The organism is Odoribacter sp. (genome assembly GCF_985060555.1).
Genome location: NZ_CFKYFN010000088.1, coordinates 1 through 57,671 on the forward strand (window position 1 = coordinate 1; position 57,671 = coordinate 57,671).

The 57,671-nt window shown below is 43.4% G+C and carries 42 protein-coding genes, 1 tRNA gene and 1 pseudogene (1 of these 44 running past the window's edge); 13 read left to right on the forward strand and 31 right to left on the reverse strand.

The features are described 5' to 3' along the window. Positions 1 to 222: 222 nt before the first annotated feature. The 9 genes and pseudogenes from AC5RDS_RS11250 to AC5RDS_RS11290 all read right to left on the reverse strand — a co-directional run bounded on the left by AC5RDS_RS11250 (position 223) and on the right by AC5RDS_RS11290 (position 9,547). A complete protein-coding gene (locus AC5RDS_RS11250; protein ID WP_175315352.1) occupies positions 223 to 1,293 on the reverse strand; it encodes an efflux RND transporter periplasmic adaptor subunit in 1,071 nt (356 codons plus the stop codon). A gap of 310 nt (positions 1,294 to 1,603) precedes the next feature. After that, a complete protein-coding gene (locus AC5RDS_RS11255) occupies positions 1,604 to 2,530 on the reverse strand; it encodes a magnesium transporter CorA family protein (RefSeq protein WP_087383514.1) in 927 nt (308 codons plus the stop codon). Between the two features lie 122 nt (positions 2,531 to 2,652). Further along, positions 2,653 to 3,657: an endonuclease/exonuclease/phosphatase family protein gene (locus AC5RDS_RS11260; RefSeq protein ID WP_229041844.1), complete on the reverse strand. Its 1,005-nt coding sequence runs from the start codon at positions 3,655 to 3,657 to the stop codon at positions 2,653 to 2,655. Between the two features lie 217 nt (positions 3,658 to 3,874). Beyond that, positions 3,875 to 4,246 (reverse strand): carboxymuconolactone decarboxylase family protein, encoded by a 372-nt coding sequence (locus AC5RDS_RS11265; protein WP_013611872.1) that lies wholly within the window; start codon positions 4,244 to 4,246, stop codon positions 3,875 to 3,877. After that, positions 4,246 to 5,592, reverse strand: a complete 1,347-nt coding sequence (rseP, locus tag AC5RDS_RS11270; RefSeq protein ID WP_087383479.1) for an RIP metalloprotease RseP — start codon at positions 5,590 to 5,592, stop codon at positions 4,246 to 4,248. The genes AC5RDS_RS11265 and rseP overlap by 1 nt, the downstream gene beginning before the upstream one ends. A gap of 52 nt (positions 5,593 to 5,644) precedes the next feature. Beyond that, positions 5,645 to 6,811 carry a 1-deoxy-D-xylulose-5-phosphate reductoisomerase gene (locus AC5RDS_RS11275; protein ID WP_013611874.1) on the reverse strand — a complete coding sequence of 389 codons (1,167 nt, stop codon included), beginning with the start codon at positions 6,809 to 6,811 and terminating at the stop codon, positions 5,645 to 5,647. 53 nt (positions 6,812 to 6,864) lie between these two features. After that, positions 6,865 to 7,725: a peptidoglycan DD-metalloendopeptidase family protein gene (locus AC5RDS_RS11280; protein WP_013611875.1), complete on the reverse strand. Its 861-nt coding sequence runs from the start codon at positions 7,723 to 7,725 to the stop codon at positions 6,865 to 6,867. A gap of 167 nt (positions 7,726 to 7,892) precedes the next feature. Next, positions 7,893 to 8,015: pseudogene (locus AC5RDS_RS11285) on the reverse strand (hypothetical protein); the annotation flags it as partial. 302 nt (positions 8,016 to 8,317) lie between these two features. Continuing rightward, positions 8,318 to 9,547, reverse strand: a complete 1,230-nt coding sequence (locus AC5RDS_RS11290; protein WP_013611876.1) for a mechanosensitive ion channel family protein — start codon at positions 9,545 to 9,547, stop codon at positions 8,318 to 8,320. A 149-nt stretch (positions 9,548 to 9,696) separates the two neighbouring features. Between AC5RDS_RS11290 and AC5RDS_RS11295 the strand changes: the two genes are divergently transcribed. The 4 genes from AC5RDS_RS11295 to AC5RDS_RS11310 all read left to right on the forward strand — a co-directional run bounded on the left by AC5RDS_RS11295 (position 9,697) and on the right by AC5RDS_RS11310 (position 14,903). Beyond that, entirely contained in the window at positions 9,697 to 12,507 is a 2,811-nt protein-coding gene (locus tag AC5RDS_RS11295; RefSeq protein ID WP_195328824.1) for a M16 family metallopeptidase, read from the forward strand. Between the two features lie 114 nt (positions 12,508 to 12,621). Continuing rightward, complete coding sequence (gene gluP, locus AC5RDS_RS11300) at positions 12,622 to 13,824, forward strand: glucose/galactose MFS transporter (protein ID WP_013611878.1); 1,203 nt, start codon at positions 12,622 to 12,624, stop codon at positions 13,822 to 13,824. 128 nt (positions 13,825 to 13,952) lie between these two features. Beyond that, entirely contained in the window at positions 13,953 to 14,612 is a 660-nt protein-coding gene (locus tag AC5RDS_RS11305) for a carbohydrate-binding family 9-like protein (RefSeq protein WP_228026166.1), read from the forward strand. A 9-nt stretch (positions 14,613 to 14,621) separates the two neighbouring features. Continuing rightward, entirely contained in the window at positions 14,622 to 14,903 is a 282-nt protein-coding gene (locus tag AC5RDS_RS11310) for a hypothetical protein (protein WP_013611880.1), read from the forward strand. A 22-nt stretch (positions 14,904 to 14,925) separates the two neighbouring features. Here the strand turns inward: AC5RDS_RS11310 and AC5RDS_RS11315 are convergent, their stop codons facing one another. Then, positions 14,926 to 15,549: an HdeD family acid-resistance protein gene (locus tag AC5RDS_RS11315; protein ID WP_013611881.1), complete on the reverse strand. Its 624-nt coding sequence runs from the start codon at positions 15,547 to 15,549 to the stop codon at positions 14,926 to 14,928. A gap of 116 nt (positions 15,550 to 15,665) precedes the next feature. Here AC5RDS_RS11315 and AC5RDS_RS11320 point away from each other — a divergent pair, with 116 nt between their 5' ends. Genes AC5RDS_RS11320 through uvrB form a run of 4 tightly spaced genes read left to right on the forward strand, consistent with a single transcriptional unit; the run spans position 15,666 to position 20,046 of the window. Beyond that, positions 15,666 to 17,243 (forward strand): peptide chain release factor 3, encoded by a 1,578-nt coding sequence (locus AC5RDS_RS11320; RefSeq protein ID WP_013611882.1) that lies wholly within the window; start codon positions 15,666 to 15,668, stop codon positions 17,241 to 17,243. Positions 17,244 to 17,266: 23 nt separating this feature from the next. Beyond that, complete coding sequence (locus AC5RDS_RS11325; RefSeq protein WP_022159483.1) at positions 17,267 to 17,638, forward strand: thioesterase family protein; 372 nt, start codon at positions 17,267 to 17,269, stop codon at positions 17,636 to 17,638. Between the two features lie 10 nt (positions 17,639 to 17,648). Next, positions 17,649 to 18,035, forward strand: a complete 387-nt coding sequence (locus AC5RDS_RS11330; protein WP_013611884.1) for a response regulator — start codon at positions 17,649 to 17,651, stop codon at positions 18,033 to 18,035. Position 18,036: 1 nt separating this feature from the next. Then, positions 18,037 to 20,046 (forward strand): excinuclease ABC subunit UvrB, encoded by a 2,010-nt coding sequence (gene uvrB / locus AC5RDS_RS11335; RefSeq protein ID WP_013611885.1) that lies wholly within the window; start codon positions 18,037 to 18,039, stop codon positions 20,044 to 20,046. Positions 20,047 to 20,096: 50 nt separating this feature from the next. On the opposite strand, the gene AC5RDS_RS11340 is transcribed toward uvrB, so the two are convergent. Then, positions 20,097 to 21,512 carry an alkaline phosphatase gene (locus AC5RDS_RS11340; protein ID WP_172720055.1) on the reverse strand — a complete coding sequence of 472 codons (1,416 nt, stop codon included), beginning with the start codon at positions 21,510 to 21,512 and terminating at the stop codon, positions 20,097 to 20,099. Between the two features lie 441 nt (positions 21,513 to 21,953). Continuing rightward, positions 21,954 to 22,026: transfer RNA gene (locus AC5RDS_RS11345), tRNA-Gly, on the reverse strand. A gap of 103 nt (positions 22,027 to 22,129) precedes the next feature. Here AC5RDS_RS11345 and AC5RDS_RS11350 point away from each other — a divergent pair. Continuing rightward, positions 22,130 to 23,272 (forward strand): M20 metallopeptidase family protein, encoded by a 1,143-nt coding sequence (locus AC5RDS_RS11350; protein ID WP_172721189.1) that lies wholly within the window; start codon positions 22,130 to 22,132, stop codon positions 23,270 to 23,272. 60 nt (positions 23,273 to 23,332) lie between these two features. Here AC5RDS_RS11350 and AC5RDS_RS11355 read toward each other — a convergent pair whose 3' ends face one another. The 11 genes from AC5RDS_RS11355 to AC5RDS_RS11405 form a co-directional block, all read right to left on the reverse strand. Continuing rightward, entirely contained in the window at positions 23,333 to 25,207 is a 1,875-nt protein-coding gene (locus tag AC5RDS_RS11355) for a hypothetical protein (RefSeq protein WP_494222347.1), read from the reverse strand. Position 25,208: 1 nt separating this feature from the next. After that, entirely contained in the window at positions 25,209 to 27,356 is a 2,148-nt protein-coding gene (locus AC5RDS_RS11360) for a zinc-dependent metalloprotease (protein WP_167535989.1), read from the reverse strand. 91 nt (positions 27,357 to 27,447) lie between these two features. Continuing rightward, complete coding sequence (locus tag AC5RDS_RS11365) at positions 27,448 to 29,109, reverse strand: PKD-like family lipoprotein (RefSeq protein ID WP_494222348.1); 1,662 nt, start codon at positions 29,107 to 29,109, stop codon at positions 27,448 to 27,450. Between the two features lie 29 nt (positions 29,110 to 29,138). Then, positions 29,139 to 29,804, reverse strand: coding sequence for a DUF4843 domain-containing protein (locus AC5RDS_RS11370; RefSeq protein WP_013611891.1), 666 nt, complete (start codon positions 29,802 to 29,804; stop codon positions 29,139 to 29,141). Positions 29,805 to 29,810: 6 nt separating this feature from the next. Then, positions 29,811 to 31,298: a RagB/SusD family nutrient uptake outer membrane protein gene (locus AC5RDS_RS11375; protein ID WP_013611892.1), complete on the reverse strand. Its 1,488-nt coding sequence runs from the start codon at positions 31,296 to 31,298 to the stop codon at positions 29,811 to 29,813. 7 nt (positions 31,299 to 31,305) lie between these two features. Further along, positions 31,306 to 34,719 carry a SusC/RagA family TonB-linked outer membrane protein gene (locus AC5RDS_RS11380; protein WP_118104639.1) on the reverse strand — a complete coding sequence of 1,138 codons (3,414 nt, stop codon included), beginning with the start codon at positions 34,717 to 34,719 and terminating at the stop codon, positions 31,306 to 31,308. A gap of 29 nt (positions 34,720 to 34,748) precedes the next feature. Next, on the reverse strand, positions 34,749 to 35,894 hold the full coding sequence (locus AC5RDS_RS11385) for a FecR family protein (RefSeq protein ID WP_494222349.1): 1,146 nt from the start codon (positions 35,892 to 35,894) through the stop codon (positions 34,749 to 34,751). A 15-nt stretch (positions 35,895 to 35,909) separates the two neighbouring features. After that, positions 35,910 to 37,745, reverse strand: coding sequence for a BACON domain-containing protein (locus AC5RDS_RS11390; RefSeq protein WP_494222350.1), 1,836 nt, complete (start codon positions 37,743 to 37,745; stop codon positions 35,910 to 35,912). 18 nt (positions 37,746 to 37,763) lie between these two features. Further along, on the reverse strand, positions 37,764 to 39,923 hold the full coding sequence (locus AC5RDS_RS11395) for a BACON domain-containing protein (RefSeq protein WP_118104645.1): 2,160 nt from the start codon (positions 39,921 to 39,923) through the stop codon (positions 37,764 to 37,766). Between the two features lie 27 nt (positions 39,924 to 39,950). Next, complete coding sequence (locus AC5RDS_RS11400) at positions 39,951 to 41,561, reverse strand: DUF6029 family protein (protein ID WP_368323632.1); 1,611 nt, start codon at positions 41,559 to 41,561, stop codon at positions 39,951 to 39,953. Between the two features lie 20 nt (positions 41,562 to 41,581). Next, on the reverse strand, positions 41,582 to 42,850 hold the full coding sequence (locus AC5RDS_RS11405; protein WP_494222351.1) for an Omp28-related outer membrane protein: 1,269 nt from the start codon (positions 42,848 to 42,850) through the stop codon (positions 41,582 to 41,584). A gap of 244 nt (positions 42,851 to 43,094) precedes the next feature. Between AC5RDS_RS11405 and AC5RDS_RS11410 the strand changes: the two genes are divergently transcribed. Both AC5RDS_RS11410 and AC5RDS_RS11415 read left to right on the forward strand, forming a co-directional pair. Next, entirely contained in the window at positions 43,095 to 43,580 is a 486-nt protein-coding gene (locus AC5RDS_RS11410; RefSeq protein WP_013611899.1) for a TlpA family protein disulfide reductase, read from the forward strand. Between the two features lie 122 nt (positions 43,581 to 43,702). After that, complete coding sequence (locus AC5RDS_RS11415; protein WP_140398570.1) at positions 43,703 to 44,317, forward strand: RNA polymerase sigma-70 factor; 615 nt, start codon at positions 43,703 to 43,705, stop codon at positions 44,315 to 44,317. An 87-nt stretch (positions 44,318 to 44,404) separates the two neighbouring features. Here AC5RDS_RS11415 and lptB read toward each other — a convergent pair whose 3' ends face one another. The 3 genes from lptB to AC5RDS_RS11430 all read right to left on the reverse strand — a co-directional run bounded on the left by lptB (position 44,405) and on the right by AC5RDS_RS11430 (position 48,676). Then, positions 44,405 to 45,136 (reverse strand): LPS export ABC transporter ATP-binding protein, encoded by a 732-nt coding sequence (lptB, locus tag AC5RDS_RS11420; RefSeq protein WP_013611901.1) that lies wholly within the window; start codon positions 45,134 to 45,136, stop codon positions 44,405 to 44,407. 79 nt (positions 45,137 to 45,215) lie between these two features. After that, positions 45,216 to 47,705, reverse strand: a complete 2,490-nt coding sequence (locus AC5RDS_RS11425) for a DUF5686 and carboxypeptidase-like regulatory domain-containing protein (RefSeq protein ID WP_195328817.1) — start codon at positions 47,703 to 47,705, stop codon at positions 45,216 to 45,218. A 5-nt stretch (positions 47,706 to 47,710) separates the two neighbouring features. Beyond that, a complete protein-coding gene (locus AC5RDS_RS11430; RefSeq protein ID WP_013611903.1) occupies positions 47,711 to 48,676 on the reverse strand; it encodes a KpsF/GutQ family sugar-phosphate isomerase in 966 nt (321 codons plus the stop codon). Positions 48,677 to 48,921: 245 nt separating this feature from the next. Between AC5RDS_RS11430 and recQ the strand changes: the two genes are divergently transcribed. Both recQ and AC5RDS_RS11440 read left to right on the forward strand, forming a co-directional pair. Then, complete coding sequence (gene recQ / locus AC5RDS_RS11435) at positions 48,922 to 51,105, forward strand: DNA helicase RecQ (RefSeq protein ID WP_013611904.1); 2,184 nt, start codon at positions 48,922 to 48,924, stop codon at positions 51,103 to 51,105. 162 nt (positions 51,106 to 51,267) lie between these two features. Then, a complete protein-coding gene (locus AC5RDS_RS11440; RefSeq protein WP_013611905.1) occupies positions 51,268 to 51,444 on the forward strand; it encodes a hypothetical protein in 177 nt (58 codons plus the stop codon). Between the two features lie 39 nt (positions 51,445 to 51,483). Here AC5RDS_RS11440 and AC5RDS_RS11445 read toward each other — a convergent pair whose 3' ends face one another. The 5 genes from AC5RDS_RS11445 to AC5RDS_RS11465 all read right to left on the reverse strand — a co-directional run. Next, positions 51,484 to 52,662 (reverse strand): hypothetical protein, encoded by a 1,179-nt coding sequence (locus tag AC5RDS_RS11445; RefSeq protein ID WP_013611906.1) that lies wholly within the window; start codon positions 52,660 to 52,662, stop codon positions 51,484 to 51,486. Positions 52,663 to 52,672: 10 nt separating this feature from the next. Next, positions 52,673 to 53,614 (reverse strand): nucleoside recognition domain-containing protein, encoded by a 942-nt coding sequence (locus tag AC5RDS_RS11450; protein WP_118107746.1) that lies wholly within the window; start codon positions 53,612 to 53,614, stop codon positions 52,673 to 52,675. A gap of 173 nt (positions 53,615 to 53,787) precedes the next feature. Continuing rightward, positions 53,788 to 54,789 (reverse strand): NAD(P)H-dependent glycerol-3-phosphate dehydrogenase, encoded by a 1,002-nt coding sequence (locus AC5RDS_RS11455; RefSeq protein WP_013611908.1) that lies wholly within the window; start codon positions 54,787 to 54,789, stop codon positions 53,788 to 53,790. 16 nt (positions 54,790 to 54,805) lie between these two features. Further along, the gene (lysS, locus tag AC5RDS_RS11460) at positions 54,806 to 56,527 is read right to left on the reverse strand and encodes a lysine--tRNA ligase (protein WP_013611909.1); all 1,722 of its coding nucleotides are present in this window, start codon (positions 56,525 to 56,527) and stop codon (positions 54,806 to 54,808) included. Positions 56,528 to 56,683: 156 nt separating this feature from the next. Continuing rightward, on the reverse strand, positions 56,684 to 57,671 hold the 3' portion of the coding sequence (locus AC5RDS_RS11465; protein WP_175315341.1) for a TlpA family protein disulfide reductase. Its footprint extends 338 nt past the window's final position; 988 of the gene's 1,326 nt are visible here — the last part of the coding sequence; its start codon lies beyond the right edge, outside the window; the stop codon is at positions 56,684 to 56,686.

The following is a 57,671-nucleotide window of genomic DNA, read 5'->3' on the forward strand; positions in this document are numbered from 1 at the left end:
AGAGTTACTGAGTTTATAGAGTTACTGAGTTTATAGAGTTACTGAGTTTATAGAGTTACTGAGTTTATAGAGTTACTGAGTTGCTGAGTTAATAGAGTTACTAAGTTGCAGAGTTTGTGAGTTTATTAAGTTATTCATTATTACATCATCGAATCACTAAATTGTCAAATCTCAGAATCCCTTCTCCTTTTTACCTTCTCCCCTGCCTCTAGCCTTTAGCTTTTACCTTTTCATCTTCACCTCCACTGCCATCCCATCTCTGAGTTGCATCAACCCACCGGTGAGTATGGTATCTCCGACACTGATACCGGAAGTCACCTCTACATTTTTCTCATCGCGGCTTTCTGTTTCGACAGGTACACTTAAGGCTTTTCCATTTTTCACGATCCACATTCTTTTTCCGTCCATTTCGGGCACGACGGCTTCTGTCGGTACGGCAATGAATTCAGTTTTTCCACCCACCACCAGATTTCCTTTAGCAAACATACCGGGCATTAACTCCCCGTTTGTATTCCGGAAACGAGCCCGTAGAAGAATCATACGGGTTTTCACGTCGATAAAAGGATCTACAGCATAAACCTTGGCCGAATAAAGTTTATCATTTCCGGTCACTTTAAAAAATACTTCCTGCCCTTTCAGGTTATTATCGGCATATTTCTCCGGAATATTGAACTCATATTTCAGGGTAGAGTTGTCTACGATCCGGGCAATTTGTGAGCTGGGCTGTACATAACTACCTTCACTGACATACCGGAACCCCATTACCCCGTCGAACGGAGCCCGGATTTCGGTACGGCTGATTTTCACTTTCAGCAGTTCGATATCCGCTTCGAGCATATTATAATCGGTCTGTAACTGATCGAAGGCTTCGCGGCTGATCGATTCGCGCTTCAAAAGAATCCGTTGCCGTTCGAGCTTCTCGGCCAGTAATTTTTTCTGAAACTCCGCCCGGGTCAACTGAGCCTGCAAATCGGCATCGTCTACTTTTAATAGCAGCTGTCCCTTTTTAACGGCCACCCCTTCCTGAAAGTAAATCTTTCTGACTTTTCCCACGATCTCTGCTACCAAATCGACCTCTTCGTTTGCCAACAAAGAACCATTCACCGGAAATCCGGCAGCCACAACGGAATTCTTAGCAATAATCCCCGTTACCGGAAGTCTACCTTTCCCCATGTTACCTGGTGTATTTTGTTTTGATTGCACCCCATCTCCACCTATCCGGGGGATTATAATCCAAGCCGCCAAAGCCAGCGGAACCCCGATCTGTAATGATCTCTTTACGTATTTATTCATATTTCATCCAATAAATCAACCCTTTTTAGTTTATAAAGTTCATAAAGTTGCCCTTTCATCGCTAAAAGTCCATAAAGTCTATGTGCACCTTTTTAACGGAACCGGAGATTCCGGTCGGTCCCACCGACAACCGTAAAAAATGCCCGCAGGATTCAGAACCTTTACAAACCTGACAGACTTTACGAACCTAATAAACGATCTAAAAATTATAAGCCACCTTTTTCAGTTCTTTTTTCAATAAAAATAACTGTTTTGAGGTTTAGACAAACAAAACTTCCGGGAGTTTATCCCTCAAAATGTTAACACTTTGTTAAAGCCAGTTTTTTCTCCTGAACATCCAATAACTCAATATAGAAAAAGCAACCGATATAATAGCGATGACAAACAGTCCATAATGGCTGTCTTCCAATCCATTGTGAACATTCATACCATATAAACTGGCAATCAATGTCGGAATCATCAAAAGCAGGGAAATAGCGGTCATACGCTTCATGATTACGTTCAGATTATTAGAGATAACCGAAGCAAAGGCATCCATCGTACCGCTCAGGATATCACTATAGATTCGGGCAGTGTCCTGAGCCTGCCGCAGTTCGATCTCTACATCTTCTACCAGATCGGGATCGAAAAATTCCCGTTGGCTTTTTAAATTCTTCAATTTCACCAGCAGGTTGTCATTTCCTCTCAAAGAGGTAATAAAAAACACCAATGATTTTTCGATTTTCAGCAACCGTTGCAATTCGGCATTCTGAATCGATCTTTCCAATTCTTTTTCAACAGACCGGCTTTGGTTATTGATCTGTTTCAAATATTTGAGATACCACACGGAAGAAGACAAAAACAATCTGAACAACAGATCCCAACTCCCATCGATCGGCAATTTCTTACGCTGCATATACCGGATAAAATCGGGCAGCATATCCGTTGCGTGGTGACAGATCGTCACGAAATAATCGGCTTTCATGATAATTCCCAAAGGAACGGTGATATAGGGTATATCGTTTCCCTCATCCCGGTAGGGAATGCGCAGAATCATCAAGGTCCAGCCATCTTCCGTTTCGATACGGGGACGTTCGTCGACATCCCGGATATCGGATAAAAATGCAGAAGGAATCTTCAAATCACGAGTAAGGTAGAGCGTATCTTCCTCGGTCGGCATTTCGATATTCACCCAACAGTATTTTTGCCAGGCCTGCTTTTCGGCAAAATTATCCCTGCAACATAAAAATTTTCTCATATAAAACCCTCCATTCGTTACGAACAAAGGCCTGAGAAAACCTTTGTTCAGATTAATACTTTTGATGATAATCGTCCATATCTATTGTTATGAATTTTGCGCGGCAAAAATAGAAAAAGAAATCATTTTTTCAAATCGATATATATCGGTAAATGATCGCTATATCCACCGACATAACGCGGTCCCCGGTAAGTAGGACAAGGTTTGTATCCGAAATAAGTTTTATCTTCTTCCAGTAGAAAAGGAGCTGAAAAAACAGTAAGCCGCCGATCGGCTTTCCAGACAGAGTGCCCATCCAGTAAAGCTCCCGAAAGAATCAGGTGGTCGATGGTCTGCCAGTTGCCTTTGTAACGGTAACTGCCGTAATTCTTTTTCAATAAATAATAGCCTGTATTATATAAATCTTTACACCTCGGTTTTTTATCGGAACTTTTGGTACCCAACACCTTTTGTGCCGGGGTATTTGCTTTCCCGTTCAGATCACCCATGATTACAATACCGGCGCGGGGCTGAACAGCCAATAATGAATCGACTTTATGCCGTACCGTCGAAGCTGCCCGTTCTCTGCGCCACTCGCTTTGCTTCTCTCCACCGATCATCGAAGGGAAATGGCAGACAAAAAAATGAAGGGTATCCGAATCCAGCACCCCGGAAGCATACAAAATATCCCGGGTACGGATGGTGGTATCTTCGGGAAATGACAAGCGCAAGAAATCGGCTTCTAAAAGTTCGAAACAATCTTTCCGGTAAAGCAAAGCAACATCGATACCCCGGCGGTCGGGAGAATCCTGATGAACAATTCCGTAATTCCCGTCGGCCAAAGCCGTTTTCTGCGTTAAATCTTCCAATACCCAGCGATTTTCCACTTCCGCCAAACCGACGATACAAGGCAGTTCTTTATCTCCCACGCTATCGATCACTTCTGCGATTTTCAATAATTTATCCGTGTATTTAGCCTTCGTCCAATGTTTCTTTCCCCGGGGAGTGAACTCATCGTCGGCAGTCGAGGGATCATCGGCGGTATCGAATAAATTCTCTACATTATAAAACATAATCCGGCAATGATCCTGTGCCACAACAGGCATCGTCAGCACACAAAGCAAAAATAATATACCCAATAATTTCATCTTTGTCTGAATTTTGAAATGAGCTTTATCAACCAACCCGATCACAGGCATTCTTTCGACCTCATCCTGCCATAATCACTCCACACCATATCTTTATACAAATCCGAACCGATATAATCCAGAATCATACTTCCCCGCCGGCAGTCCAGATAATAATACAGACGTTCTATCAGCTTTCCGTTCTCATCGAAAAGGAAAAACCGTCATACCTCATGCTTTATTTTTCGTTTTCGACCTCCGGGCCGGTTTGGGCCTGCAACAGCTCCCAATATTCGACAGCTCTTCTCAAATGAGGGATAACGATAGTCCCCCCCACCACGTCGGCCACAGCAAAAACTTCGAACAATTCGGGAGTAGTCACCCCTTGTTCATAACATTTTTCCAAATGATACTTGATGCAATCGTCACATCTCAAAACCATGGAAGTGGCCAGTCCCAACATCTCCTTTACCTTGGAGGAGAGTGCCCCTTCCATATAAGTATTGGTATCGATATTGTAGATTCTTTTGATCACTTTATTATCGGCTGCCAGAATCCTCTCGTTCATTTTAGCCCGGTAAGCTCTGAATTCTTCAATCTGATCTTTCATTACCCGAAAAATTTAATTATATCATTTACATTAGCCAGAATAAACAAGCCGAAGATAAAAATCATGCCTGTAATCTGAGCATACTCCATAAATTTCTCTCCCGGTTTACGACGGGTAACCACTTCATACAACAGGAACAAAACATGTCCTCCGTCCAAAGCCGGTATAGGCAGAATATTCACGACGGCCAGCATGATCGAGATCAAAGCGGTCAGTTCCCAGAAAGAATGCCAATTCCAATACCCCGGGAAAATGTTGGCGATCGAAGCCATCCCACCGACCGACTTATAAGCGGTATCTCCCTGAGAAAAGAGTAATTTCAGCTGTTTCACGTAAGAACCGAGTTGTCCGATCCCCATCTCGATTCCGGCAGGAATCGCTTCTGCCAGTGTATATTTCTGAGTCGCCAATTCATAGGCATTGGCAGTCAGCAAAGGATAAAAACCGAATTTTCCGTCTTCCCCCAAAGTAAAAGCATAAGATAATGTATCCGCTCCCCGCAATACGGTCGTTTCCACCCGCTTTCCTTTATTGGCGGCGAGCAAATCCGAAAATTCATCGTAAAAACGAAAAGTATGTCCGTTGACAGACAGAATCTTATCCCCTTTTCGCATACCTGCATCATAAGCCACAGAATAATCCCCGAAGTCCTGTATCTCGATTCCATCGACCGGGATACGGGGAGTAAGCAGCGGATTCAGCTTGAAACTCTTGGACGATAATTCCAGCAGCGTAGCAATAAAGTCATCCGGAATATCCAAAGAAACTTGCTCTCCATTGCGCAATACCTGAATGGTCTTGGAACGATTGAACAATATTTCGGGAAGCACATCGTCAAAACGGACCACTTCTTTATTGTCGAGAGCAACGATAATATCACCGTTTCGCATTCCGATATTTTTGAAGACGCTGTCGCATACCACTCCGTAAGTGACGTTTTTTGCAGGAAGATAGGTCTCCCCCCAGGTGAATAGGATGCCGATATAAATGACAAAAGCCAGTAAGACGTTCACCAATACCCCGCCCAACATAATCAGCAAGCGTTGCCAGGCCGGTTTAGCCCGGAATTCCCAAGGCTGAGCCGGTTGTTTCATCTGCTCGGTATCCATCGATTCATCGATCATTCCGGCGATCTTCACATATCCACCCAACGGCAACCAACCGACTCCATACTCGGTCTCTCCCTTTTTAAATTTAAATAAAGAGAACCAGGGATTAAAAAACATATAAAACTTTTCTACCCGGGTCTTAAACAACTTCGCAAACAAAAAGTGTCCGAATTCGTGAAACAAAACCAGGATAGAAAGACTCAAGACAAATTGTACTATTTTTATAAAAATATCCATGATATGAGGTAAAAAGTAAAAGGTTAAAGTTAAAAGACTATAAGCTAAAAAGCTATAGAGGAGGTATTTTGGGGGATACATTTTTCCTGGCGATTTCACGGGTCAGGCGATCGGTTTCCATATAATCCTCCAAAGTCGGTTTCTTCAGGAAATCTACTTGTTGCATTGTTTTTTCGATCAGATCGGACATACCGGTGAAAGACAGGCGCCCTTGCAGGAAGGCAGCCACAGCGACTTCATTGGCCGCATTCAGGATACAGGGCATGTTTCCGCCTTGCCGCATAGCCTCGTAAGCCAATCCAAGGTTACGAAAGGTTTTCTCGTCAGGCTGTTCGAAAGTCAGGGAATGACATACCTTGAAATCCAAACGTCCGAAATCAGCTGTAGTCCGTTCGGGGAAAGTCAGGGCATACTGAATCGGCAGCCGCATATCCGGCACTCCGAGCTGGGCTTTCACGCAGCCATCCGTAAACTGCACCATCGAATGAACGATAGATTGGGGATGCACCACCACTTCGATTTGTTCGGGTTTCATGCCGAACAACCATTTGGCTTCGATCACTTCAAACCCTTTGTTCATCATAGAAGCCGAATCGATCGTCACCTTAGCACCCATATGCCAGTTAGGATGTTTCAAAGCATCGGCAGGAGTCACCTTTTCCAAAAAAGCCCGGTCTTTTCCCCGGAAAGGACCTCCGGAAGCGGTCAAAATCAGTTTTTCGGCTTTACTCCGGCTCTCTCCGGCCAAACACTGGAAGATGGCAGAATGTTCCGAATCGACAGGCAGAATAGCTACCCGATGTTCTGCGACCGATTCGTTGACCAATTCTCCGGCTACAACCAGAGTCTCTTTGTTAGCCAAAGCAATATTTTTTCCGGCTTTAATGGCATTTACCGTCGGAATCAAACCGCTGTATCCCACTAAAGCTGTCACCACCAGATCGACGTCTGCAAAAGTCACGATCTGGGCAAGCGCATCGGCTCCGGCAAATACTTTTATATCTTCATGTTGTAAGGCATCGCGCAGAAGCGGATATTTCTCCTCATTGGCAATCACCACACTATCCGGGTGGAATTTCAATGCCTGTTCGATCAATAAATCGACATGATTATTGGCTGTCAGCACTTCGACACTGAACCGTTCGGGATTGGCTTCCACCACTTCCAGCGTCTGTGTTCCGATCGATCCTGTCGAACCTAATATCGCAATCTTTCTCATATATTCATTCTTCCAAACCGAAATTGCCGAAACAACTTCCGGTTATCGATTCTTTATTTAAACTTAATAAAATTCTCCGGGTTGAGCGGATTACCTGCCCGCCACAATTCAAAATGCAAATGGGGACCGCTGGACTCCTCTCCGGTATTTCCCACTACCCCCAGGACCTCTCCGGCCCTGACATAATCTCCCTGTTTTTTCAATAGGATAGAATTGTGTTTGTATACAGAAATCAGGTCGTTGGTATGTTGCACCTGGATCACATATCCGGTCTTCACCGTCCAATCGGTAAAAATCACGACCCCATCCAATACCGCAGCCACCTTAGCATTGGCTTTCGCCACAATATCAGTGCCGTAATGCCGTTTCTTCTCATCGAAGCTTTGGGTTACAATTCCTTCCACAGGCGGGAAAAAATGATAATAATCGTGGTTTTGTTCTTTCATTCCCAGCGATAGATTAAAGCGTTCACGCTCTTCGATAGCAGCCCGGAATTCATTTTCCTGTTCGCTGATCTGAAATCGGATGGTATCGTTCCGGTAGCGCGCCGTATCCTCCCGCGAACGTTCGAGGGAAGTGGTATCTCCCCCATTCAAAACCAACCGGATGGATTTGAAAAAGCGGTCTCTCTTCAGCAATTCATTCTCCAGCGAATCTACCCGGAGCGCATTTTGGGCGATCATCTGCCGCATATTTCCATCCGGATAGCCAGGAATAAATTCCCGCAAGTCGGTGAAAGCTATCAATAAAATGGTCAGAACGACCAAAATTACCGCCAGCACACTCAATGCAGTCAATACATGCAACTGGGACAATCTGAAATTGAACACCTCCTCATAAGAAGTCTCGTTAATGACAGAAAGTTTATATTTATATTTCAGACGATCCCAAAGTCTTACTTTTTCTTTAGCCATGCCCCGATTTTTTAGCTTCCAAAATTACAACAAAAAAATCAATGTCGCAATGACCGATCGTTTATAACTCATCAAAAGCAATGTATCGTTAAGCCACACTTCAGGATAACCTTCTACTCTGACAGGGAGAGGTTGTTCTATATTCACTCCATTATCGGGAGAGTAATTTAAATATTTGGCTCCATTGAGATCGATAATATCAAAAGAAGAATTTTTTTTATTTGAACAGAAGATTGCAAGTTGACATATTCCCCCGGCCCTTTTCCATTCTTTCCAATTTGATAAAGAAAATTACCCGAAGAATGGTATTATTATATTAAAGAAAGAAAAAAGTACCAATTAATACTGATGATTTTGGCTTCTTTCTTTTTTCTTTTATATTTTTACATTAATAATTGATTATAGTATCGAAGAATATGGCTATGCAACTATTCTTCGATACACTATTTCTAATTAGGTATATTGAATAAAACGGTGTATTTTATAATTATTCTCTTTATCGGACATGTTTTTTTCAGTTAAAAGAGCCGTGACCGAAACCGCCTTTTTAGTCGTCACAACAGATAACCCGAACTGCCGTATACGCAGTTAATCACGATTGGTTTTCCCCACCCACATACATGGATTTATATTCGAACACTTTCAGTCCGAATTCGGGTAATACCGCCATGATATGGTCGAAAATATCGGCCTGGACTTTTTCATAGGTCACCCACTCCTGAATAGCCGAGAAGCAATAAATCTGGATGGGCATACCGGTCGGGCCGGGTTGTAATTGGCGGACCATATGTGTCATATTCGTATTGATATCGGGATTAGCTTCGATCCATGCATCCATATAATAACGGAATATACCGATATTGGTCAGCTTACGCTCATCCAGAATCGTAATTTTATCTTTATTGATATCTCCCAGTTTAGCGACCATCTGATCGATATAATCTTTCAGGAAGGCCGAAGAAGCAAATTTTACGACTTCGTCATGACTCAAAAAATGAACCGAATCGATATCGATATTGATACTCCGCATAATTCTCCGTCCCGGCGATTCCTGCATTCCCCGCCAGTTGGTGAAAGATTCCGACACCAACTGATAAGTGGGTACCATCGAAATAGTCATATCCCAATTCTGCACTTTGACGGTGTACAGATTCACTTCCAACACAACTCCATTGGCATTATTCTTATCCATCTGAATCCAGTCGCCGATGCGGATCATATTATTGGAAGTCAGCTGGATTCCGGCAACGAATCCCAGGATCGAATCCTTGAAGATCAAAAGCAGCACCGCGGCAAAAGCACTCAAACCGACAATCAGGTGTTCCGGCGATTTATTCACCAGCACACTGACGACGGTAATCACCACAACCGTATACAAAAACACCTTGATCAACTGGATAAAAAAAGTAATCGGACGATTTTTCGAAACCGGATAGCTCTCATAAATCTTGTTGATCGCATTCAATAAAGAAGTAATGATAAACAGGGTAACGATAATCAACCAGATATCTACCAGGCGCCGAAGGACATATTTATATTCCCAGGTAATAAAAGTGAGAACGATATAAGCTGTAAAAGGAGGGATCAGGGAAGCCAATTTTCGGAAAAAACCCTGATCGTAGAGGATATCGTCCCAAGTACTTTTGGTCTTTCCTACAACTTTTTTCAAGAGTTTGGAGAGCCATTTCCTGGAAATAATATAAATCAGAATGGCAACGGTAATCGTTATCGCCATTTTTATTAGAGTGCTTTCGTCATCTGTCATTCCGACTTTTTCAGTCCAGGCGGATACCCGATGCAAAAAAGAAACAGAGTCTCTCATAAGTATGATATGTTAAAATATTGTTTATGCTCAATCTGAGCTTTTTACAGGAATAGCGGTCCCTTATTAAATTTAAGTTAAATCCCTTATTGTATTTATATTTGATCGTAAATAAAGCTACTTTTGTTTCGAATCATAAAAATTTAACTATGAAAAGACTATTTATTTTAATTACATTTTCCTGTTTATTATTCCTGCAAGGAAGTTTTGCACAGGTCGATCTTCAGGCCCCGCTTCCTCAAGATCCGAATATTGTAACGGGAAAGCTCCCCAACGGTATAGTGTATTACCTGCGTCACAATGAAGAACCCAAAGGCAGAGCGAGTTTCTACATCATACGTAATGCCGGAGCCCTGCTCGAAAACGATGAACAAGACGGTCTGGCCCACTTCCTGGAACACATGGCCTTTCAGGGAACCAAGAATTTCCCTGGGAAAGGTATCATCACCTCTCTGGAAAAGCACGGAGTTTCTTTCGGCCGTAACATCAATGCTTACACTGCACAAAATGAAACGGTCTACAATCTGAGCGATGTACCGACAAACAGCGAATCTCTGTTAGACACCTGCCTGTTGATTCTGCACGACTGGTCTTACTATCTTACCCTGGAAGACGACGAAATCGATGCTGAGCGCGGAGTGATCACCGAAGAATGGAGAACCCGCCGGACACCGCAATTCCGGATTCAAAAACAGATGTTCCCGGTACTTTTCAAAGATTCAAAATACGCCATTCGGGACGTTATCGGTAATTTAGATGTAATCAAAAATTTCAAATACCAGACTATCCGTGATTTTTATCATGAATGGTACCGGACAGACCTGGAAGCCATAGCAATCGTCGGCGATTTCGATGTAGCTAAAATGGAACAAAAAGTAAAAGAATTGTTCAGTAAAATCCCTGCTGTAGAAAATCCGACTCCCCGTCCTTTCTACGAAATTCCCGAACACGACGAGATGTATTATTGCCTGGCAACCGACAAAGAAGTACAGCAATCTTCTATTCAGATCGTGACCCTGTTACCCGGTACTCCGGCAACAGAAAAGAATAAATTGGCTTATTTTAAAGATAACATAATCAACTCTTTCTACAATCAGATGGCCGGAGCACGGATCAGCGAAATGATGCAGAAAGGTAATCCTCCCTTTATCAACGGAGGTTTCGGATTCGATGGTTTTGTGAGAGGTTATAATGCTTATAACATCAACACAACGGCCAAACCCAACGAAGAAGACGTTGCCCTGGAAGCCATCTTAACCGAAAATGAAAGAATCCGGCGGTTCGGTTTCACCCCGAGTGAACTGGAACGGGTAAAAACCAATATGCTGGTCGGCCTGGAATCGGCTTATAAAGAAAAAGACAAAACCGGTAACGAAAGTTATATCGGGGAAATGCAAGCGAATTTCCTGGAACAGGAACCGATCGTAGATTTCGATTTCTATTACAATGCTGTCAAACAAATTATTCCGACCATTACCGTAGAAGAGGTATCTGCACGGGCTAAAGAGTGGAATACCGATAAAAACCGTACAGTAGTCGTTTCCGGTCCGTCAGAGAATGCCAAGCACCTGACCCGGGAAGAAGTAACCGCTATTATGGATAAGGTTGCTAAAAAAGAGATAGAACCCTATCGCGACGAAGTAACCGATGCAACATTGATCAGCGAAGAATTACCGGGTTCAAAAATCGTTTCTACCAAGAAACTTCCCTTATTCGATGCAGAAGAATGGACACTGGCCAATGGAGCGAAAGTAGTCTTCCGTAAAGCAGATTACGAAAAAGATGCCGTATCACTGACTTCTTACAGCAAAGGAGGAACTTCACTTTACGATATAGACATGCTTCCTTCCGCCAATAACGCTGCTGCATTTGTAGGAGCTTACGGTTTAGGAGATTTCGATGCAACCACTTTAAGAAAAATCCTGATCGGGAAGATGGCTTCCTGCGGAGTTTCTATCAACGGTTTGTCGGAATCTGTCAGCGGTAGCTCTACACCTCAGGATTTCGAAACCATGCTTCAATTGTTGTATCTGCGTTTCGAAAAACCCCGTTTCGACAAGGAAGCCCATGAAGCTATGATGAGCCGCACCAGGGCCTCTATCGCCAATATGGAGAAGAATCCGCAGAAAATCATGAAAGATTCGATTAGTCTGATCATGAGTAACTACAATCCGCGTACTCTGCTCTTCAACGAAAAATACCTGGATCAGATCAGTATCGAAAAGATCGAACAGGTTTATCGCGACCGGATTAAAGATGCCAGCGATTTCACCTTCTTCATCGTAGGTAATATCGATACAGAAACGGTAAAACCATTGGTAGAAAAATACATCGGTTCATTAAAATCTGAAAACCGGAAAGAAACCTGGCGCGACAACCATGTAAGAGGTCCGAAAGGCAAAACGGTAAAAGAAATCGAATTGGAACTGACTACCCCGAAATCGAGCGTGATCACAAATTTCTCTAAAGATATGAAATACAGTGTTTACAACAATATCTGTAATAATATTCTGGAAGGAATCCTGGATTTAAGATATACCGAAAATATCCGGGAAAAAGAAGGAGGAACTTACGGTGTAGGTGTTCAGGCCGGTTCTGTACGCGAGCCTTACTCCAACTATAGCATGACGATGAGCTTCGATTGTGATCCGGACAAGGCACAACATCTGAAATCGTTGATTTATGCCGAATTGGATAAAATCATGAAAGAAGCTCCGACTCCGGAAGAAATGAATAAAGTGATCGCCAATATGAAGAAAAACCACGAACAATCCAAAAACCACAACAGCTATTGGATGAATTGTATTACTTCTTATTATATCAGTGGTGTGAATCCGAACGATCCGAAAAACTTCGATCACATTGTCGATAAACTGCAACCCAAAGACATTCAGAAATTTGCTCAGTCTCTTTTCAAGGGTGCCGATGTTGTCGATCTGATTTTCAAACCGAAACAATAATCTTCGGGCGAAGCATTTTAAATAGGGTGTCAAAAGTGGCACCCTATTTCATTTTTTTATTACATTTACCTTTTGAAACAGCGTGCTGAATTATTATCTACAAACCCAAATATTATGTCACAAAACAAAACAAATTTTGCTGTGCCTTTGGCATTCGTCGGTATGATGTTTTTTGCGATCGGATTCGCATTGGGCATCAACTCATTTTTGATTCCGGTATTAAAAGGTGCTTTGTCTCTGCCTTCAGGGGTAGCCTACCTGCTGCTAGCAGCTACTTTCGTTCCTTTCCTGATTTTCGGCTACCCGGCTTCTGCCACGATTGCCAAAATCGGTTACAAAAGAACAATGGCACTCTCGTTTTTGATTTTTGCCGTTGCTTTTATTTTATTTGTATTATCAGCTAAATTGGAAAATTTCATTCTTTTCCTCATCGCTTCTTTCGTCAGCGGTGCCGCCAACGCTTATTTACAAGCATCGGTAAACCCGTACATTACCATTCTGGGACCGATTGAAAGCGCGGCCAAACGAATGAGTATCATGGGTATCTGCAACAAACTGGCATGGCCGGTAGCTCCTTTGTTTTTCGCACTCGTGGTAGCCGACCAAACCAATGTGCAGACTTCCGATCTGTATCTGCCTTTCTACATCATCATCGGCGTATTTCTATTGTTAGGTATCATCTCTTTAATGGCTCCGCTTCCCGAAGTAAAAGCTGCCGGAGAAGACGAATCGGATACCGCCAATTGCCCGTATGCAGCAAATAAAACTTCTATTTGGCAATTTCCCCACTTGGTTCTGGGTGCACTGACCTTGTTCATTTATGTCGGTGTCGAAACTTTGTCTCTAAGTACAGCCGTCGACTACGCCAAAGCGTTGAATTTGGAAAATCCCGATTTATATGCCTGGATTCCGAGTATCGGTATGGTCATCGGTTATATTTGCGGTATCATTCTGATTCCGCAATACCTAACTCAAGACATGGCAATGAGAATCTGTGCCTGCATCGGTGTAGCCGGTTCTCTGGCCATTGTATTGCTGCCTGCCGAAATATCTATCTGGGCAATCTTCCTGATGGCTCTAGGGTGCTCGCTAATGTGGCCGGCATTATGGCCGCTTGCTATGGCAGACCTCGGCAAATTCACCAAATCAGGCAGTGCTCTTCTGACAATGGCTATCGCCGGAGGAGCCGTTATCCCGACTGTTTTCGGATTTTTGCAAGAAGGTTTGGGGGCACAAGGGGCTTATTGGTTAGCCTTGCCTTGTTTTCTGTTTATCCTGTATTATGGTGTAGCCGGTTATAAAATCAGAACGAAATAAAGGTGACACCGAACATTGATCGGTTTGTAAAGTTCCAGACCCCTGCGGGATATTTTCTTAAAGTGACCTCCGGTTCCATGAAGAAAACCCCGCAGGGATCCATAAACTTTAAGAACTTTTACTGACGAATGATTTTCTTTGACAATACCAACATGCAAATTCCCTATCTTCCCTTTTTAGACAGCAACGACCTCCGACAGGCAGGTGAGCAACTGAATAAAATCGATTTTCACCGAATCGGGCAGAATAACTGGCCGGAACAATTCCCTTACACGCCTTATGCAGCTTTTACCATGGCACACAACGGAGAAATGCTCTTTATCCGGTTTAAGGTCGACGAGACCAGTACCATGGCCCTCACCCGGGAAGACAACGAGCAAGTGTGTAACGATTCCTGTGTCGAATTTTTCCTGGCAGTCGACGATAGTGGGTATTACAATTTCGAATTTACCTGTATCGGTAAAACTTTGTTAGGTTTCCGGAAAGAACGCCCAGCGGCGGTTCATGCCCCGGAAGATATCATGGCCTCGATTCTCCGTTATTCTTCATTGGGCGGGGCAAATTTCGAAGAAACCCGGCTAGGCCATCCCTGGGAACTGACTGTGGGAATTCCGGCTTCAGCTCTTTTCCGTCACAACATCGATACCTGGCAGGGTTTGAAAGCCCGCATCAACCTTTATAAATGCGGAGATCGGCTATCCTGCCGGCATTATTTATCCTGGCGTCCGATCGATTCTCCCAAACCGGATTTTCATACGCCCCGTTGTTTTGTTGCGGTACAATTTTAAAACTCTCCGATGAAAGATCGTCTTCTATACGGATTATTCCCGGGCCTGTCAGCTCCTTTCATCATCATCCTGTTGTTCTGGCTTTTCCGCTTTCACGACCTCCCGCTTTCCCAATTTATCCACCAGGCGATCGCATTGAAAGTACAATTCAAACTCATTTCCGTCGGTGTATTCTTTGCCGACTTAGGCTTATTTTATTTATTTCTGCACTTAAACAAGAATAACGCCTCGAAAGGCGTTATCCTGGCAGTTTTAATCTATTTCTTTCTTTTTCTATTTTCCAGTCTTTAGATCGGAGAAGGCGATTTCCTTCTTATTTGCCTTCTTCCACTTCCTCGAATTCGGCATCCTCGATATCCGAATCTCCTCCCATTTTCACGATTTTTTCTTTTTCTTCACTGGCTTTGCGCATTTTACGGATGGAATATTGGTTGAGCAGATCGGTTACGCCATAAAAAACGGCGGTAATCCCGAACAGGATGAACACGCTTTCGGCCGAACTGAAAGGATCGAATAAAATCACGATACCGACAATCAGGATCAGTACCGGGAATAAAAAACTAACCGGCGCAATACGCCCGAACTGACGGGCTGCGGCAAGGGTCACAAATTGTCCGACAGCAGCGACCACTAAAATAAATCCCAGGAGAAACATAAAAACGGTCGCAAAAGTAGACGGCAGACATACCAGCAGTAATCCCAAAATAACACTTCCGATTCCGCTCAAGGGAGCAAAACTCCGCTGATGTTCCTCGCGGTTTCTGGAAGAGATAATAAACGCAATAATACCGATGGCCAGGAAAACGATACCTATCAGCATAACAACATACTTCAATGCATCGGCTGGCCAGATCAAAAGAGCCAAACCGAGCAAAATCGCTAAAACCGCCCTGTATATGCCTCCTTTAAAATTCGAAGTCGTGTAAACAATTTGCATATAAATTACAATTAAAGATCTTTCTTTTTTTATTTAACGAAGGTAAGCATTTTTTTGTTAGGTTAAAAAGGAAAGCAAAAAATACTAACTATCTTTGCACACTCAAAAAAATAATTATGGGATTTAAAGAAGAAATTGAAAGACGCCGTACTTTCGGAATCATCAGTCACCCTGATGCCGGAAAAACCACATTAACGGAAAAGTTATTGCTTTTCGGAGGAGCCATTCACGTTGCCGGAGCTGTTAAATCGAATAAGATCAAGAAGACAGCCACGTCCGACTTTATGGAGATCGAACGTCAGCGTGGTATTTCTGTGGCGACTTCTGTCATGGGTTTTGAGTACAACGGAATCAAGATCAATATTCTGGATACCCCGGGTCACCAGGACTTTGCCGAAGACACTTTCCGAACCTTAACGGCTTGCGACAGTGTAATCATCGTGATCGATGCAGCCAAAGGAGTAGAAACGCAAACCCGTAAGCTGATGCAAGTCTGCCGGATGCGCAAAACCCCGGTGATCGTGTTTATCAATAAACTGGACCGTCCGGCCAACGATCCTTTCGATATTCTCGACGATGTAGAGAAAGAACTACAGATCAGGGTAAACCCACTCAGCTGGCCGATCGGAAGCGGAGATACCTTCAAAGGTATCTATAACCTCCACCGGCAAAACCTTTGCCTGTATAGTCCGAGCATTCAGAACATCCCCGAAGGCATTGAGATCACCGATACCCGATCGGACGAACTCGACCATCATATCGGCGAAAGGGCTGCCGGTAAACTACGGGAAGACCTGGAGCTGATTCAGGGGGTTTATCCCAGTCTCGACCGGCAGGAATACCTGGACGCACATGTGGCTCCCGTATTTTTCGGTTCGGCGTTGAATAATTTCGGTATCCGGGAACTTCTGGATTGCTTCATCGAAATAGCTCCGGCACCTCTTGCCCGGGAAACCGAAGAACGCCCGGTCCGGCCGGAAGAAGAGAAATTCACCGGTTTTGTATTTAAGATTCATGCCAACATGGACCCTAACCACCGGGACAGAATTGCTTTTGTGAAAATTTGTTCGGGAATTTTCAAACGGAATACCAATTATTTACATGTCAGAAACGGTAAAATGTTGAAATTTTCCACTCCCACCGCTTTTATGGCCTCCAAGAAATCGGTGATCGATGAGGCTTACCCTGGTGATATCATCGGTTTGCACGATACCGGTACCTTTAAAATCGGAGATACCCTGACAGAAGGAGAAAAACTGCATTTCAAAGGTATCCCCAGTTTCTCTCCGGAATTATTCAAGTATATTGAAAATGCCGATCCGATGAAATCCAAACAGTTGGCCAAAGGGATCGATCAATTGATGGACGAAGGGGTAGCCCAATTATTCGTCAGCCAATTCAATAACCGGAAAATCATCGGCACGGTAGGAGCACTGCAGTTCGAGGTGATCGAATACCGGCTTTTACACGAATATGCCGCCGCCTGCCGCTGGGAACCGATCAATCTTTACAAAGCTTGTTGGATCGAAGCCCAGGATCAGGCAGAATTGGAAGATTTCAAAAAACATAAAGCTCAATATATGGCGAAAGACAAAGAAGGCAGAGATGTATTTCTGGCCGACTCACAATATATGTTGCATATGGCTCAGGAAAATTACAAAAAACTGATTTTTCACTTTACCTCAGAATTTTAACCATAAACTTTAAATCGAATCCTATGTTGGAAACCGGAAAATCATATACACAAGAAATCATCGTCGGTCCTAAAGACACCGCCTTAGCTCACGGCTCGGGCCATTTGGAAGTCTTTGCGACACCAGCAATGGTGGGACTGATGGAAAATACGGCGATACACTGCCTGGAAGGCATGTTGGAACCGGATACAGATACCGTAGGTATTGAAATTCATGTACAGCATACCAAGGCAACAGCCGTCGGTAAAAAGGTGATGTGCAAAGCGACGATCGTCGAAATCGATGGCCGCCGGATACGTTTTGAGATCGAAGCCACGGATGAAAAAGGAACAATAGGACATGCTATTCACGACCGCTTTATCATCTACCCGGAGAAATTCATGAGTAAATTATAAGTCGTTTGTAGTGGAAACTTACCCAGAGTATCCGGATTGGTCGGACAAAACGTTTCTGATAGCAGAAGATATCGACAGTAATTATACGATCCTTGCGGCTCTGTTAAAAAAAACACATGTCCGTATCTTACGGGCACGTAACGGAAAAGAAGCGATACAAATCGCTTCAGGAACGGCCTCCATCGATCTGATTCTAATGGATATCAGCATGCCGGATTCTGACGGAATAGAGGCTTTACGGTTTATCCGGCAACAATTGCCCGGAAAAATCGTAATAGCACAAACAGCACATGATCTCTCTTCTTTGGAGATTATAAATGAGAAGTTCGATGGTTTTTTATTAAAACCGATCCGTCGGAAAGAATTACTTGAAACATTAAGTAAATATTTATCCTGATATGCAATTTAAACTAACCTCTGAATTCCAACCTACCGGCGATCAACCGGAAGCCATCCGCCAATTGATCCAGGGACTTCAAAGCGGACGGTCATCACAGGTCTTACTGGGAGTCACCGGTTCAGGAAAAACTTTTACTGTAGCTAATGTCATCAACGAAATCCATCGTCCGACTCTGATTTTAAGTCACAATAAAACATTAGCAGCTCAATTATACGGGGAATTCAAATCTTTTTTCCCCGAAAATGCAGTCGAATATTTTGTATCTTATTACGATTATTACCAACCGGAAGCTTATCTGCCGACAACAGATACCTATATCGAAAAAGACCTCGCCATCAATGACGAGATAGACAAACTTCGTTTACGGACCACCGCTTCCCTGCTTTCGGGACGTCGGGATGTCATCGTTGTCTCTTCGGTGTCTTGTCTGTACGGTATGGCCGATCCCCGGGCTTTCGGCTCGAACGTCACCCATTTGAAAAGAGGCATGACTATCAGCCGGAATGTCTTATTACGCCGGCTGGTAGACGCTTTATATGCAAACAACGAAATCGAATTCAAACGGGGTTGTTTCCGGGCCAAAGGGGAAACCGTGGATATTTTTCCTGCCATAGAAACTTACGACGGCGTAGCTTACCGGATCGAATTCTGGGACGACGTAATCGACCGGATCTCTTCTTTTAACCCGGTTACCGGACAGAGCATCGGTAGTCAGGATGAACTCGATATTTATCCGGCCAATCTTTTTGTCACCGACAAAGCCACGATAGCCCACGCCCTGGTTGAAATCGGCCAGGATTTGCAAGATCAACTGGCTTATCTGAAAGAGATCGGGAAATTTATGGAAGCCAAACGCCTGGAAGAACGGGTGAAATACGATATGGAAATGATCCGGGAATTAGGTTATTGCCCGGGCATTGAAAACTATTCGCGCTATTTCGACGGCCGGAAAGCAGGAGTTCGTCCTTTCTGCTTATTGGATTATTTCCCGGAAGATTTTCTGATGGTCATCGACGAATCGCATGTTACCCTGCCCCAGATACGGGCGATGTACGGAGGCGATCACGCACGGAAACTGACGCTGGTGGATTATGGTTTCCGTTTACCGGCAGCTTTCGACAACCGTCCCCTCACGTTCGATGAATTTGAAAGTAAAACCGGCCAGACGATTTACATCAGTGCCACACCTGCCGACTATGAACTGGAAAAAAGTGAAGGCATCATCGTGGAACAAATTATCCGTCCGACAGGTATTCCGGATCCGGTAATCGAAATCGTCCCCAGCAAAAATCAGATCGATCATCTGGTGAACGAGATTCAGCAGCGCATAGACCTTCGGGAACGTACATTAGTGACAACCCTGACGAAGAGAATGGCGGAAGAGCTCAGTAAATACCTGGACCGGATCGGTATTAAATGCCAATATATTCACTCGGATGTCGATACTATCGAACGGGTAAAAATCCTGGAGAATCTTCGTAAAGGAATCATCGACGTATTGATCGGTGTCAATCTATTGAGGGAAGGGCTGGACTTGCCGGAAGTATCTCTGGTAGCAATTCTGGATGCAGACAAAGAAGGCTTTCTGCGTTCTACACGTTCACTGACTCAAACTGCCGGACGAGCTGCCCGTAATGTAGACGGGAAAGTCATTATGTATGCCGACCAAGTAACCCGTTCTATGCAGGAAACGATAGACGAGACGAATTACCGCCGTGAAAAGCAGCTGAGATACAACGAAGAACATCACATCGTTCCCCGGCAGATCTACAAATCGACAGATGCAGCGCTGACTCAGGATACCTCCAAAGCGTATGTGGAGGAAGAACACCTCCATCTGGTTGCCGACCCCGTCGTAGCTTACATGAGTAAACCCGAGATTGAAAAAATGATCCAAAAAACCAAGGCTGCCATGCAAAAAGCAGCCAAAGAACTCGACTTCATCGAAGCAGCCCGCCTGCGGGATGAAATGTTTCAACTGGAAAAGAAACGGGACGAGATGAAATAAAATCTTTCGGGGTTACGACAGCCAAACAAAATACCTGCCGATTCTACCGGTCACCGTTTCATCAATGCCTCGATCTGCCTCGGAATATCCGTATTATCCAACTTACCGTTAAAGTTTTCTGCTCCGACACCCAGGACAAACAAGGGCACATACCCGGCAGAATGTCCGCCACTTCCCCAGCTGATGCGGGCTATCCGGTTCAGTATCTGAACCGCCGTATTGGCCAAGGGTTCATCTTCGGCATAAAGACTTTTCACCATCTCCTGTTCCCCATTCGAAAAGGCTTTATCATAACGGTGTCTCAAATCTTTCTCATACGACTCCTTGAGTTCTTCCTTCGTCCACAGCCCCAGATTATCACTCAACAATTTCTTTACATCTTCCCAGGTCACTGCATAATGGTGGGTTGTCCGCAAAGCAGAAATCTTTTTCGAAAGCTGCCCCTTGGAGACCATTTGATGTTGCAACGCTTTCAGATTCAGTTCATATTTACCTGTTCCCAAAGCAAAGTTCCCTGTCTCATGATCTGCCGTAACGACAATCAGGGTCTCATCCGGATGCTGCTTATAAAAATCGATCGCCTTCTGTATCGATTTCTGAAAATCGATTACCTCGTTAAACATAGCCGCCGCATCGTTACTATGACAGGCCCAATCGATCAATCCGCATTCGATCATCACGAAAAAACCGTTCTTTTTATCCTTACTCAAAAAATCGATCGCTCCCTGTGTAATCTCTTCAAGTGACAAATCCCCCGGTTTCCGGTCGATGGCATAAGGCAAACTCCCCATGTCACATCCTTGCTCCTGCATAAAAATAATTTTATCTGCTTTCGCTGCTTTTTTCCGGAAATCGTCATTTCCCCGGGCTATCGTATACCCCGCCCGATCGAAAAGAGTATAAATATTTACGGAATCTTTTTTCTCCGGCTTTACAAAACCGGCTCCGGCATAAAAATCGAAACCCGCTTTCGGCAAATCGGTTGCGATCTCATAGGTCATATTCCGGTCCGGCTGATGAGCATAGAAACAAGCGGGAGTAGCATGATCGATACTATTGTTGGTAGCGATCCCTACTTTCATTCCCAGTTCTTTGGCTTTGGTAGCGATACTGTATACCGGTGCTTTATGTTCTTTATCCATCGCTATCGTCCCGTTCTTTGTCTTTTCGCCGGTAGCTAAAGCCGTACCGGCAGCAGCCGAACAAGTCACCGAATTATAGGCCGAATAAGTAGTCACAAAATTTCTGACCGGGAAGGTGGTGAAATTTAAAGGCTCGACACCGATTTTTCCTGCTCTCTCAGCCAGATACATCTCTGTGCCGTTCACCTGATTTATTCCCATTCCATCTCCGATAAAATAAAAAACATACTTCGCTCTTTTTTCTTTCTTTGCCGCATCAACAGGCTGTGTAAAACAGATAACGGCAACCAATACCACTGATAATAAGCCAAATAACTTTTTCATCGTTCTTTTCATTATTATTCGTTTTGCTCCTATTGTATATTCTATCCCCTCCTAATTCAAGAACAAACTTATTCCTGAACTATTAACAGAATTATTAATAATTTCTTAACCAACACCAATTCCCATCAAAAATACAAAAAAAATTAGAGAAAGAAACCTATTTTCCCCTGAATCCAAATATAATTCCACACTAAAATTCAGGTCTCCATTTTATATTAGATAGTTATATACATGTTACACTTATAAACCTACAGCTAGGGTAAACATGTATATAAACACGTTGGATTACAATACATAATCTGTGAAAAAGCGGACAGCTAAAGAAAATAAATAGATTCAGTCAGTTTCGGTTTAACTCTCGGTTTAAACAAGCACTCAAAACACCACTAAAAACCACCTAAAACAAAAATCAGCCACCTTTATAAGTGGCTGATTATGAAGAGCGATAAACGGGACTCGAACCCGCGACCTTCGGCTTGGGAAGCCAACGCTCTACCAACTGAGCTATTATCGCCTGTTTTGTGCTAAACAACGGTGCAAATATAGCAAACAAATCTGAATGAAACAAGATTTAAAAATAAAAAAAGATTACTTTTAAAGGTTCAAACGATCAGCCTATGGACAGGAATAAATTTTACCGGATCAGGGAAGAACTTCACCGGCATCCCGAATTATCCGGACAGGAAAAACATACGATACAATATATCCGGCAAGTACTTCAGGAATTTCAGCCCTCCCGGATCCACCCCCTGGAAAAGGGCCATGGACTGGTGGCAGAATACAGTTTCCCGGGCGAAGGTCTGACCCTATTATTCAGAGCCGATATCGATGCTGTGGCCATTGCAGAAAAATCACCTCTTCCCTATTGTTCGGAAAATCCGGGGATAGCCCATAAATGCGGACACGACGGACACACGACCATGTTACTCATGCTGGCCGGACTCCTACATGAACATCCACTGGAACGAGGACGCATTTTATTACTCTTTCAACCTGCCGAAGAAAATGGACAGGGCGCACAACTAGTACTTCAGGACCCCTGGTTCCGGCAACAGAAAATCGACAGGGCTTTCGCCCTGCACAATCTTCCCGGCTATCCGTTTTCTACGATTGTCTGCCGGACAGGCAGTTTTACCTGCTCGGTCATCAGCTGTACCATTACCTTCACCGGAAAAACAGCACATGCCGCAGAACCTGAAAAAGCGGTTTCCCCGACCGCACCTTTACTGCATATCCTGCATCTAAGCGAAAGCTGGAATCGAGGGACCTTGAAAAATCCGGATTATTTCCGTACGACACTCATCGAACTTCATATCGGCGAAGAAGCTTATGGCGTTGCTGCCGGAAGCGGACTTATCCGGCTGACTCTCCGCGCCGCATCCGAAAAAATACTGCAAAAACACCGGCAACAGTTGGAACAATTCGTTCAGCAAACCATTGATTCCCATCCGCCCTTACGATGCTCCATCGAATGGACAGAACCTTTTGCGGCCAATGAAAATGATCCTGAATCCGTAACCTGGATTCAGGAAGCAGCCAAAAGCAACGGATTAGTTTACGAGGAAACCGATCATCCTTTTGCCTGGGGAGAAGATTTCGGATTATTCACTCAACATATTCCAGGTGCTATGTTCGGTCTGGGAGCAGGTATCTCTACTCCGGCCCTCCATACTCCGGATTATGATTTTCCTAACAACATTTTGCCAAATGGAGCCCGGATGTTTTACGAATTAGCCCTTATCACTCAACTGTCAGAATAAGTATTGATTATTCTGACAGTCGATTCCCAGTCATACAAATTCGTCTTGATCCAAACCAGATTAAATCCTGGCTAATCCCCCTGAACGTATTTTCCAATAATCATACAAATCCTCCCAATAAGTCCATAATAAAAGTTTCGCCATCCCCTCTCCACAATCTACCGTATCCTTGTATTTTTTCAATTCTTTACTAAAAGCCATAACACAAGTTTGCCGTACCAACCTCTCTTGTACTGATAAACGGCCTACCCGTTTCCCCGTAATCAGTCTCTTCAATTCTTTTACCAACTGACCGACCTGCTGTTCTCCATTCTCCTTTTCTGCTAACTGCAGCCAACGCTCGGTCCGAAAAAATTCTCCCCATACTCTTTGTAATCGCCCAAGCATATCATCACGTTCCATTCCCATTCTATTTTTTTGTAAAAAGGAAGGAGCATAAAATCCCATAATATCTTCTTTCAATAATTGCATCAACTGTTCCGCCATTCCCTCTTGAAAAAAAGTCTCATCTAACCAACGGATATAATCCTTTTCACTCAATTTCAATACTTCCCGGTAATAATGCTTTACCTGTTCATTTTCCACCTCCTTCAACACCTGTTGCCAAGCCACACGCCTTTCCTCATACCTCTTCCATCCCCACTGTCCGGCAACCTCTTTCTCTGTCTTTATATCTTCTCTTTCCGCATAACAATACCACAAAGCCTCCAATCGTTTTGCAGCTGTGATATTTCTATTCTCCAGTTGTTCCGGATCCAATCCCAACAATATTCCCAAAGCTCTATCGATTTCCTGTTCACGACATCCCTGTAAAGCCTCCGTTTCCGAACACATCTTCCATATTCCGTCCTCTTCCCGGACCGGATTTTCCAATCGGTAGCGGATCACCGATTCCATAGAAACATCACCACTGATACGTAAACGTGCAGCTAAAATCCTTCCATCTCCGGGATGTTCCTGGAAATCCACTTTTATCCCTCCACCTCCGACATCAAAAACAACTGCGCAGGGGACATCAGCTTTCACCCTTCCTTTTTTTTGTTCCAATTCAAGCAATACTCTTCCCGTCCGGGCAGTCCACACTGCATTCAGCTTTTCTACTGCTGTATACAATAGCTCCACATATTCTTCCGAAATATCCTCAGCAACACATATATTCAGAGGCATTCCCGCATATGTATCCCAGCACACACAACGGATACACTCTACACAACGGAAAGGATTCACTCCATAATCGACATAAACCTGCGTCCGGAATAACCCATCCGGGTCTTCCCCTCTGTTCCTCAAACCCCTATCCGGTAAGAGACACAAAGCCACAGATACTTCTACCGGTACCGAACCGCTTTCGGGCAACATTTCCACGACCTGCTGTTCAGGAGAACACTCCAAATAATGCCGGATAGTAAAACATGCTCCGTTCCTACAGGTATCGACAGTTATAATCTCCGAACGGCCATACTGTATCCGTCCCCATTTCCCGTCCCCCACATACCACTTTTCCTTTATACCATCGGTCACATCAATCAAATAACCTGTTTCTTTTTTCTCCGCTACCGGCCAGGTTTCCACCGGTGTCTGTAAACCGGACATCTTCAGCAATCCGTTACTCATCCATGTTGTATCTGAAACTCTCTCCGGACAGAAAACCGCAAAAACATCCAGGGTCATAGAATCCCTGCCTTGTTCCAATCTAAAAATTCCTTTACTCTCCAATAACTTCCCCCGAATTCCCAATCCTCTGTCTATCTGGGCCAATACCATCCATTCCCGCCCCAAATATGTCTGCTCAATTTCTACATACATTCTGCCATTCCGTTCATATACCGGTAACACCACAGCATTCTCATCCTTATCTTTACCACAGGCATTTCCACTTTTTATCCCAACCATCCCTACCCAACAAAACAACAATACCAATAACTTTGTCCTCATGTTATTTCCATATTGAATTCACATTTTTTCTCCACGCTTTCCAAAAAACATCCTTTTCCTTGTCTGTTTTCCGATACATCACTTTCAATTGTTCCTCCATCAAAGCCACCACTTCCGGATACCTATTCCTTTCTGTTTGTATATATTCCATCAAACAATCCGTATAACACCATATCAAGAATCTTCCCCAACACTCCTCACCAGATACATTCCGGAATATTTTTCCCAAATCTCTGATATATTCAGTGACCGAATATTCCCGATCGTAACCTACAAAACAATCCGCTTTTTCTACCAACCGTCTGACAGTCTCCCTTCCCCAGTCTTCCCACCACTCCCGAGGCAGGTCCTTTCCCGATTCCAACACATAGGTTTGTAAAAAACGCAGGGCATCCTGCTGTTCTTCCCTCCCCACAGCAACAACTATAACCGAATCATTCCCCCAACATTTCCTTATCCCTCCGAGATAGGTAAAAGCCTGATTTATGTACTCCGAATATTGTTTTCGGATAGCAAGATTCCAACTTTCAACACTCAGACGCCCGTTATTTCTCAGAGTATCTCGCAACAAACGCTTCAAGTGACACATGCCCAATTCTGCCGTTTCCAACGAATAACGCCCTAAATCTTCGGCTTGTGCTTCAGGTAAGTTTCCACCGCTATCCTGAAAACGATATTTACGCTCCAATTGTTTTTTTTCTATCCAAACAGACAATTTTTCCTGAATTTCTTCAGACGCCAATCCGGGAAAATAACGGTATCCCCACTCAATAGCCAATGAATCATAAGCGCCAATCCGGGGTATCCGGTCGGACATATCGACTCCATCTTCGGGTTGTACAGCATAGTTCATACGCATATAATCCATTATAGAACTACCATAACCATGACGGTGTAAAAAAACGGCATCTCTTAACTGCTCTGTTTCACACAAAGAACTCCCATAAAAATTATGGGTCAATCCCAGTACATGCCCGACTTCGTGTGACACCACCATCTCCAGCAATCTACCAGCCAGTTCGTCCGGGAACTCCTCCTCGCTTTCTCCTGTCTGTGCAATATACCACTGGCATAACATATCAAAAACCGAATGAAAAACCGCAATATGACAACTCAGGATCTCACCGGTACGGAAATCTACAAAAGGACGTCCATAAGCATTCTCCATCGGAGAAGCCTTATAGACGATCCATGACAAAGCAGAATTATCTAAAGTAAATCCGGCCGAATCCGGAGCCATAAGTCCTGCTATGGCATTTTTAAAACCGCTACGTTCAAAAAGAGCATTCCAATTGTTCACGGCACGTAAAACATAAGGACGCCACTTTTCAGGAAAACTACGGTCGATATATATCCTAATCTTTTGCCGGGGTTCAACCAGTTCTCCCCGCCTATACCGGGCCGTATCACGATCCGCCACTTCCAGCCGCCAACGTTTCACTACGCGATCCGAGATGACCTGACAACTTCCCGGTTCCATATGTGCATAAGGTACAGTAAAATATCCAACCCCTGAAGAGGCATAACGTACCTGCATCAGATGCCGGGGCAACAACCTTAAACAACAACCTAATTTCCATCGAGTCACTTCTCCATTTGCTGAAGTTGCAGGCGTCCTCTCTACAGCTTCATAAATCCGTTCAGACCTGACAATCACACTTTCCGGCGTTCCAAGAATTGCCGTTACCCTTCCTTCACGCTCACTCCCTATCCCGATCAAAAAAGAAAAGGGTTGTAATCCCCACAACTTTCCATCACGAAGCCATTCGGTCACATCAATGATCTTCCCGGTCTTTTCACACCCCAAGATTTCAAATTCCTGTAAGGTAAGGGGCATTTCCCGTTCAGACAATAAACTTCCGAGTGAATATGACCCGGAAGTATCCACATAACTTCTTATCTCCTTCAATATTATCTGTTCCTTCTCTTCCTCCCACCGTAAAATCCTCGGACCGAACCGATCGCCCTGATATCCGAATTTAGCATCAGCAGATTTTTTTTTTCGTCCGGCACCCTCCAATATTGTAGTCGTCAGGCTCATATCACGTCCTAGCAGACTATCCGGGATCACCCATAAAATACGTCCATTCTGTTGATAAGTTGTAAACAAACCAGGTATAACTTCCGACTGTGCATAAAGCTTTATCATACACAGCAAGAAAAAAAGAATCCAACAAATTTTTTTCAACCAGGATAATATTTTCCGGGACCTGAACAGGTCCCGGAAAAACAACTGCTTCTTATTTAAAAGCATAGACAAAATCCACTACATTTTTAAATCCTTTAAACTCATAAACCATCAAGTCTTTCGTTCCCTCTTCCTTATCTATCTCTCCGGCTGCAGTCAGCTTCATTTCAAGCATACTGCAATTTCCATCCGGATATTCGGCCACTCCCCCCAGGTAACTTACAAAATCATAAGGAATCGCTTCTACCTCATCTCCTCCCGAAATATCCCAACGGTCCTCCCGTTGGCTGCGGAATTTCAACCGGGTAATCCGTACAGAAGGATCCGGATGGGCATAAATTTCATATGAACGAGGAGTTGAACGAGTCAAGTCTGCCCGATAAATCTTATTACCGACAGCATAGTAAAACATACGGTCAAAATAAGCTGAAGTGGCCACCGGTAATTTTCCTTCGACAAGCCCTGTTTCCGGGGTCAATTCCCAATAACCGCTACAGATTGTCCCTTTCTTCCCTTGTATCATCTCCGGAGAAATTTCGTAAATATACAAGCTACTTCCCTGACTGGCTATCGCCATAATCTTCGGAACATCGCGGGAAGTCGTCGCTCCGATATAAATTACATCTTTATCTCCAATATTGTTCGGATCGAATTTATTCGGATAACCGGCCTGCTCGCCTATGGTCTCCAGTTTCTGTTCATTCAGACTTCCGTCAATATCGTAAAGATCTTCCATGCCGCTAGCGATGTAGCGGTTCGTATTATAATTATTACCGCCAATATCCGCATTATAGTAAGAAAGGAAGCGTTTGTTCCTGGAATCATAAATAATATTTATTCCTTCCGGTGACACATCATAAGCCAGGGAAGCCCCCTCTGCATAATAATCCCCATCTGCAGCTTTCACCGGATAATAAACAGAAAATCCATCCGGCTTGGCAAACCAGAATACCCCGTCGTCAATAATACATTCCCCCCGTTTATCTCCTTCCGCATACATCGGTGCATAATGGGTGTCATTAGTCAGCTTTTTGTATAACAACATTCGGTTATATGCATAACGTTCTTCCAAAGTAGCACCATCCAGCATATAGTTTTTCCCTCCTTCAGTGAAAATACCCAACAATGTCTCCTCAGATCCTTGCTGCATGGCATTTTTCAGATGCAAATTATTAATCGACAAGAACAAAGGTTTACCCTGCAACCTGCCTCCCGTTTCCTGTGCATAGATATCTTGTACGGCAACCCGGCTGCTACCGTCCCCATCGATACATCCCAATACGGCATTCTCACCGATATTCTGCAGCACAAACCAACAACGGTTAAATGCAGCCACCAAATTAACCACCGTCTCACCGAAGGTTACGATATTCTGTACCGTATCCGTTACAGCCAGCCGTAATGTAATCTGTCCGCTATTTTTCGGATAAACCCATACCCGGCAAACCGAATCCGTACCACATTCCGTCCACGTCACCCCACTTAGATTTTTTTTCCACAAATAAGTCAAATTGGCATTATCTTTCCGGTCCAACTGGGTAACAGCCGCTTTCACTTCAACCAAAACCGAATCTTTCTTCGGTATCGTAACACTGACGCTCCGCGGCATTTCTAACACCATATCGTTGATGTCATTATAATCATAATTTCCCAAATCATCGTAACAGGCTATTCCCAATACAGCCAATAATCCCCATACCAATATCTTTTTCATACTATCATTTTTTCTGTTCACATTCATCATCAATCCTTAGGAAACACAATCTCATTCTGAGGATTTTCGTCATCCATCAAAGGCGGATTACCAGCCTTCTTATAAGCCTCATACTTAGCACTGACCTCATCCCTAACTTCTTTCGTCTGCTCTGTCTCAGCATAAATTTTCCCCAAGTTGTCCATCATAAACATATATTTATTATTACTGTATATCCCCCACAACCTCTCATCCCAATCTGAAGGACGTATCGTATAAGCGATAGTAACTTCACAATCCGAATTCTCCACACGTCCCTCCCCAAACTCATGCTCAGCATTCTCTATATCGAAAGTCAGTTTTGTATTCAACTGGGCACCGACCCTAGGGGGACGGGGTACAACCAACTGGGCCGTAAAAGTTTCAGCCCCAACAGGAAATTCATAAGAAGGTATAAACACAACCCCTTCCATCTGATCGACCGTTTTCAGGCAAAAATTCAAAGGCTTTTCCAAAGCATATCCCAAACAACGCACTTTTACCCCTAAAGCACGTTCTGTAACTTCATTTATATAATCCCGGTCATCGAAAACACACTCGGCTTTTGTATTGAAAAATTCCAGACGGGGGGCTTCGTTATATCCCTTTATATCATTTTTCTCACAAGAAATGGCGGTAATCAATACAACCATCATTCCATATATCAATCTTTTCATCACTTACTATTTTCCGGTTATACCAAACATATCTTCATTTTCAGGCAAAGGAAACTGATACTTTGTCCGTACATCGACCAAACTGCAATTTGCAAAAGTGACGTAGTTGTGCCGTTTATAAAAATAAAACAGCTGTCCCTCTCCGTAATACTCTTTCAGGTATTCACGCATCACTTCGTTGATCCGGCGCGTATGCCCACTGTCAAATCCTTCACGGGTATCCGGTTCGTCATATCCTTTTCCCCCATCTGTCGCATCACTGGAGGCGATTCCCCGTTTAAAACGAACCATATCCAAAATTTCAGCGCTGCTCTGCGGATCCGGATCACATTCAGCCATAATATAATACATTTCCGGAATCCTGATCAAGGGCATGACATCTGCACCGGAATAAGCTCCTGTATAATTCGGTAAATGATCTGAGGCATATCCGGTCTGATCGTATTTCGACAAGATTTTCTTTGTATCATCAGTAATCAACATCTCATGAAAAGCGGCATTTCCTGAACGGAAATCAGTAGAACCACCGGCAGATAAATCATAAAACTGCCCGAACAGTTCTTTGCCGACTCCCAAACCGGAAACATTCTGATTGATGAAATCAGGGTCCACCACTTTCTCCATCTCATAAATATGTAAACTAAAAATATGTTCATCGAATAAGATCCTGTTTTCTGTCGTCAAAGCTTCAGTCAACGGGAACAATTTACTTTCCACCACCTCACTGGCAACAGCATAAGCCTTAGCTTTACTTTCTTCATCCCCCTTGTAACAATATACCCTTGCCAACATAGCCTTTACAGCCCAACGATTCATACGAAACTGACGCAGCTCCAGAAACGGGTCTGCATTGACGTCATGAACAAAGATATCATGATCAGCCTCCCACAATAGAGAATCTGCCTGGTGTAAATCCGCCAGACAAGCGTCTACCACCTCCGTAGCAGGTAATACAGGAGTCGGTTCATTACTGAATACTGTCCGATAAGGAATAGCTTTCCCCTGAGGTTCCATAGCAAATACCGGCCCGAACATCCGTAACAGATCAAAATGCAGAAAGGCACGCAAACCCAAAGCTTCCCCTTTCATAATCTCATAATAACCCGGCGTTGTAATTACCTCACGGTTCACCTCCAGATAATGCAGGAAATTATTAATGTTCGCAATAATATTATAAGCACCTGAAAAAACATTATCTTTAATACTTTTATAAGTTCCGTCATAATTATAAATCGATGTCCAGTTCGTTATGTCAGGAGCGTACTCATACCGTCCGGCAAGCATCTCCATATAATTATAGGTTAGCTCACGTCCGTAAAGGGAAGACTCTCCCATTTTAAGATAAAAGCCCGTTAAAGCATCCTGGAAACCAAACTCATCTGCAAACAAATCCTCTTCCGGCACGGAAGTTTTAGGCTGTACATCCAGCCAGTCCGAACATCCGCTACTCCCCAATACGATCACCAACAGGAAACCATATACAAATTTATACATATTCATATTATTTAAATACTACATTTAACGAAATTGCAAACTGACGGGCAAAAGGATAATCCAATCCCCTCTCCTGTTTTACAGATGAGAGATAAAAAATATCCTCCATAGTAAATCCCCACTTCAACGAACTGATAAAACTCTTTTTCAGGAAACGTGTATTTTGCTGATCCATCCGGTAAGTCAGAGACAACGAACCGAAAGTCAATGTATTCTCATCCATCACAAAACGGGATGTCGGACGTGTTTCCGATCCGTTGACAGAGTTTGTCAGGCGTTTGTATTTAGCCACATCCCCCGGTTTCTGCCAGCGTTCCTGCAAGACACGTTTATCTACATTATACCGTAAATCGGCATTCTCGATTTTATCCACCAACGTCTGGTTATATACCTGTCCTCCGAATTTATAGTTAAAAGAAAGATTGGCTCCAAATCCTTTATAATTAAATGCAGTATTGATATTTCCCTGCCATTTCGGCTCTGTGTCCCCGTAAGGGATTTTATCAATAGCATTATACTCACTGGTCACTTTACCATTGCGGGTCAGTAATAACTCATCTCCTGTCATCGGATCGATTCCCAGCGAACGGACAACCCAAATACGCGTCTGTGACTCTCCTTCTTCATACATCGGCAGAGGTTTGTCTTTTTCATTGCTGGTATTAAGCTCATTCATATGGCGCAAAGCATCCGATATTTTTTTCAGTTTTTCTTCATTATGTGAACCATTTACCGTGATCACCCAATAAGCATCTTTATCCAGATTACGATAAGGAATAAATGAAAAATTCAGCTCCACCCCTTTCGTCTCCAGATTTCCCATATTTTCCGGATAAGAAGCAAAACCGACAGAAGGAGCCAGCGTAATCTGTGCCAAAGAATTTTTCGTATTCTTGATATAATATTCGGCCCGGGTAGTAAAACGCCCTTTGAGTAAGGAAAGTTCCAAGCCAACATTCCAGGTTCCGGTCTGTTGCCATTTCAGATTCGAATTACCCAAAGCGACCAGTTCCGTCCCCGTTGCATTAGAAGAAAAATAAGGTTTCATTAAATTGGTATAAGTATAAACTGAGCGGGACTGATAAGGAGAAAAACCTTGTGTACCTGTCACCCCATATGAAGCCCGCAATACCACATCATCCACCCATTTAACATTTCTCAGCCAACTTTCTTTCTTCATATTCCAGCGTAAACCTGCAGACCAGAAAGGAGCAAAACGATTGTCTTTACCAAACTGTGAAGAACCGTCGATACGGATATTAAAATCGGCAGAATAACGATAATCATAAGAATATCCCAAAGTAGCCACAGCTCCCAAAGCCCGGGTAGTTCCTTCACTTCCGGTCATGTTTTCATTGTATTTCTTACCAAACAAAATATGATCCATATTGCCGTTCGGAAAACCCGTCACCGTTGCTCCATAGACTTCGCTATGAGTTTGCTCTACCGAATAACGCAGATTTCCCGTCAGATAATGCACATCATTGACCACATTGTTATAACTGGCTGTAAAAGCAAACATATAATTGAAATCCTCCGACTGGTTACGTTTAAAATCACCCTTCAGGGTAGGATCCACCACTTCAGCAAAAGCGGTGTGCTGTGCAGGACGGAAAACCTCGTCCTTACCTGTCGATTTCTGTATAGAAATATCGGCCTGCAAACGCCAGGCATCCGTCGGAGTATACTCTAATTTAAAAAGGTTACGGATACTAAAAGAGGTGGTCCGGTCTTTACTATGAAAGGTCGTATTATACATCGGATTAGCTACCTGATAAGGTTGTGAATTACCCAGATAGATCATATCCCAGGTCTGCATAATTTTATTGATTTCTCCATTTTCTCCGTAAGGCCGTAAATAAGGATTCAAACGGGTATATTCACTGAAAGATCCGTAAGGACTGTCATCTCCTGTTGAATTATCCACGGTCAGGCTGTTCTTCATCAGTAATTTACGGTAACGGTAAGAAAGATCCAACGCTGCCGTCTGGGTACTACGCCGTGACTCTTTCATTACTCCCGGCGTTTGATTGAGTCCCAGATACAATTTATACCGCAGGGCCTCACTTCCTCCTTCCAGCGTCAGGGCATGCCGGTGTTGTACAGCTGTCCGCAAAGGTTGGGACAACCAATACGTATCGACTCCTCTTTTCACCTCACGCAAACGGTTCTGATAGTCCCGTTGGGAATCCAGGTCATTGGGAGAATATAAACCAGCCAAAGCTTCAACCTGGATTTTTTCCTCTGCATCCATCAAATTATAAGCCGAAAGGTCCGGCATTTGCAAACGCAGGTTACCGCCGTAACTCACATTGATTTCTCCTGGTTTCGGAGTGTAAGTTTCTATTACAATCACACCGTTAGATGCTTTCGAACCGTAAATCGCCGTTGCAGAAGCATCTTTCAGCATTGTGATCGACTGTACACGATCCGGGTCCAAATCGACCATCGTCTGCACGTCAATCTCGAAACCATCCAGTATCAATAAGGGCTGATTCGGATAAGTATCGTATTCTCCCTGCAAAGACACCAAGCTATTGTCTCCGGCCCCTCCGGCAGGCAGCGTGGAAGAACCACGCATACGCATGTCCGGTAAACGGTTCGGATCCGAACCCGCACTGATATTTTCCATGATCCGGAAACTGGGTTCAATGGTAGACAAAGCCTTAGCAATACTTGTAGTACTGATCTTTTTTAATTCATCCCCTTTTACCGTCACCGCAGAACCGGTAAATCCTTCCTTTTTACGGGAAAACATACCGGTAACCACAACTTCATCCAATTCAGTCTCTGCTTCTTCCAGAACAACCCGCAAAGGTTGTACTTTTCCATTCTCTATTTTAACAGGAATCTCTTTGGAATTCATTCCCACAAAAGAAAATTCCAGAGAGATACCCGGAGTTTCTGTTATTTCAAGACTGAATTTACCGTCAATATCCGTTGCCACCCCTATCGTGGTACCTTTCACCACAACCGTAACTCCTGGTAGTACCCCTCCTTTAGAATCGACTACGACACCTTCCAGCTTAATTAATTTCTGGGGAGCAGCCATATCGGCCCCGGCTTGTTTCTTATAAATAACAATAATCTGATTTTCAATCTCATAACTAAAATCAGAACCACGCAGACATTGTTCCATCACTTCATTTATATTTCCCGATACAACGTCTACGGAAACGTTTCCAATAGTATTTATAACTTGCTCATTATAAGCCAATCGGTAACCCAACTGTCTCTTTATTTCTTTAAAAGCTTCTTTTAATGAAACATTTTCCAGACGTAATGTCACACTCTGTCCGGCAGCTTCAACCACTAAAGGTTCGGTTAATATAAACAAAGTAAATAAGGATAACCGGATCCATATTCCTGCCCAACGGCAGACCTTTCCCCACCCTATTCGATTCTCTCTATTATTTTTCATATTCTCATTAAATTACCTATTCCTCTCTTTCAACGGATAATGACCGTCCGGCCTTTCAATTCGATATCCAGCGTACGGGTCTTCTCCAGTATATTCATTACCTGTTTTAACGAACTACTCCGTTCAATTTCAAAAGAATAATATTCATTCTGTTTATCACTATCTACAAAAAACACTTCAATATCATACCAACGTGCCAATTCTCTCATGATATATTCCAGAGAACGGTTATCAAACAAAAAATACCCGTCGATCCAACTTGTTGCCGAAGCTCCGGCTTTTCCAACCACCCAGCGTTCTTCCATCAACTGCACCTGTTCTCCCGGTTTCAGTAAAATTTCATGATTTCCCCGGCTCAACCGGATACTTCCCGACAACAACACAGCCGAATAAGGTTCATCTTCGTAATGACGGATATCGAAACGGGTTCCTAAAACCCTCACGACATTTCCTGCCGTTTCCACCCGGAAAGGCCGCAAGGAATCACGTGCCACATCAAAAAATACCTCTCCGTCACAAGCTACCCGACGTTCCCCTGCCGGAAAAACTACCGGAAAACGTACAACGGATTCCGCATTCATCCATACTTTCGTCCCATCCGGTAAGATCATCTTATAATCCGTTCCTCTGGGTGTCCGGATCTCATTATATTGGGAAGAGTCTGCCCGCTTCACGTTTGCAGTCGGTTCATAACGGGCATACCCATCCTCAGCTAACAAGAAGCCTCCATCCAAATTGTAAGCAGAATCTCTGTTCAATGCAATCTCTTTACCGGAGGCCAGCCGAATGACCGGCAGAGAAGAGGCTGTCACTCTCTCTGCCAGGTCCTGATCCGTTTGCTTCACTTCATTTTGCCAATAAAACCAGACGCCTTCCCCCATACACAACAGCAGAACAATCCCTGCTACCCTCCCCAACCATTTCCGCCGTCTGTATCTCTCGATCCGACGCGCAATATTCATTTTCAAACGTTCACGGGCTTTTTCCTTATCGGACAACTCCAACCCTGCCATCTTACACCTGACATATTCCCGGTTACTGATTTTTTTATAAAAGTCCTGATGCTCCGGTGTTTTCAGCCAGTTTTCCAATGTCCGACTTTCCTGCTCGTCTAAATCTCCCAACAGAGAATGAATAATCGAACGCCTAATCGCCTCTTCACTGTCCGTTCTCATAGCTAATCAAAAGAGTCATTCAGTATCTTCTTTATCACGGGAAAGGAAATCGTCCAGCGACGCAGCTGGAAAATCCATCCCTTCACCCCGGAAATTTTTCATTCGTAAATAAATCAAATAACGGCCCAAAATATTGAATCCCTCATCCATCCCTTTCATCAGGCTGTTTTCAGAAGAACGCCATACCCCGCCACTACATGAGAAACCACCGACATAGACATCGGAAATTTTACCCCTGTCTTTCAATTCTTGCCAGGGTTGCGGAAATTCGGTGGACGACATCGATACGTTCAGATACATCCCCGCATCCTGCCATGACTTCAGGTAACTAGCCGTACTCGCATCGATAGGCCCACCGAAAGAATACTCATCGGCCAATTTTCCGAAAGCATGTCCTCCGGCTTCATGGCGCAAAATCTGGACAAAATTATTCGGGAAAGGCTCCTCAGATACCGGGCAAATAGCGACACCTTCTCCAGATTTGGTCAGGTTGGCTACCCCTCCGTAACGTTTACCGTTAGCCATCACAATCACAACATCCTGCGTCGGAATATAGTCCAAACCTGCACCCTCAATACTAGTCTTGACAAACTCCTGAATAGCTGTATAATCACAGTTCATACCGGTTCCGAACTCATCATAAGAACATTTAAAACGGGTATCTACCACCTTAGGTCCTCCATAAGTCGCATTATAGTCCGTACATCCAGATTCGGCAGATTCAGCATGCAGCAGGATAAATCCGAAACGTTCCGAATAAGTTTTGAAAGGCTCCAGCGATTCCATACCCTCCATCGCTTCCTGACAATACAAATCATAAACCCCCGATTCGATTTCTTCTTTCGTGAAACCGTCTCCGATCAGAATAAAATTAAAAGTAATACGCTGGAAATCAGGTACTGATGCAAAAGGATCATTATAAGTCGGTTTTTTCCAGATCACAGTATGTCCGTCGTAAGTTTTATACATCTGACTCAAGGATAGCGGGAAACTCAATCCCAGTACTTCATTTTCCAGACGTAATTTCGTACGGTTGAAAAACTCACCGGTATTGGGCTGTAACTCGAAAACCATCTTGAATTGTCCGTCTTCGCTTTTTGTCTCCTTTAATTTCACCCATTCTACCTCTTCGTCAAACACCACATCGAAAGGTATATTACATTCAAACGAATGTGTCAATTCTGTCATATCATATTTGGCAAACAGCTTATCGTTATTCAATTTCCATTTGGGTTCCGGATATTGGGTCACTTTCAGCGTATCGCTCAGATTACTCTGGGTGTCCTTCAGATAAACTATAGCCTCCCGGATAACATTGGAATTGTTCACAGTCAAAGTTAAAGCCAGATTCCGGTCGGTCACCGCCTTGGTGACAGGAGCTGTTATCCAATCCACGCCTTCGCTGAAAGTTACATTCAAGGTGCCGTTTGACCGGTAAGGAACTTTCAGGGAAGTATGGTTATACAAAGCGATGAACTCTTTTTCGTTGATCTCCAATACTCCTTTTTCCAGCTGATATACCGGCAAATTCCAGTTTTCTGTTCCTGCCTGAACCACCAGGCGTACTTTTCGTTCTACTTCAGTCGTATTTTCAATTACCGCAACCTTTACCTCATATTCTCCGGCTTGTCCACTTACCGGCTCCACCGATAACCAGTCGGGAATATTTGCAATTTTCCAGGCCTCACTAGAAGTTACCTGAATAACCTGCTCTGTTGCCAGAGAACCGAAACGCAGGGAACTCTCCGAGACTTCCAGCCGGGGCGTATCTACAGGATCGCCGTTGTCTGAGCAACCTCCTAAAAAGAAGGCTGCTCCCAAAAGAAACAATAAATTAATTAAATATTTCATATCTGATATTTTTACTTGTTAAAATGCAAGGAACGGACGAACTTCTCCATAACTTCTGGCCAGATCTCCATAGACATGCATAGTTTCCCACCAACCATTTCGCAAATAAAATTTAAATACCATCGGATGTACCTGATAATCGGTTTCTGTCGAGGTATAAATCCGGTTGAAATAATCTGCCTCCCATGCATTGGTCTGATCAATGATAAAACTGACATCATATCCATAGAAATAGAACTCATTGCCTCCATTATCAACGATCAACTGGTTAATAGCTTTACGTTTTTCTTTCATGGCTTCAGAAGGCTCCTGCCCAGCTTCACCATCAGGAGATAAAACCTCCCCGTCAATCCAGCCTACCATTGCCTGTACTTCTTTAATAGCCGGCAGATACCATCCGGGATTTCCATTCTCGTCATTCAAATCACTGACATAAGCAGCTACAGGATAATGAGTTTTCCAATCGGGGATCTGTTTGTAAGCTTTCATATTCTCCTGTCCGTCTGTCTCACTACGGGCAATTACTCCCACATTATTAGGATCCTCCGGATGGATTTCATCATAAGGTAATCCTGTACGATACCACAGATTCAGATCCCTGTGAGCTTTCAAAGCTACCACTTTACCATGGGCACCTCCGTCGCTGATTTCATATACCAGACCTAAGGGTTCACCATTGACTACATACAAATCACCTACTTTATAATATTTACTTTGTATAATAGTCAATTTCACTTTCACATCCGTCTGAGGAATCTCAACGATTAATTCGACAGAACGGGAACCGGCTTCTGCAGGTGTAGCACTGATCTTTATCTGATTATTAATATCATCCTGTATCACAGTACACCATTTATCTTCGCTTTCAGGCAGGGTCATTCCCCATAGTTTTGCATTCGTAGAGACTTTTACAATCACTTCATCTCCAGCCTCATTCAAGGTAACCCGGTCTGTCGAAAGTACCAGTGACGGTTTGGTTCCGAGCTGAGTTACAACCACCTCACATGAAGCCGTATTAGAAGCCGCACCGGTACTCAGGGTGATGGTAGCCGTACGATCTGTTTCCAGCTCGGAAACAGTCGCATTCACCTTCAGCACATCTCCCTCTGTACTGATAGAACACCACTCCTGCGCCTCTTCATTGACTTCTGCTTTCCAGTTTTCCCAGGAAGAGTTTACCTTCACCGTTATCTCACCGCCTTCTGTTTTAAAATTGACTTTTTCCTGGTCGGTAGAAATTTTCGCCAAAACACTTCCTTCCTGGATAACTGTCAATCTTCCGTTCACAAAAGGAGTAGCACCATAAGGTGTGCTAAGTAAAATTCCAATAGAACGTTCATTCAAAGTCGGATTAGCCTCCACTGATAACAGGTATTTATCTGTTTCCCCTTCTTTCGGTTCCATTTTTACCCATCCCCCGGCATTTACATTATATTTCTCGACTGTCGATAAAACTTCTATATCAACAGTACCTCCGGCAGCATCTATACGGACAGTATCCGGATTCGCCACGATCATCGGCTCATTTCCCATTTGTTCGATAGCCAAAGTATCGGTGAAACGGTTACCTCCGACACCACCGGATACTTCCAACGTTGCACGACGGGCTGTCAACAATTCATTAAATTCGGAAGTCAGTAATAATTTTGAATTTTCTGCATCGAGTTGTACGGTAATCCAATCGACCAAGGTATCGCCACGCCACTTGTACTCGATTTCCGGACTGAAAGTCATATACATCACTTCCCGGGTTTCTTCTTTCGGAGAAAAAACGACTTTTTCCGGAGAAAACATAATAGACATTTTATCTCCGGCCTTTTGGACCACATCCAGGTACAAAGTTTTCATATTTTCCCCTTCCCCTGAAAAAATTTTCACCCGGGAAGAGCGCACTAATGTATCCAGATTCTGTAAAGGACTGATCACCAATTCTTTTTCAGAGACTTTCAATTTACACCATACACTGTCTTCCAATGGAGACATTTCCGCACCCCAGGGATAATTGGATTTCATTGCCAGTTTTTGTTCTCCACCCATTGCCGGAAACTCAAAAGCTGTTTGATTTCCGCCAATTGTCAACTCAACAGGCATATCGAGCCCATCATCATCTTTACAGGCAACAATACCCCATGCGATGAACACGAATAAAACACTAAAAAATAAATATTTTGTCTTCATAAATTTATATTTAATGGTTAACCATTTTTAAATAGCAACGGATAACATGACAGTAACTCCTGTATGTTCCGGAAAATAGCGGCATACTCCCCCGGCACATTGTATTCCCTCCCGATTCCGGCCATAATCGATAGATGCCCGCAAGCTACGCCAGCTGTAACTCCCTCCGACACGATAATAATGAAGGCTGTCACCATAACTTTCATAATTACACATATCGCTTACATATACCATCCATGCCGGAGCCAATCCCAGCTCTAACAATCCCATGGCCCAACGCTGATTATCTTTTGAGTCGCTCCACACATGCTGCAACTCCATCCGTAAAGAAGTTTTCGGGGTAATTTTGTAAAGCAGATCAGCAACCAACACCTCTGAGTCCATCCTCATATTCCCAAAACCATATTTACTGAATTCCAGTTTCCTCTGGTGGAAAAACAACAATGTACTTTTGAAACTCTTCGACCATTTTCTCTCCAATTCCAAGCCGATCTCTCCATAAAGTAATTTTCCTTTCTGCCTGAAAAGATATGTACTCTCATCGTCCTTTTTCACAGTAAGGCTCCGATACATAGATCCGTTCACTGCAAAAGACAGGGGATTTCCTGTTTTCCCCCCCATAGGCAGCTCTCCAAACAAACTGAATTGTCCTCCTGTCTCTCCTGCCATCTTTATCTCATGCGGAAATAAAGTCAACAATGCATATTTATGTTGCATAGTCAATGCCGGCACATAATTCAAACTGACACTTTCATCGTTTAAGCAATCGTCTACCCGCAAATCTCCGTTTTCAAAAGCACGAAATGTTGCGGAAAAACCTATTCCCGGAGCATCGATCCCTGCATACAACAGTACATTACGACCTTTTCCATAGCGGATGTTATATGCGTCGTCCCAATACACAGAGCGACTTTTTGCAACATATTCCCCTCCCAGGGAAAATATCCCTTTGGACAAATCCAGCCTGCCGGCATAATTCCGTACTACCCGGTCGGCCTTCACATTATGTTCATCACTTCTGTCATCACGCAATACCCAGGAACCACCCACCGAAAGCAGCATTCCGTTTTCCGGGAACAACAAACTTCCCAAATCTATTTCTCCATCTGTACCATAGATCCGTACCGGAGCATATTCCTGAAATTTCTGCGGTACTCCGGCCACGACTTTCAAAGTCACCCCATCCCACGGACGCCACCTGATATTCCCCCCCATCAAGGCATTATTAATCCCCAAGGCCCTTTCCTCATAAGTACGGAAAATCAAACCACTTCCAAACTGTTCATATACCGTCCCTGCACGTAATTCCAAAGACTCACCGGCCCATTCAGCAAATCCTCTCATCAACTTACATCCCTCCCATTCCGGAGAAAAACCGATCATTGGTGGTTCATAGATATCATATTCCAAACCAAAACGGAAAGCTTTAAATGAATATCCTAAAGTCAGATAAGTATTGGTAGCCACTTTATCTTCCACCTTCTTCACCCCCAACTTATCATCCTTCATGTAGAATCCCCAGTTCGTCTCCAGACTTCCGCTAAAATGTCCCTTGGAGCGCTGTATTTCCTGGGCTTGTACAAACCCGGAAAATACAGCAAATACAACCAATAAAACAGGAATTTTACACTTATACATTCCTACCTATATTCAAAGATTTAATAACCGACATTCGTCCCAACAACTACCTGCTGAACATTCTCAACCAACCCCTGTTCGTTCGTTACAAAAACCACAAGCGTACTCTTTACCGGATCTGCTTTTCCCATATTGAGCTGGAATTTAATTTCTTTCGGAGCACCCGGTTCAAAAGCCACCGCTTCCTCTCCTTCAAATGAAGGCATATAATCACGCATAGTATGGAACCACTCTATCATCCCCAAAGAAACATGATTCAAATACATACCATCTTCAACCAAAGCAGCGATCACTTTACCGTTGAAAGATTTTTTACTACCGATCACGGCAGTCAATTCAACTTGTTTTTTATCTTCCGACAAAGAATTTTTAATGGCGATAGCAACCTCAGCCTTGGATTTAATAGCTGACAGTAACCCATCACGCCCCATGGCATCAACTGAAAATTTATCTTTATTACGATCTAAATATACCGAAGGAGTACCCGTAGAACCGAAATATGCAATAAAAGCTTTCTCCATCTCCCGGCTACGTTCATCGTATTTCTGCCACATTTCAGGAGATTGTCCCTGATAATGCGTCTCGATCAAAACGATTCTGGGATCTTTCCGGGCCAATGCATCTCCTTCAGTCAGTAATTTGATCGTATTGGTACAGTATCCGCAATTCGTTCCTGTCAGACTTTCTACCAACATACGCGCAGTAAATTCACCTTCTTTAAATGCTCCCAAATTCAATGCCTCTTCAGCTTCTTTACCCTGCCACATTGCAGTAATTCGATGCATCCCGGCCTCTGTCGTTCCGAAATAGGGGCTATCTAACTTTTTCCCGTCGATATAAAACTCTCCTCCAGAAATACGGCTTCCCTGTTCATCAACTAAATAAAGACAGGCAAAATCTCCCCCGTCTGCCACAATACTCTTTTTATCAGAAGCCACCTTTAACTTTACATTCTCATTCATAGCAATCACATCCAAGGTATTAGATACTATTCCCTTGTAAGTTGCTACAACTTTATAGGTACCCGGAGTGGCAGAAGACAAAGTGTTATCGACTAATTCCTGGTCATTGGCTTTATACACACACTGTGTACTTACATCTTTCCCGGTATTGTCCTTCACGGTAAAAACTACAGCATCCACCCCATCTGCAGAAAAATAAGAACGGTCTGAAGTCAGGGTAAGACCGCTTAAAATGCCGTCACCAGTATCGTCTCCATCATCCGAATCAGAACAAGAAAACGCTATCACACAGATAACAGACAAAAACAATAAAAACGATTTTCTCATAATTTTATAAGTTTAAAAGTTATTTTTCAAATAAAGAACGTACACCCCACCCGACAGGGTGACTGAAAAAAAACACATTTCAGGAAAAATATTTTTCCGGAGGCAAAGGGTAAGCTCCATTTCATTCGTTTCCCGGAAATATCCCTATGATTTTATTTAGAAAATCAAAAGAGTTGTCACCCGAATAACAGGGGTACACGTTTTTTTTAAAGAAATAACTTATTCATCCTAATAAAAAGAAAAAATGAAAACAAAAATTTTAATTTTACTCACTTCACTGATCTGTGACCTACAACTTTCCGGACAGACGATTCCGGAAAATGTAACCTTAAAACAATTGGACGGAAAAGAAATTACTTTTAAAGAAGCTGTACAACAAGGACCGGTAATCGTATCGTTTTGGGCGACCTGGTGTAAGCCTTGCCAAAGCGAACTGGAAGCATTAAAAGATTTGGAAGACTCCTGGAAAAATAAAGTCCGGATTATAGCAGTATCAATTGATGATGCCAGAGCAATGGCTAAAGTCAAATCCCTTGTAAAAGGGAAAAAATGGCCTTTCGAAGTACTGCTCGACCCGAACAAAGAGCTATATAAAGCATTCAATATTTCAGCAATTCCCCATGTTTTAGTTATAAACGATAAGAAAGTGGTATGGACCCATTCCGGATACATGCCAGGTAATGAAGTATTAGTTGTAGACAAAGCATTAGAAACAATCGGAAAAAAATGATATAGTAGAGAACATAAAATATTTTAATGGCTGAAAAAATATATAGGATTACTAATTAATTATAGGGGGAAATAAGTAATTTCATATATTTGTCATTATTTTTGTGTGTTATTTATTATACTATGCTGAAAAAAGCCCCAGACAACCAGGCTAAAACTGATTCACAGGAGTTCTCATATGACCAGCCAGATGTATTCGACCGGTTATTCGACCGCCATTACACTTCACTTTGGTCATTCGCATTTCACTATGTTAAAGACAAAGACATAGCGGAAGATTTGGTACAAGAGGCTTTTATCCAGTTGTGGGATCATTTAAAAGGATTTGACAGCTTTGCAGCTATCCGTGTATATCTTTTCCGGAATGTCCGGAATGCAGCACTTGATTATCTCCGGCATGACAAAGTACGGAACAGGAATAGTACAGAACTCAATGTATGGCTACAAAATGAATTGAGGGAGCCATTGGAGCGTAAAATCATAGAAGAGGAGGTATTCGGATCTATGTACGATGCAATTTATAAATTACCGGAACAGACACGAAAAATTGTACTACTGACGCTGAAAGGAGTATCTAATCCCCAAATCGCCGAACAATTGAAAATTTCGGTTAATACACTGAAAACCTTAAAAAAAAGAGCTTATCAATACCTCCGTAATGAACTTGGACCATACAGGTTTACTCTTCTGAATTGGATATTTTTGTTGCGGAAATTAATAAAAAGAAATAATAATTAAAAATAAAAATCCAGGTTTATTTTTTCTTTCTATTCCGGTCCTTGTTCGTGTTCGGGGACCGGAATAATTCTACGTTTTAGCCGGAGATTATTTTTTGCGGCGCAATTCAAAATTTTTCCCCAAATATACTCTTCGTACCTCCGGGTCGGCAGCCAGATGCTCTGCTGTTCCGGCTTGCAGAATACGGCCGTCGTAAAGCAGATAGGCCCGGTCGGTGATCGAAAGTGTTTCCTGTACATTGTGGTCGGTAATCAAAATACCGATGTTCTTATCCTTCAATTTCTGTACGATATTTTGAATATCTTCGACTGCGATAGGGTCTACACCGGCAAAAGGCTCGTCCAACAGAATAAATTTAGGCCGAATCGAAAGTGCCCGGGCAATTTCCGTACGGCGTCGTTCTCCTCCCGACAACTGGATTCCAAGACTTTTACGGATATGCTGCAACCCGAATTCGTCGAGCATTTCTTCGAGCCGGTCTTTCTGCTCTTCTTTGGTCATTTTGGTCATTTCCAATACAGCACGGATATTATCTTCGACACTCAGCCGCCGGAACACCGAAGCCTCCTGTGCCAGATAACCTACCCCCAACTGTGCACGTTTATAAACCGGTTCTTTGGTTATTTCCTGATCATCCAGAAAGATCCGCCCGCCATTCGGAGTGATCAGTCCGACAATCATATAAAAAGAAGTCGTTTTCCCAGCACCATTAGGCCCCAACAAACCCACAATCTCCCCTTGCTCCACTTGCACCGATACATCTTTGACAACGGTACGACTTTTATATTTTTTTATCAAATGTTCTGCTTTTAGTATCATCACGTGCTGTTTTAGAATACAAAGATAAGAAAAAGACAGAGAGGAAGAAAAAAAAATACAATGCCTGCAGGAAAATGATTTAAAAATTCAAATGAACAGAAAAATTAATAGCAAAATTCTGAACATGTTGTCCTGGCCGGTCTTCGCGGTGAGTCAGTCTCCATATCGCATCAATCCGGAACAGCCGGAAAATATTTTCTATGCCGACCCCTGTTTCAAAATAAGGCTTGGACACCGAGGACATTCCCTCGGGGAATAACAGTACGGCCCGGGTATCGGGCAGGCTTCCGTTATTCTTATCGGAAAGTGTGCCGATCAATCCTTTGAAAATAAACACTTCCCGCCATTTCAATTTTTTCATCAAAGGGATCTTCCCCAAAAAGAAACCTTTAAAGTGATGTTCGTAGAAAAATGCCAGCCAGGTATCCGAAGCAAACTCATAGTAATTCATACACGAAAAAGCATAAGGGTCGTAAAAATAGGTAGCGTTTCCTTCGTGAAGTTTCAGTAAAGGATAAGGCACTTTTCCGAAAATCTTTCCTCCGGTCAGTACCACATGAGACTTACCGATCGGCGAAATCGGAAAATCATAGTTGATAGAAGCTACAGCCCGGTAAAATTCATAGTCATTTTTAAACAGCCCCTTCACTCCCATGGCCAAATCGACGCCGATAATCGGATAATCGGACCCTAAACTGTATTTATCGAATGCTTTACGAACGACTATTTCATCTTTAGACAAACGGGTATTCAAGCGTACTATCGTCGACTGTATAGAGGGCATCAATTCTCCGTCAGGTTTCACAAAAGGCACATAAGGATTAGAAAACAGGTCCCTGACCTGTACCCCCAAAGTATTGGAAACCCCTTGCCGCCATTCTTTTTCAAAGTTCACATCCAACTGGTTGACCATACTCAACCGATCGTTATCCCCTCTCGAAAAGATTGAACTCAGGATATTTCCTTCGGTAAACGCATTGATTCCCGCTCCCAATTGCACGACATCGTGTTTGAAAGCAGCCGATAACTTCGAAGTCGGTAAATCGTTGAAGGAATAATCGAATCCACCGGCTCCTTTCCAGCGACGATCCTTCGTTCCATAGGCTCCGTAACCGAAAAGACGGATTTTCTTGCTGAAATCGGTTGTAGTCCGGGCGCCCAACTGAAAACGGCATCCTTCCTGTTTGTTGAAGCTAAGCAACTTATAATAAGGTCCCCACTCTACATATTCGGTATCGTAATACCCACCCAGGACCATAGAGACAATCGTGTATATATTTTGATACAGGGGTACGTTTTTAATCGAATCGACCATTCCATAGATCTGTTTTTCCTTACCACTCAATGCATAGGGCCGGATCGTATCCCAAAAACGATCGTCATTTTTCAGGACATTATTATCGATAATCACATTATTATCCATTTTGAGCACCCTGTCGGGAATGACCGGATTCAGCTGTATATGCGAGTAATCTACTTGCCGGTGCCCCAAAAAGGACACCATCTTCGAAGAATCGGACATGACGATGGAAAAATCGGCAAAGATTTTATCCTGCTTCGGAAACCAGACCGAATCGTCCAGGAACTGATTTTCATTATCCAACACCAGGTGTCTGATCCAGTTCACATTCAACCCCTTCATCATTTTGACGTGAGCCGATTGCAATGCCCAGGTCATCGAATCGATATTTACTTCCCCATCCAATACAGGTGTAGAGAAAGATTTGGGATGAAATCTGATTTTATAGGTCTTCCGGCCATCGATCTGCAAACTATCGACCAGGAAATATTTATAAAATAAAAGCCCGTGATCCGAAAGCGGACTGGCGAAACGTACTTCGAAAATATCGATATAGTTGTCGTAAAAATTGACGTTGGTATGTAAATGGCCGGTAAACTGCGCCAGGGTATAGTCTTCTTCAATACCGGAAATCCGGCTGGCATTCACAATCTCCCGGGATAAGGACGGTGACTTCCGGTAATAATAATCGGCAGAAGCTTCGGAAATCATCACAGGCAGATAAGCCTTTCCCGTAATGACCGAAGTATCCATGTGCTCGAAGATAAATCCGAAATTCTTTTGTAACTTCTTATTTTTAAACCCTGGCTTGATATTCGTCAGGTCGAGCTCCATCTTGGTATAAGTCTTACAATAATATTGTTCGAACCGGGCAGGATTATTTCTGTATTTGTTTTTACTGACATTCCGGAGGATCACATGTGCCGGATTTTCTCCGGGAGTAACTTTTACCTCGTCCAGATCGAAAGTCTGAGGTTCCAGCTGAAAATCGACAGCATTGTACGCCCCCTTGTTTATCTTTACTGTTTTCGGGAGATAACCGACAAAAGACGCCTGGAGCTCAGTCACTTCTTCGCGGGTTTCGAGGTAATATTCTCCATCGAAGTCGGTGGTCATTCCAATAGTCGTCCCGGTAAAAAAAACATTGACCAGAGGTAAAACTTCTCCCGTCTTGGCATCCGTCACTTTCCCCTTCACCCGGGTACTCTGAGCCCACATGCATTGTCCAAGTAACAGTAATACAACTAATAATACGATTCTTTTATTCATGATCATTATACTACCCCTTCTCTCAATATATCGTGGATATGAACCATTCCCTTGTATTTTTTATCTTCGTCCACGACCACCAATTGAGTGATACTATTCTGTTCCATTTTCTGGAAAGCGTTGTAAGCGAGTTCTTCTTCCTGAATAGTTTTCGGAGAAACCGACATAATATCCCGGGCTTTCAAGCCATCCACATCTTCATATTTCTCGAGCATACGTCTCAAATCCCCGTCGGTAATAATGCCTAACAATCCTCCTTCGGCATCGGTCACCGCCACTGCGCCCAATCTTCCGCCCGACATCTCCAATATCACTTTACGGATTCCGTCTTCCAAAGATACATAAGGCCGGTTATCCTGATCGAATACATCGGATACCCGGGTATATAAACGTTTCCCCAAGGATCCTCCGGGATGATATTTAGCAAAATCACGGCTTGAAAAACTCCTGCATTGGATCAGACAAATAGCAAGGGCATCTCCCATCACAAGTTGTGCTGTCGTCGAGTTGGTCGGCGCCAGATTATTCGGGCAAGCTTCACGGTCGACCTGTGCTTTCAATACATAAGCCGCATTCTTTGCCAGGAAAGAATCGGTATTCGATACCATAGCCACGATCTGTTCGTTACCGACATTCCGGATCAACGGGACCAGCACCTTGATTTCGGGGGTGTTCCCGCTTTTGGAAATACAAATGACGACATCGTCGTGGCAAATCATCCCCAGATCACCGTGGATAGCGTCGGCCGCATGCATAAAAACAGCAGGAGTACCGGTCGAATTGAGAGTAGCCACTATTTTTTGGGCAATAATGGCACTTTTACCTATACCTGTAACGATCACCCGTCCTTTCGTATTATAGATCAATCGGACCACTTTTTCGAAATCGTCGTCGATAAATCGAGCCAGATTCTGTATAGCTAAAGCTTCATCAGCAATTACTTTTTTTGCAACCTCCTTAATATCAACCATCTTAGATTATTCTTTAAAATATTTCTTAAACAATAGACAATATTTATGCCAAAAAAATCAGAAAAAATTATGGTAACCCGATTTTTTTCCTATAACTTTACTAAACGACAAAAATACCAATTTTTGTCATTCATTTGCTTAGGTGATCATAACATTTATTGTGCCATTTTGTTTGTCCAAACAAATTAAGTTATAAATTTGCATTTCCTTGAGAAAAAGGGTGTGCAAAATATATGAATAATACAATGGGATTGCAGATTAATTTACACGCAAAATTAAAAGAGTATTTTGGCTTCGATCATTTCAAAGGAAATCAGGAAGCCATCATTAAGAACGTGCTGGCAGGAAATAACACTTTTGTATTGATGCCTACAGGAGGTGGTAAATCGTTGTGTTATCAATTACCGGCATTGCTTCTCGAGGGCACCGCGATTATTATTTCTCCGCTGATTGCTCTGATGAAAAATCAGGTGGATGCCATGCGTTCATTTTCAGCCGCTGAAGGAGTTGCGCATTTTCTCAACTCTTCGTTGACCAAAAATGAGATTTTAAATGTGAAAGAAGACATTTTGAGCGGTAAAACGAAAATGCTCTATGTTGCTCCCGAATCCTTGACCAAGGAAAGTAATGTTGAATTTCTAAAGAAGATCAAGATTTCTTTCTTTGCTGTGGATGAGGCACATTGTATCTCGGAATGGGGCCACGATTTCCGGACAGAATACCGGAAAATCCGTCCGATCGTCGAAGAAATCGGTAAAGCGCCGATCATTGCATTGACTGCGACAGCGACACCCAAAGTGCAGAACGACATCCAGAAGAACCTGGATATGATGGATGCCCAGGTTTTTAAATCTTCTTTCAACCGACCGAACCTATACTACGAAGTACGTCCTAAACAAGGAGATGTCACGAAAGACATTATTAAGTTTATTAAAAACCATGAAGGGAAATCCGGTATCATCTACTGTCTGAGCCGGAAGAAAGTGGAAGAACTGGCGGAAGTGCTTAGTATCAACGGTATCAAAGCAGCTCCTTATCATGCGGGAATGGATGCCAGTACCCGAAGTACCAACCAGGACCGCTTCCTGATGGAAGAGGTGGACGTTATTGTAGCGACCATCGCTTTCGGTATGGGGATCGACAAACCAGACGTACGCTTTGTCATCCATTACGACATTCCTAAAAGTCTCGAAGGGTATTATCAGGAGACAGGACGGGCAGGACGGGATGGTGGCGAAGGAATCTGTCTGACTTATTATAGTTTTAAAGACATCCAAAAGCTCGAAAAGTTTATGCAGGGGAAACCCATTGCCGAACAGGAAATCGGTAAACAATTGCTGATGGAAACAGTCGCTTACGCCGAGACTTCTTTATGCCGGCGTAAAGTACTGCTCCATTATTTCGGAGAAACCTATGAAGAAGACAACTGCGGCTGTTGTGACAACTGCCTCTATCCGAAGAAAGAGTTCGAAGGCGAAGATTATATGGTCGATGCCCTGCAACTGGTCAGCGATGTTAAAGAAAAATTCAAAATCGAACATTTGGTTAATATCCTCATCGGTGAAGCCGATTCTGCCATCAAATCGTATAAGCATGATAAACTGGAATTATTCGGTGCCGGTTCGGAAAAAAGCCGGCAATTCTGGACGATGGTATACCGGAGGGCTTTAGTCAGTTCATTTATCGAAAAAGATATAGAACAATACGGAGTAATCAAACTAACGGATGAAGGCCAAAAATTTTTGGATAACCCTAAAAGTTTTATGCTGATGGAAGATCACAATTTCGACGAGAACGAAGAAGAAGAAAAGATACAGGAGAAAGGTGGTGTATCTGCGTTGGACAGCACTTTATTCGCTATCCTGAAAGATTTACGGAAGAAAATAGCCAAGACCAATAACTTGCCTCCTTACGTCATTTTCCAGGACCCGTCACTGGAAGATATGTGTACCAATTATCCGATCACACTCGAAGAATTGGCCAACATCCAGGGCGTAGGTGCCGGGAAAGCACAGAAATACGGCAAAGAATTCGTCGAAGTCATCAAACAATACGTTGAAGACAACGAGATCGAACGGGCACAGGATATGGTCGTGAAAACAGTAGCCAATAAATCCAAATTCAAAGTATACATCATCCAGAATATCGACCGCCAGATCGATCTGGAAGATATCGCTTCGGCTTTGGGGCTCAACTTCGACGAACTGATCAAGGAGATGGAAGCGATCGTCTTTTCCGGAACGAAATTAAACATCGATTATTATATCAATAAGATCCTCGACGAAGAGCAACAGCAGGAAATCATGGATTATTTTATGGAGGCGAGTTCCGACAATATTTCCGAAGCTTTCGACGAATTCGAAGGGGATTATGCAGAAGAAGATCTTCGGCTGATGCGGCTGAAGTTACATTCCAAACACGGAAACTGACAATGGAAAAAGTTGCGGGAAATATTGGGGGTAAGTCGAAATGATCGATACCCCCTCTTTTTTCGTCAACTATAAGGGGTATGTCACTGTGTCACAAACACTCTCCAACTGCCGTCCTTTTCACCTCGCTCAACGTATTTCTTCTGATCATTATATATTTCAATGGCTTTGAATATCGATCTGTTCAAATATTATTCGGAAGCCTTAGAAAAAAACAATGAGATGATCCGGCTTCATAAAGCCAAAGATGAGCAGAAAATAGTAAGAAAAAGAAAAATTTTTTTAGAAGTAGAAGTCAGCGAAGATGAGTATCAGGCTTTTATGAAGCAAACGAAATAATCCGTCTTATTTACCTCATACTCATCTTCCTCTAGTTTTTCAATTCATTTTATCTACAGAACGGACAAATTCGATATCCTCCCGGAACAATTTCCGGTAAGTGATATGGGTGCGCCAGGCTTTCGCTCCGATGTAATCCATCAGATGTATCATTGGAGGATTAAAATCGCCCACCCAATTCAATTCCAGATATTTATATTCCCTGTTCGCTTCGATAATGCGCTCAGTAAAGCGTTTGATCATGGCCGCTTCCACTCCTTTCCCCTGAAACTCGGGTACCACTCCGAACAACTGTCCCAAAGCCACATCGATTTTCCGGAAATGACGGTAATACATCAGTTTCAAACCACCCCACAAATTCATTTTTCCATTTAAATGTCTCACTACCTGATTGATTTCCGGGAACATCAGGAAAAAACCGATCGGTTGCTCTTTATAAAAAGCAAAATAAATCAAATCCTTATCGATAATCGGTTGTAAACTTTTATAAATCGCTTCTACCTGCTCCCGGGTAATCCCGTCTACTCCGTGTACTTCCAGATTCCAGGCTTTATTATAGACCTCCAATAAGGCTTCTATGGCTTTCTGCTTCCCGATATCCCCATAGGTCTGGACCGTATAATCGGGATTTTTCAATATCCGGTCGGCTTTCCAAACGACAATTTTAGAAAGGCTGTCCATAACAAGACGGGTGCGGAATGTAAACTGTTTGAAAAAATCCCGGAAACCGTAGTTTTCAAAAAAAGAAACATAATAAGGCTGGGTATAAGGCATCGCATAAACAGGCGACTGATCGAATCCATCGACCAACAACCCCCACCACTCAATCCGTTCCCCGAAATTTACCGGCCCTTCCATGGCCTCCATACCTTTTCCTTCGAGCCACTCCCTGCATTTATCGAACAAACAAAAAGCGGCCTGCCGGTCGTCGATACATTCAAAAAATCCCATTTGCCCGACACTATATTTGTCCAGATGACAGGTTTTCCGATTGATAAAAGCAGCTACTCTCCCTACACATTGCCCTGCCTCGTCCTTCAAAATCCAGCGGATACATTCGCCATTTTGGAAACAAGGATTTTTCGCAGGATCGAATACATTCCGGATATCATTATCCAAAGGACGTATCCACCAGGGATTTCCTTTATATAGTCTTACCGGTAATTCCAGAAAGTCCGTTTCATGTTGTCGGGTAGTTACTTCAATTAAAGTATACATAACAAAAAAATTAAATTTTTTGACTTAAGGCCATTGCTTGAGCCGGAAAGATAAAATCGGCCAATCGCTTGAGCCAAACGACAATAAAAGCCAATAATATTCGCGGGACGATCAGCCATACGACAGGTAACCCCAATACGGCAAACAACAAAGGATCTTCCAACTGCGAATGCGATATCGCCAGATGATAATTCAACAAATCCGCTTCGGTCCCGGTTAGTTTACCTTGCCGGGCATAATCCATCAATACAGCGGAACCGTAAGCCAACCCCAGCGTATTGCCCACCACCCATAAAAAAGCCACCTGTCGGGGTAAACCCAACAATTGCATACCCGGACCTAAAAGCGAAGAGATCCATTTCAATACCCCGAATTCTTCCAACAGACGTTGCAGGATCATCAATCCGGTAATCAGGGCCACGACTTTCAGGGACAACCACAGACTGGTTTGCAGCCAATTGAACAAAGTATCGCGGAATCCCAAGTCGACAGAAGGCTGCGCTATCATCCGCCCTGCAAACTCCGGCAAGATCAGATTTAAAACGGCAGCAGCGATAAAACTACAGGTAAAACGGAGTAAGACCATCTTCCAACCCGCAGAACCGGTTTTCTTCTGTACCAAAGTTTCCACCGGATAATTATGGGAAATCAGGCACATCATAGCCAACAAAATCCCTTCTCTCACCGTGAAATCCATATTCGACAGCAAAGCGATCACCGTATAGATATTGGTAAAAATACCGGTCACAAAGACCAAAGCCGCATCACCGGGCAAACCGATCCTGGTGAACAAAGGAGCTACCACAGCAGAAACAGCCGGCAACACCTGAAAGTAGGTAAGCAACATCACCACGAAAGAAACCGGAAGCATAATCTTCAAAAACCAGCAAGAGGTTTTCAATGCCACCGGCCAGACTTTCCTGATACAACCGATTATCCTTTCTTTCATCATATCCTATTTTCTCTTTTTTCCTCTTCCCCCTTCTCTCTCTCAGCCTATAGCTTTTAGCATTTAGCATTTAGCTTTTAGCATTTAGCTTTTAGCATTTAGCTTTTAGCTTTTAGCTTTTAGCTTTTAGCTTTTAGCTTTTAGCTTTTAGCATTTAGCTTTTAGCATTTTACTTTTTACCTCAACTGCTCGGTCAGCAACCGGATCTCCAATGCCGGGCTAATCCGTTCGTACAGAATATTATAAACGGCATTCGTTATCGGCATATGCACATTATACTGGTCGTTGATTTCTTTAATTCCTTTCACGCCGAAATATCCTTCGGCAATCATCAGCATTTCCATTTGTGCCGATTTCACCGAATATCCTTTACCGATCATCGTCCCGAAAGTCCGGTTCCGGCTAAACTGTGAATAAGCGGTTACCAGCAAATCCCCCAGATAGGCCGAACTCTTGATATCCCTTTCTATCGGATGAACGGCAGCCACAAAACGCTCCATCTCCTGAATGGCATTGGATACCAAAACGGCCTGAAAATTATCTCCATATCGCAATCCATGACATATTCCCGCTGCAATAGCGATAATATTCTTCATAACAGCCGCATACTCCGTACCATAGATATCGTCCGAAATCGTCGTCTTCACATAATGGCAGTTGAACAATTGTGACACCAACCGGGCCACCCGGGTATCGTCACAGGCAAAGGTCAGGTAAGACAGGCGTTCCAAAGCAATCTCTTCTGCATGACAAGGCCCTGAAATCACCACGATCTGCTCCAAAGGTACTTCATACTGCTGGTGGAAGAACTCACCGATAATCAGATTATCATCCGGGATCATTCCTTTAATCGCCGACACCACAATCTTGTCTTTCAACGGACGGGTGGCTTTTGCCACCACATTTTTAAGAAAAGCACTCGGTATAGCAAAAATGATGATATCCGAACGGGCAATCAGTTTGTCCAGATTATCCGTAAAAGAAATCCGCGACAGATCGAAATCGACCGAACAAAGATAGCGAGGGTTATGGTTCAACTCTTTAAAAGCGTTGATGGTCTCGATATTACGCATAAACCAATTGATATGCTCATTCGTTTCCAGCAGAATCTTAGCAATAGCCGTAGCCCAGCTTCCGCCGCCGACGATCGCAATCCGTGGATTTTCAGGAATTTCCATGCCGATAAAATTTAGTTTAAGCCAACCATTTTTTCACTTCTTCGGGAGTCAACCCTGACAATCCCAACTTTTCTTTTTTGTTGATTCCGCAAAGCTCCTGATGCAATTTATTCGTATTCCCGACTGCTTTCAAAGCTTCCACCGTCTGATATCCGGCTTTCTTCACCACTGCGATCCATTCTTTCGGAATCCCCAGCGCCTCGTATTTCTCATCGCCGTCTACGGTAACTTTCTTTTCGGGCTTCATCTGGGGAAAGAACAACACATCCTGAATCGACGCGCTATTGGTCAGGAACATACAAAGCCGGTCGATACCGATACCCATACCGGAAGTCGGCGGCATGCCGTATTCCAGTGCGCGTACAAAATCATAGTCGATATACATGGCTTCGTCATCTCCTCTTTCCTGCAATTTCAGCTGATCCTGAAAACGTTCCAGCTGATCGATCGGGTCGTTCAGCTCGGAATAGGCATTAGCCACTTCCTTACCGTTTACAAACAGCTCGAAACGTTCGGTCAGTTCCGGATTTTCGCGATGTTTCTTCGTCAACGGCGACATCTCTTTGGGATAATCGTAAATAAAAGTGGGCTGGATATAATGTCCTTCACACTTTTCACCGAAGATCTCATCGATCAGTTTACCCTTACCCATGGTCTTATCCACGGGGATCTCCATTTTTACACAAGCCTCGTACAACTCTTCTTCCGACATTTTCTCGATGTCGTACCCGGTATATTCTTTAATGGCATCGGCCATACGTACCCGCCGGAAAGGACGTTTAAAGTCGATTTCATTTTCGCCTATCACCGCTTTCGTAGTCCCGTTGATCGCCAGCGCAGCCGTTTCGATCATCTCTTCCGTGAAGTTCATCATCCACAGATAATCTTTATAAGCCACATAAATTTCCATACAGGTAAATTCCGGATTATGTGTCCGGTCCATTCCCTCATTCCGGAAATTCCGGGAAAATTCGTACACCCCTTCAAAACCGCCGACAATCAGCCGTTTCAGGTATAATTCGTTGGCAATACGCAAATACAAAGGGATATCCAATGCATTATGATGAGTGATAAACGGACGTGCAGACGCTCCTCCGGGAATGGCTTGCAACACAGGGGTTTCCACCTCCAGATACCCTTTGGAATTGAAGAAATTCCGGATAGCGTTGATCATCCTGGTACGTTTCACAAAGACTTCCTTGACCTGAGGATTCACGATCAGGTCGAGATAACGCTGGCGGTAACGCTGTTCGGGATCGGTAAAGGCATCGAACACCTTGCCTTCCTTCTCTTTCACAATCGGCAGCGGCCGCAACGATTTCGACAACATGGTCAATTCTTTGGCGTGTACGGAAATCTCACCTGTCTGTGTGCGGAACACAAATCCCTTCACTCCGACAATGTCACCGATATCCATCAATTTCTTGAAAACCGTATTGTAAGCGGTCGATGCTTCATCTGTAGAAATATCGTCCCGGCTGACATACACCTGGATCCGGCCGGTAGCATCCTGTAATTCGAAAAATGAAGCTTTACCCATAATTCTCCGGCTCATCATCCGTCCGGCAATCACCACATTCCGGGGCTCTGCTGTTTCGTCGAACCGCTCTTTTATTTCTGCCGCATGGGCATTCACTTGAAACTCCGGTGCCGGATAGGCTTCTATCCCCAGTTTAGCCAATTCATTCAATGAATTTCTTCGGATAATCTCTTGTTCACTTAATTCCGTAAAGCTCATCTTTTATATTTTTAATTGTTTTACTTCCAACAAACTATCATTCCAGAATTTTAATTAATTTTGCAAAGTTACTATTTTCCCGAAGTAAAAACAAATCAAAATAAAACAGCCATTGTCGGGTTTTCAACAATGGCTGTTTTTACAATCCTGATCGACTTATTTTTTCAATATTTTATCAAGTAATTCCACCGCTTCCGGCTGAGAAGGACGCGGAGCATAAGCATCTATGATCTTGAAATTTTCGTCTATCAATAAAAAACGGGGAATATATTTGATCTGCCACCCTTCATTCAGATTTTTTGTATCTGTACAATTGTATTCCGGTATCCCGGCTTCTTTGCCTTCGATAAATGAAAGCCAGGACTTTTTCTCTGTATCGGTAGAAACAGCCAGGAAAACGATATTATCGTTCCGGTATTTTTTCGCCAGCTCATGGAATTTCGGGGATTCCTGAATACAAGGTCCGCACCAGGTTGCCCATAAATCCACATAAATCACCTTGCCTTTATAATCACTCAGACGAGCCGTTTTCCCATCCGGAGCAAGCAATTCCAGATCCACAGCCGGACTTCCTTTCAGTAATGCCCCGGCAGAATGAAGTTTTACTTCCAATACTTCCCGGATATCCGTATTTTTCAACTTTCCGGCATATTCCCGTACTTCCCCGACAAGTTCCGTATTTATTTCACTATCCAGCTTATAAGCGTACTGTGCAGCGGTAAAAAGTTCTTGAGTACGTTCGGGAAATTGCAATTTTTCTTTTAGACCGGGAGTTTCCATGGCAGTGCCGATCACATCTCTGACAACAGCCACATCCAGATATTCCTCTCTATTTACCCGGGGAACGACTTTCAGCAAATCGGGAATAATCTGCTGCATAAATTTCTCACGCTCTTCCCGGCTTCTCACCGGCTGTAAAGCACAGTAAGAGGGATAAGCAGTATAACTATTTGCCATATCGGCGACAATACGGGCTTTCTCCAACTCTTTGAACGCAGGAGTAGCCTCTTTTACCCGCTCCAGTTCAGCCATCCTCAATTGAGCCAAAGAATCGACGGCAACTTTGATTTCCTCAAAGCTTCCTTTCCGGTTTCTTAATTCTCCCAAAAAAGAACCTCCCTTAGGAAACAGACGTCCCTTCATA

What these genes read in the sequence shown, in the direction of transcription:
- AC5RDS_RS11390 (WP_494222350.1), bottom strand. Translation starts at nt 37,745, where the DNA reads ATGAAATATTTAATTAATTTATTGTTTCTTTTGGGAGCAGCCTTCTTT.
- AC5RDS_RS11445 (WP_013611906.1), bottom strand. Translation starts at nt 52,662, where the DNA reads ATGTATACTTTAATTGAAGTAACTACCCGACAACATGAAACGGACTTT.
- AC5RDS_RS11430 (WP_013611903.1), bottom strand. Translation starts at nt 48,676, where the DNA reads ATGGTTGATATTAAGGAGGTTGCAAAAAAAGTAATTGCTGATGAAGCT.
- AC5RDS_RS11340 (WP_172720055.1), bottom strand. Translation starts at nt 21,512, where the DNA reads ATGAAAAAGTTATTTGGCTTATTATCAGTGGTATTGGTTGCCGTTATC.
- recQ (WP_013611904.1), top strand. Translation starts at nt 48,922, where the DNA reads ATGGGATTGCAGATTAATTTACACGCAAAATTAAAAGAGTATTTTGGC.
- AC5RDS_RS11280 (WP_013611875.1), bottom strand. Translation starts at nt 7,725, where the DNA reads ATGGCTAAAGAAAAAGTAAGACTTTGGGATCGTCTGAAATATAAATAT.
- AC5RDS_RS11360 (WP_167535989.1), bottom strand. Translation starts at nt 27,356, where the DNA reads ATGATAAAGCTTTATGCACAGTCGGAAGTTATACCTGGTTTGTTTACA.
- AC5RDS_RS11355 (WP_494222347.1), bottom strand. Translation starts at nt 25,207, where the DNA reads ATGAGGACAAAGTTATTGGTATTGTTGTTTTGTTGGGTAGGGATGGTT.
- AC5RDS_RS11350 (WP_172721189.1), top strand. Translation starts at nt 22,130, where the DNA reads ATGGACAGGAATAAATTTTACCGGATCAGGGAAGAACTTCACCGGCAT.
- lptB (WP_013611901.1), bottom strand. Translation starts at nt 45,136, where the DNA reads ATGATACTAAAAGCAGAACATTTGATAAAAAAATATAAAAGTCGTACC.
- AC5RDS_RS11250 (WP_175315352.1), bottom strand. Translation starts at nt 1,293, where the DNA reads ATGAATAAATACGTAAAGAGATCATTACAGATCGGGGTTCCGCTGGCT.
- AC5RDS_RS11275 (WP_013611874.1), bottom strand. Translation starts at nt 6,811, where the DNA reads ATGAGAAAGATTGCGATATTAGGTTCGACAGGATCGATCGGAACACAG.
- AC5RDS_RS11265 (WP_013611872.1), bottom strand. Translation starts at nt 4,246, where the DNA reads ATGAAAGATCAGATTGAAGAATTCAGAGCTTACCGGGCTAAAATGAAC.
- AC5RDS_RS11305 (WP_228026166.1), top strand. Translation starts at nt 13,953, where the DNA reads ATGATTTTCTTTGACAATACCAACATGCAAATTCCCTATCTTCCCTTT.
- AC5RDS_RS11410 (WP_013611899.1), top strand. Translation starts at nt 43,095, where the DNA reads ATGAAAACAAAAATTTTAATTTTACTCACTTCACTGATCTGTGACCTA.
- lysS (WP_013611909.1), bottom strand. Translation starts at nt 56,527, where the DNA reads ATGAGCTTTACGGAATTAAGTGAACAAGAGATTATCCGAAGAAATTCA.
- AC5RDS_RS11365 (WP_494222348.1), bottom strand. Translation starts at nt 29,109, where the DNA reads ATGAAAAAGATATTGGTATGGGGATTATTGGCTGTATTGGGAATAGCC.
- AC5RDS_RS11405 (WP_494222351.1), bottom strand. Translation starts at nt 42,850, where the DNA reads ATGAGAAAATCGTTTTTATTGTTTTTGTCTGTTATCTGTGTGATAGCG.
- AC5RDS_RS11290 (WP_013611876.1), bottom strand. Translation starts at nt 9,547, where the DNA reads ATGAGAGACTCTGTTTCTTTTTTGCATCGGGTATCCGCCTGGACTGAA.
- AC5RDS_RS11255 (WP_087383514.1), bottom strand. Translation starts at nt 2,530, where the DNA reads ATGAGAAAATTTTTATGTTGCAGGGATAATTTTGCCGAAAAGCAGGCC.
- AC5RDS_RS11400 (WP_368323632.1), bottom strand. Translation starts at nt 41,561, where the DNA reads ATGTATAAGTGTAAAATTCCTGTTTTATTGGTTGTATTTGCTGTATTT.
- uvrB (WP_013611885.1), top strand. Translation starts at nt 18,037, where the DNA reads ATGCAATTTAAACTAACCTCTGAATTCCAACCTACCGGCGATCAACCG.
- AC5RDS_RS11375 (WP_013611892.1), bottom strand. Translation starts at nt 31,298, where the DNA reads ATGTATAAATTTGTATATGGTTTCCTGTTGGTGATCGTATTGGGGAGT.
- gluP (WP_013611878.1), top strand. Translation starts at nt 12,622, where the DNA reads ATGTCACAAAACAAAACAAATTTTGCTGTGCCTTTGGCATTCGTCGGT.
- AC5RDS_RS11440 (WP_013611905.1), top strand. Translation starts at nt 51,268, where the DNA reads ATGGCTTTGAATATCGATCTGTTCAAATATTATTCGGAAGCCTTAGAA.
- AC5RDS_RS11370 (WP_013611891.1), bottom strand. Translation starts at nt 29,804, where the DNA reads ATGAAAAGATTGATATATGGAATGATGGTTGTATTGATTACCGCCATT.
- AC5RDS_RS11380 (WP_118104639.1), bottom strand. Translation starts at nt 34,719, where the DNA reads ATGAAAAATAATAGAGAGAATCGAATAGGGTGGGGAAAGGTCTGCCGT.
- AC5RDS_RS11320 (WP_013611882.1), top strand. Translation starts at nt 15,666, where the DNA reads ATGGGATTTAAAGAAGAAATTGAAAGACGCCGTACTTTCGGAATCATC.
- AC5RDS_RS11315 (WP_013611881.1), bottom strand. Translation starts at nt 15,549, where the DNA reads ATGCAAATTGTTTACACGACTTCGAATTTTAAAGGAGGCATATACAGG.
- AC5RDS_RS11395 (WP_118104645.1), bottom strand. Translation starts at nt 39,923, where the DNA reads ATGAAGACAAAATATTTATTTTTTAGTGTTTTATTCGTGTTCATCGCA.
- rseP (WP_087383479.1), bottom strand. Translation starts at nt 5,592, where the DNA reads ATGGATATTTTTATAAAAATAGTACAATTTGTCTTGAGTCTTTCTATC.
- AC5RDS_RS11310 (WP_013611880.1), top strand. Translation starts at nt 14,622, where the DNA reads ATGAAAGATCGTCTTCTATACGGATTATTCCCGGGCCTGTCAGCTCCT.
- AC5RDS_RS11385 (WP_494222349.1), bottom strand. Translation starts at nt 35,894, where the DNA reads ATGAGAACGGACAGTGAAGAGGCGATTAGGCGTTCGATTATTCATTCT.
- AC5RDS_RS11415 (WP_140398570.1), top strand. Translation starts at nt 43,703, where the DNA reads ATGCTGAAAAAAGCCCCAGACAACCAGGCTAAAACTGATTCACAGGAG.
- AC5RDS_RS11325 (WP_022159483.1), top strand. Translation starts at nt 17,267, where the DNA reads ATGTTGGAAACCGGAAAATCATATACACAAGAAATCATCGTCGGTCCT.
- AC5RDS_RS11450 (WP_118107746.1), bottom strand. Translation starts at nt 53,614, where the DNA reads ATGATGAAAGAAAGGATAATCGGTTGTATCAGGAAAGTCTGGCCGGTG.
- AC5RDS_RS11295 (WP_195328824.1), top strand. Translation starts at nt 9,697, where the DNA reads ATGAAAAGACTATTTATTTTAATTACATTTTCCTGTTTATTATTCCTG.
- AC5RDS_RS11455 (WP_013611908.1), bottom strand. Translation starts at nt 54,789, where the DNA reads ATGGAAATTCCTGAAAATCCACGGATTGCGATCGTCGGCGGCGGAAGC.
- AC5RDS_RS11260 (WP_229041844.1), bottom strand. Translation starts at nt 3,657, where the DNA reads ATGAAATTATTGGGTATATTATTTTTGCTTTGTGTGCTGACGATGCCT.
- AC5RDS_RS11425 (WP_195328817.1), bottom strand. Translation starts at nt 47,705, where the DNA reads ATGAATAAAAGAATCGTATTATTAGTTGTATTACTGTTACTTGGACAA.